This is a genomic window from Dactylosporangium sp. NPDC050588, assembly GCF_040654975.1.
GTDB classification, from domain to species: Bacteria; Actinomycetota; Actinomycetes; order Mycobacteriales; family Micromonosporaceae; genus Dactylosporangium; species Dactylosporangium maewongense.
Genome location: NZ_JBFAJA010000041.1, coordinates 1 through 56919, shown reverse-complemented (window position 1 = coordinate 56919; position 56919 = coordinate 1). Strand labels below are relative to the sequence as shown.

52 protein-coding genes and 1 pseudogene (1 of these 53 only partly in view) are annotated in these 56919 nt (G+C 73.1%); 31 read left to right on the top strand and 22 right to left on the bottom strand.

What is annotated here, in order from left to right:
• The 11 genes and pseudogenes from egtC to AB0I21_RS27645 all read right to left on the bottom strand — a co-directional run.
• On the bottom strand, positions 1-334 hold the start of the coding sequence (gene egtC / locus AB0I21_RS27695; RefSeq protein WP_360565438.1) for an ergothioneine biosynthesis protein EgtC. 407 nt of this gene lie to the left of the window's left edge; the window shows 334 of its 741 coding nt (coding positions 1-334); its start codon is at positions 332-334; its stop codon lies off the left edge, out of view.
• Positions 334-1629 (bottom strand): ergothioneine biosynthesis protein EgtB, encoded by a 1296-nt coding sequence (gene egtB, locus AB0I21_RS27690; protein WP_360565436.1) that lies wholly within the window; start codon positions 1627-1629, stop codon positions 334-336. Before egtB ends, egtC begins: the two co-directional genes overlap by 1 nt.
• Positions 1630-1716: 87 nt before the next feature.
• Positions 1717-2919 (bottom strand): ergothioneine biosynthesis glutamate--cysteine ligase EgtA, encoded by a 1203-nt coding sequence (gene egtA, locus AB0I21_RS27685; RefSeq protein WP_360565434.1) that lies wholly within the window; start codon positions 2917-2919, stop codon positions 1717-1719.
• 149 nt (positions 2920-3068) lie between these two features.
• Positions 3069-3752, bottom strand: coding sequence for a TetR family transcriptional regulator (locus AB0I21_RS27680; protein WP_360565432.1), 684 nt, complete (start codon positions 3750-3752; stop codon positions 3069-3071).
• Complete coding sequence (locus AB0I21_RS27675; protein WP_344504682.1) at positions 3730-4119, bottom strand: DUF393 domain-containing protein; 390 nt, start codon at positions 4117-4119, stop codon at positions 3730-3732. The genes AB0I21_RS27680 and AB0I21_RS27675 overlap by 23 nt, the downstream gene beginning before the upstream one ends.
• Positions 4116-4670, bottom strand: a complete 555-nt coding sequence (locus AB0I21_RS27670) for a hypothetical protein (protein ID WP_360565430.1) — start codon at positions 4668-4670, stop codon at positions 4116-4118. The genes AB0I21_RS27675 and AB0I21_RS27670 overlap by 4 nt, the downstream gene beginning before the upstream one ends.
• A gap of 151 nt (positions 4671-4821) precedes the next feature.
• Positions 4822-5430 carry a hypothetical protein gene (locus AB0I21_RS27665; protein ID WP_360565428.1) on the bottom strand — a complete coding sequence of 203 codons (609 nt, stop codon included), beginning with the start codon at positions 5428-5430 and terminating at the stop codon, positions 4822-4824.
• Positions 5431-5503: 73 nt separating this feature from the next.
• Positions 5504-5947, bottom strand: a pseudogene (locus AB0I21_RS27660) (sigma-70 family RNA polymerase sigma factor); the annotation flags it as partial.
• Positions 5948-5988: 41 nt separating this feature from the next.
• On the bottom strand, positions 5989-6426 hold the full coding sequence (locus tag AB0I21_RS27655) for a DUF3307 domain-containing protein (protein WP_360565426.1): 438 nt from the start codon (positions 6424-6426) through the stop codon (positions 5989-5991).
• Between the two features lie 497 nt (positions 6427-6923).
• Positions 6924-8360 (bottom strand): NADP-dependent phosphogluconate dehydrogenase, encoded by a 1437-nt coding sequence (gene gndA, locus AB0I21_RS27650; RefSeq protein ID WP_360565424.1) that lies wholly within the window; start codon positions 8358-8360, stop codon positions 6924-6926.
• A 177-nt stretch (positions 8361-8537) separates the two neighbouring features.
• Positions 8538-8963 (bottom strand): hypothetical protein, encoded by a 426-nt coding sequence (locus tag AB0I21_RS27645; RefSeq protein WP_360565422.1) that lies wholly within the window; start codon positions 8961-8963, stop codon positions 8538-8540.
• A 73-nt stretch (positions 8964-9036) separates the two neighbouring features.
• Here AB0I21_RS27645 and AB0I21_RS27640 point away from each other — a divergent pair, with 73 nt between their 5' ends.
• The 4 genes from AB0I21_RS27640 to AB0I21_RS27625 all read left to right on the top strand — a co-directional run bounded on the left by AB0I21_RS27640 (position 9037) and on the right by AB0I21_RS27625 (position 15217).
• Positions 9037-10005 carry a sulfotransferase gene (locus AB0I21_RS27640; RefSeq protein ID WP_360565420.1) on the top strand — a complete coding sequence of 323 codons (969 nt, stop codon included), beginning with the start codon at positions 9037-9039 and terminating at the stop codon, positions 10003-10005.
• Positions 10006-10036: 31 nt separating this feature from the next.
• Positions 10037-11143 carry an LCP family protein gene (locus AB0I21_RS27635; protein ID WP_360565418.1) on the top strand — a complete coding sequence of 369 codons (1107 nt, stop codon included), beginning with the start codon at positions 10037-10039 and terminating at the stop codon, positions 11141-11143.
• A gap of 98 nt (positions 11144-11241) precedes the next feature.
• Positions 11242-12558, top strand: a complete 1317-nt coding sequence (locus AB0I21_RS27630; protein WP_360565417.1) for a pectate lyase — start codon at positions 11242-11244, stop codon at positions 12556-12558.
• A 247-nt stretch (positions 12559-12805) separates the two neighbouring features.
• Positions 12806-15217, top strand: a complete 2412-nt coding sequence (locus AB0I21_RS27625; RefSeq protein WP_360565415.1) for a glycoside hydrolase family 3 N-terminal domain-containing protein — start codon at positions 12806-12808, stop codon at positions 15215-15217.
• Positions 15218-15516: 299 nt separating this feature from the next.
• Here AB0I21_RS27625 and AB0I21_RS27620 read toward each other — a convergent pair whose 3' ends face one another.
• Positions 15517-16299 carry a TIGR02569 family protein gene (locus AB0I21_RS27620; protein WP_360565413.1) on the bottom strand — a complete coding sequence of 261 codons (783 nt, stop codon included), beginning with the start codon at positions 16297-16299 and terminating at the stop codon, positions 15517-15519.
• Between the two features lie 168 nt (positions 16300-16467).
• Between AB0I21_RS27620 and AB0I21_RS27615 the strand changes: the two genes are divergently transcribed.
• Complete coding sequence (locus tag AB0I21_RS27615) at positions 16468-16704, top strand: hypothetical protein (RefSeq protein ID WP_360565411.1); 237 nt, start codon at positions 16468-16470, stop codon at positions 16702-16704.
• Between the two features lie 6 nt (positions 16705-16710).
• Here the strand turns inward: AB0I21_RS27615 and AB0I21_RS27610 are convergent, their stop codons facing one another.
• Both AB0I21_RS27610 and AB0I21_RS27605 read right to left on the bottom strand, forming a co-directional pair.
• On the bottom strand, positions 16711-17958 hold the full coding sequence (locus AB0I21_RS27610) for a PQQ-binding-like beta-propeller repeat protein (protein ID WP_360565410.1): 1248 nt from the start codon (positions 17956-17958) through the stop codon (positions 16711-16713).
• A gap of 10 nt (positions 17959-17968) precedes the next feature.
• Entirely contained in the window at positions 17969-19273 is a 1305-nt protein-coding gene (locus tag AB0I21_RS27605; RefSeq protein WP_360565409.1) for an MFS transporter, read from the bottom strand.
• A 62-nt stretch (positions 19274-19335) separates the two neighbouring features.
• On the opposite strand from AB0I21_RS27605, the gene AB0I21_RS27600 reads away from it, so the two are divergent.
• The 7 genes from AB0I21_RS27600 (at position 19336) to AB0I21_RS27570 (ending at position 26559) form a co-directional block, all read left to right on the top strand.
• Positions 19336-19716 carry a MerR family transcriptional regulator gene (locus AB0I21_RS27600; protein WP_360565407.1) on the top strand — a complete coding sequence of 127 codons (381 nt, stop codon included), beginning with the start codon at positions 19336-19338 and terminating at the stop codon, positions 19714-19716.
• Between the two features lie 31 nt (positions 19717-19747).
• Complete coding sequence (locus AB0I21_RS27595) at positions 19748-20248, top strand: SigE family RNA polymerase sigma factor (RefSeq protein WP_360565405.1); 501 nt, start codon at positions 19748-19750, stop codon at positions 20246-20248.
• Positions 20245-21078: a hypothetical protein gene (locus AB0I21_RS27590; protein ID WP_360565403.1), complete on the top strand. Its 834-nt coding sequence runs from the start codon at positions 20245-20247 to the stop codon at positions 21076-21078. The genes AB0I21_RS27595 and AB0I21_RS27590 overlap by 4 nt, the downstream gene beginning before the upstream one ends.
• Positions 21075-21635: a GNAT family N-acetyltransferase gene (locus tag AB0I21_RS27585; protein WP_360565401.1), complete on the top strand. Its 561-nt coding sequence runs from the start codon at positions 21075-21077 to the stop codon at positions 21633-21635. The genes AB0I21_RS27590 and AB0I21_RS27585 overlap by 4 nt, the downstream gene beginning before the upstream one ends.
• A 327-nt stretch (positions 21636-21962) precedes the next feature.
• Positions 21963-24035, top strand: a complete 2073-nt coding sequence (locus AB0I21_RS27580; protein WP_360565399.1) for a discoidin domain-containing protein — start codon at positions 21963-21965, stop codon at positions 24033-24035.
• 85 nt (positions 24036-24120) lie between these two features.
• On the top strand, positions 24121-25422 hold the full coding sequence (locus AB0I21_RS27575) for a DUF1996 domain-containing protein (RefSeq protein WP_360565397.1): 1302 nt from the start codon (positions 24121-24123) through the stop codon (positions 25420-25422).
• Between the two features lie 96 nt (positions 25423-25518).
• The gene (locus tag AB0I21_RS27570; RefSeq protein WP_344504705.1) at positions 25519-26559 is read left to right on the top strand and encodes a LacI family DNA-binding transcriptional regulator; all 1041 of its coding nucleotides are present in this window, start codon (positions 25519-25521) and stop codon (positions 26557-26559) included.
• Positions 26560-26572: 13 nt separating this feature from the next.
• On the opposite strand, the gene AB0I21_RS27565 is transcribed toward AB0I21_RS27570, so the two are convergent.
• Positions 26573-27958 (bottom strand): PLP-dependent aminotransferase family protein, encoded by a 1386-nt coding sequence (locus AB0I21_RS27565; protein ID WP_360565395.1) that lies wholly within the window; start codon positions 27956-27958, stop codon positions 26573-26575.
• Between the two features lie 46 nt (positions 27959-28004).
• On the opposite strand from AB0I21_RS27565, the gene AB0I21_RS27560 reads away from it, so the two are divergent.
• Positions 28005-29300, top strand: coding sequence for an FAD-binding oxidoreductase (locus AB0I21_RS27560; RefSeq protein ID WP_360565394.1), 1296 nt, complete (start codon positions 28005-28007; stop codon positions 29298-29300).
• 8 nt (positions 29301-29308) lie between these two features.
• Entirely contained in the window at positions 29309-31588 is a 2280-nt protein-coding gene (locus AB0I21_RS27555) for a HEAT repeat domain-containing protein (RefSeq protein ID WP_360565392.1), read from the top strand.
• 115 nt (positions 31589-31703) lie between these two features.
• Here AB0I21_RS27555 and AB0I21_RS27550 read toward each other — a convergent pair whose 3' ends face one another.
• Positions 31704-32192 carry a GNAT family N-acetyltransferase gene (locus AB0I21_RS27550; protein WP_360565390.1) on the bottom strand — a complete coding sequence of 163 codons (489 nt, stop codon included), beginning with the start codon at positions 32190-32192 and terminating at the stop codon, positions 31704-31706.
• A gap of 222 nt (positions 32193-32414) precedes the next feature.
• Between AB0I21_RS27550 and AB0I21_RS27545 the strand changes: the two genes are divergently transcribed.
• From AB0I21_RS27545 to AB0I21_RS27500, 10 genes are all read left to right on the top strand, one after another.
• Positions 32415-33782: a TrpB-like pyridoxal phosphate-dependent enzyme gene (locus AB0I21_RS27545; protein ID WP_360565388.1), complete on the top strand. Its 1368-nt coding sequence runs from the start codon at positions 32415-32417 to the stop codon at positions 33780-33782.
• Positions 33779-34759 (top strand): DMT family transporter, encoded by a 981-nt coding sequence (locus tag AB0I21_RS27540; protein WP_360565386.1) that lies wholly within the window; start codon positions 33779-33781, stop codon positions 34757-34759. Before AB0I21_RS27545 ends, AB0I21_RS27540 begins: the two co-directional genes overlap by 4 nt.
• Positions 34756-36198 (top strand): AMP-binding protein, encoded by a 1443-nt coding sequence (locus tag AB0I21_RS27535; RefSeq protein ID WP_360565384.1) that lies wholly within the window; start codon positions 34756-34758, stop codon positions 36196-36198. The genes AB0I21_RS27540 and AB0I21_RS27535 overlap by 4 nt, the downstream gene beginning before the upstream one ends.
• Positions 36195-36476 carry a hypothetical protein gene (locus tag AB0I21_RS27530; RefSeq protein ID WP_360565382.1) on the top strand — a complete coding sequence of 94 codons (282 nt, stop codon included), beginning with the start codon at positions 36195-36197 and terminating at the stop codon, positions 36474-36476. The genes AB0I21_RS27535 and AB0I21_RS27530 overlap by 4 nt, the downstream gene beginning before the upstream one ends.
• A gap of 4 nt (positions 36477-36480) precedes the next feature.
• Complete coding sequence (locus tag AB0I21_RS27525) at positions 36481-36855, top strand: ectoine synthase (protein WP_344504715.1); 375 nt, start codon at positions 36481-36483, stop codon at positions 36853-36855.
• A gap of 1 nt (position 36856) precedes the next feature.
• On the top strand, positions 36857-38014 hold the full coding sequence (locus tag AB0I21_RS27520) for an acyl-CoA dehydrogenase family protein (RefSeq protein ID WP_360565380.1): 1158 nt from the start codon (positions 36857-36859) through the stop codon (positions 38012-38014).
• A complete protein-coding gene (locus AB0I21_RS27515; RefSeq protein WP_360565378.1) occupies positions 38011-38682 on the top strand; it encodes a transglutaminase family protein in 672 nt (223 codons plus the stop codon). Before AB0I21_RS27520 ends, AB0I21_RS27515 begins: the two co-directional genes overlap by 4 nt.
• A gap of 98 nt (positions 38683-38780) precedes the next feature.
• A complete protein-coding gene (locus AB0I21_RS27510; protein WP_360565376.1) occupies positions 38781-39785 on the top strand; it encodes an ATP-binding cassette domain-containing protein in 1005 nt (334 codons plus the stop codon).
• Positions 39782-40567: an ABC-2 family transporter protein gene (locus AB0I21_RS27505; RefSeq protein ID WP_360565374.1), complete on the top strand. Its 786-nt coding sequence runs from the start codon at positions 39782-39784 to the stop codon at positions 40565-40567. Before AB0I21_RS27510 ends, AB0I21_RS27505 begins: the two co-directional genes overlap by 4 nt.
• Before the next feature lies 1 nt (position 40568).
• Positions 40569-41354, top strand: a complete 786-nt coding sequence (locus tag AB0I21_RS27500) for an ABC-2 family transporter protein (RefSeq protein WP_360565373.1) — start codon at positions 40569-40571, stop codon at positions 41352-41354.
• Here AB0I21_RS27500 and AB0I21_RS27495 read toward each other — a convergent pair.
• Positions 41333-42013 carry an NUDIX domain-containing protein gene (locus AB0I21_RS27495; protein WP_360565371.1) on the bottom strand — a complete coding sequence of 227 codons (681 nt, stop codon included), beginning with the start codon at positions 42011-42013 and terminating at the stop codon, positions 41333-41335. The genes AB0I21_RS27500 and AB0I21_RS27495 overlap by 22 nt on opposite strands.
• A 79-nt stretch (positions 42014-42092) precedes the next feature.
• Here AB0I21_RS27495 and AB0I21_RS27490 point away from each other — a divergent pair, with 79 nt between their 5' ends.
• The 3 genes from AB0I21_RS27490 to AB0I21_RS27480 all read left to right on the top strand — a co-directional run bounded on the left by AB0I21_RS27490 (position 42093) and on the right by AB0I21_RS27480 (position 45352).
• On the top strand, positions 42093-43208 hold the full coding sequence (locus AB0I21_RS27490; RefSeq protein ID WP_360565369.1) for an SPFH domain-containing protein: 1116 nt from the start codon (positions 42093-42095) through the stop codon (positions 43206-43208).
• 168 nt (positions 43209-43376) lie between these two features.
• Positions 43377-44267, top strand: a complete 891-nt coding sequence (locus AB0I21_RS27485; protein ID WP_360565367.1) for a hypothetical protein — start codon at positions 43377-43379, stop codon at positions 44265-44267.
• Between the two features lie 26 nt (positions 44268-44293).
• Positions 44294-45352, top strand: a complete 1059-nt coding sequence (locus AB0I21_RS27480) for a hypothetical protein (protein ID WP_360565366.1) — start codon at positions 44294-44296, stop codon at positions 45350-45352.
• 107 nt (positions 45353-45459) lie between these two features.
• Here AB0I21_RS27480 and AB0I21_RS27475 read toward each other — a convergent pair whose 3' ends face one another.
• From AB0I21_RS27475 to AB0I21_RS27460, 4 genes are all read right to left on the bottom strand, one after another.
• The gene (locus AB0I21_RS27475) at positions 45460-46086 is read right to left on the bottom strand and encodes an FMN reductase (RefSeq protein ID WP_344504725.1); all 627 of its coding nucleotides are present in this window, start codon (positions 46084-46086) and stop codon (positions 45460-45462) included.
• Entirely contained in the window at positions 46083-47171 is a 1089-nt protein-coding gene (locus AB0I21_RS27470; protein ID WP_360565365.1) for an LLM class flavin-dependent oxidoreductase, read from the bottom strand. Before AB0I21_RS27470 ends, AB0I21_RS27475 begins: the two co-directional genes overlap by 4 nt.
• Positions 47172-47301: 130 nt before the next feature.
• Positions 47302-47808, bottom strand: a complete 507-nt coding sequence (locus tag AB0I21_RS27465) for a shikimate kinase (protein ID WP_360565364.1) — start codon at positions 47806-47808, stop codon at positions 47302-47304.
• Between the two features lie 34 nt (positions 47809-47842).
• Positions 47843-48211, bottom strand: a complete 369-nt coding sequence (locus AB0I21_RS27460; RefSeq protein ID WP_360565362.1) for an Mth938-like domain-containing protein — start codon at positions 48209-48211, stop codon at positions 47843-47845.
• A gap of 125 nt (positions 48212-48336) precedes the next feature.
• On the opposite strand from AB0I21_RS27460, the gene AB0I21_RS27455 reads away from it, so the two are divergent.
• From AB0I21_RS27455 to AB0I21_RS27445, 3 genes are all read left to right on the top strand, one after another.
• Positions 48337-52059: a BTAD domain-containing putative transcriptional regulator gene (locus AB0I21_RS27455; RefSeq protein ID WP_360565360.1), complete on the top strand. Its 3723-nt coding sequence runs from the start codon at positions 48337-48339 to the stop codon at positions 52057-52059.
• A gap of 58 nt (positions 52060-52117) precedes the next feature.
• Entirely contained in the window at positions 52118-53464 is a 1347-nt protein-coding gene (locus AB0I21_RS27450) for an FAD-binding oxidoreductase (protein WP_360565358.1), read from the top strand.
• A gap of 97 nt (positions 53465-53561) precedes the next feature.
• Complete coding sequence (locus AB0I21_RS27445; RefSeq protein ID WP_360565490.1) at positions 53562-54458, top strand: acyl-CoA desaturase; 897 nt, start codon at positions 53562-53564, stop codon at positions 54456-54458.
• 92 nt (positions 54459-54550) lie between these two features.
• On the opposite strand, the gene AB0I21_RS27440 is transcribed toward AB0I21_RS27445, so the two are convergent.
• Complete coding sequence (locus tag AB0I21_RS27440) at positions 54551-55009, bottom strand: hypothetical protein (protein WP_360565357.1); 459 nt, start codon at positions 55007-55009, stop codon at positions 54551-54553.
• 298 nt (positions 55010-55307) lie between these two features.
• On the opposite strand from AB0I21_RS27440, the gene zwf reads away from it, so the two are divergent.
• Positions 55308-56828: a glucose-6-phosphate dehydrogenase gene (gene zwf, locus AB0I21_RS27435; protein WP_344504737.1), complete on the top strand. Its 1521-nt coding sequence runs from the start codon at positions 55308-55310 to the stop codon at positions 56826-56828.
• Positions 56829-56919 lie beyond the last annotated feature (91 nt).

Below are 56919 nucleotides of genomic sequence, written 5' to 3'. Positions count from 1 at the left end.
TGTGGCTGAACAGCCAGGACCCGGAGGTGAACGGCGCGGCCGCGGACTCGGTGACGGGCATGCCGACCGTGGCGGAGCGCACCGCGGCCAGCACCGCGCCCGACGAGGTCGCCGAGGCCAGCGCGGGCAGCGACGGGTCGGTCCACAGTGGACGGGCCGACCGGTACACCACGGGACCGGGGAACCAGCCCAGCCCGAAGCCGTCGGCGTTGATGGTGCCGCCGCCCCGCATGTCGCGCGGCGCCCACGACTGGTGCGACAGGCCGTGCGGCGCGTCGAAGAGCAGGCGCGACAGCGGGATCGGCGGACCCAGGTACGCCAGGTGACGGCACACTAGGCGGGCCCCGAGGAGGAGGCCGTGCGGAAGCCGCTGAAGATCTGGCGGCGGATCGGGTGGTCCCAGTTGCGGAACGTGCCCCGGCACGCCGCCCGGTCGGTGCCGAACGACCCGCCGCGCAGCATCTTGTAGTCGCCGCCGAAGAACACCTCGGAGTACTCGCGGTACGGGAAGGCGCTGAACCCCGGATAGGGCAGGAAGTCGCTGTCGACCCACTCCCACACGTCGCCGATGAGCTGGTGGACGCCGAGCGGCGACGCACCGTCCGGGTAGGCGCCGACGGGTGCCGGCCGCAGGTGCCGCTGCCCCAGGTTGGCGTGGCGCGGCGTCGGGTCGTCGTCGCCCCAGGGGAACCGCCGGGACCGGCCCGTCGCGGGGTCGAACCTGGCCGCCTTCTCCCACTCGGCCTCGGTCGGCAGCCGCCGGCCGGCCCAGGCGGCGTACGCCGCGGCCTCGTGGAAGCAGACGTGCACCACCGGCGCGTCCGGCACGATCGGAGCCGTGCGGCCGAAGGTGGTGGCGTGCCAGTCGCCGCCGTCCCGCGTCCAGTGCAGCGGCGCTTCCAGCCCGGCCGAGACACGGTGCTCCCAGCCGGCGGCGGACCAGAAGCGCGGCCGATCGTAGCCGCCGGCGTCGATGAACGCCGCGTACTGCGCGTTCGTGACGGGGGCGGCGTCGATCCAGAAGGCGGGCACGTCGACGCGGTGCGCGGGGCGTTCGTTGTCCAGGGCCCACGGCTCGGTCGACGTGCCCATGTCGAACGGTCCGGCCGGCACGTGCACCTCCCCGCCCACGGCGACGACCGCGGACGGTGGCGGGTCTGCCGCCAGTACCGGCGAACCCGCCCGCAACTGGTGGGTGGCGAGCATCGTCTCGTCGTGCTGCTGCTCGTGCTGCACGATCATCCCGAACGCGAACCCGTCCCGCAGCAGCGGCCGCGCCGGGTCGGAGGGCAGGCGGTCGACGACGTCGAGCACCTTGTCGCGGACGGTCGAGACGTACGCGCGGGCCTCCGCCGGGCCGAGCAGCGGCAGCTGCGGACGGTCCCGCCGGGCGTGCTTGAACGCGTCGTAGAGGTGGTCGATGTCCTGCCGGACGGGTTCGCGGCCGCCGACGTCACGGACGAGCCACAGCTCCTCCTGGTTGCCGATGTGCGCCAGGTCCCACACCAGCGGCGACATCAGCGGCGAGTGCTGCCGGACGAGGTCGGCGTCGTCGACGGCGTCGGTGAGGATCTCGGACCGCCGGCGGGTGCGTTCCAGCTCGGCGGCCACGCGCTCTCGCAGACTCATGCCGTCACCTCCGCGGCGCTCAGGCGAGCCGCGCTCCAGCGAGCCGCGCTCCAGCGAGCCGCGCCCCGGCGCCGGCCGGACCAGACGCTACGCTTCGAACCGTTCATGGCGGGTGCTCCCTTCGATGACGTCCAGCAGCAGGTCGTCGGGCAGGTCGAGCCGTGACAGGGCCAGGTCGCGGACCGCGGTCGCGGCCCGGGCCAGGGCCGGGTCGGCCATGCCGAGGCGGGCGGCCAGGGCCCACTCGCCGGCGACGGGCGCGCACAGCTCACGCACCCGGTCGACGGTCGGCTCGTCGGCGAGCAGCGCGGTGAGGATCGCGGCCGGCGCGAACCAGTCGGGGCCCCGCAGCGTGTCGAGGTAGCGCACCTCGAGGTAGCCGCGCGGGCGCACCGGCGGGAACAGCGTGCTCAGGTGGTAGTCGAGGTCCGCCCAGGTCGGCGGCGGGCCGAGCGCCCCGCCGATCCAGTCCGCGAACGTGACCCCCGCGGGCGCGGTCCACGGCCCTTCGGTGCGCCGGACGCAGAGCAGCTGCGCGTCCAGCGCGTAGCGGGCCCAGTCCAGCGCACCGTCGTCGCCGGCGGGGACCGGACGGGTCCTGGACGGGTCGATCGCCAGCCACGTGCGCATCCGCGCCGACGCCCAGCCGGTGTCGTGCCCGGCGTGGCGCCGCGAGTTGGCGAACAGGGCGATGAGCGGCGGCCCGAGGTCGTGCACCGCGGCCCAGCGTGACGGCGGGCCCGCGTCGAGGCAGACCTGCAGGCCGGCGGTGCTGCACATCATGGTGCGCCCGGCGTCGTTGCGGCGCGCGAACGCCGACGCCATCGCGTCGTACCGGGGAGTGGAGAGCATCCGCCGCGGCCGGCGGTGCGGGTCGATGCCGGTGCCGCCGAGCTCCAGCCCGGCGCGGGCGAGTCGCCCGGTGAGCTCCGCGAGATCGGCGCTGACGGCCTCGTGGAGCTCCGTCAGAGAGCGTTGCGGGACGGTGGAGAGCTCCACCTGGCCACCCGGCTCGAGGGTGACGGCCGACCCGTGCCGCAGCGGCAGGTGTGCCGTGCCGGCGTTCAGGGCGGGTGGTGCGTGGTCGCCGAGCGCCTGACACATTCGATCGGGATCGACGTATGTCGTCGGGTCAGCGCTGGCATGGACGGTGTACTCGAGCTCGACGCCGACCGTCTCCGGTGGTCCCGTCTTGAAGCAGATCGATGCAATGTAGCCCTCGGCCTGCTCAATGGCGCAGATCACCGCATCGGAGTCGGCGGCCGTGCGGTCGATACGCAAGGTCGCCATGCGAGCCGACGCTACCCGAGGATCCGGCCGTCGGCGAACGTTCACGTTGAACAAGTGGTTACCGATCCGTTACGTACACGCGTTCGAACTGGGCGAACACCTGCTGGTCGTGAACCGTAGATGTACCCGCCCGAGTGAGCGCCGACACCTCAGCGCAGCAACCGGTACAGGCTGAGGATCTCCCGCGTGACGGGCTTGAACATCCGGAAGCGGGACATCGCGACCAGCCGGTCGATCAGCGGCGCGGACCGCTCGACCAGCAGCCGGGTCTTCTCCTGCCCGGGGGAGGTGTCGTGCACCCAGTACAGCGTGACACCCATCTGCGCGAGCCACAGCAGCTCCGGCAGCTCGGCCCGCAGCTCGGGGTCGATCTTCGTGGTGGCGCCGTCCACGACGGACCGGAACATCCGCACCGACCGCTCCCGCGCCGGCGCGGACTCGGCGCTGAACGGGCTCAGCGGCGAGCCGGGCTCGGCGGCCGTCTTGAAGAACGTGCCGGCGAAGCCGTGATAGGGCGCCATCGTCTCCACGCCGGCGAGCATCGCGGCGCGCAGCCGGTCGACGAACGTCCCCGGCGCGGCCAGGAGCTGCTCGCACGCCTCGGCGTGGGCGTCCTGGACCGTGGTGTAGAACGCCTGGACCAGGTGATCCTTGGACGGGAAGTAGTAGTACGCGTTGCCGACCGAGACGCCGGCGGCCGTCGCGATCGCGCGCATCGTGGTCTTGTCGTAGCCCTGCTCGCCGAAGAGCCGGACGGCGGTGTCCACGATCAGCCGCCGGGTCTGTTCGCCTTTCGCGGTCGGCTCGGTGTCAGACGTCGCAGGTTCCACCACAGTCCGCACCATATCCTTGTGGCGTTGTTCCCCGGCGTACGGCGGCCGCCGCGGCCACCATCCGCCGCGCCGTCGGGCGGAGATCCGGCCGGGCGAGGCGCGCCGCCAGCCCCCGATAGCCTTCCAGCGCCCACAGGCAGATGATCCATGCCGCGTCGCCGGTGTAGATACCGCCGTCGTCGGCGACCACCGTGATGTCGGCCAGGGTCTCTGCCGGATCGAGCGCCGGATACCGGCGGCGCGCCTCATCCGAACCCGCCGGAACGAACTCCAGCGGCACCAGTTGCGCCCGCGACGCGAGCCACGCCCGTGCCGTCCGGCACAGTCCGCAACCCGCGTCGTAGAGCACGGTGAGCTTCGTGATCATTGCGGTGGCAGCGGCTCGTCGGGCTGGGTCTCCGGCCGCGGCGCCTGCTGCGGTACCGGCGGCGAGGTGGGCTTCGGGTAGCCGTGCGGGGCGGCCGGGCGCGGCGACATCCCGTACGGCGGCAGCGGCGGATACGGAGCGGGCATCATCCTGGTCGGCGGGACGGGCGGCGGCAGCTGGTCCAGCATCCGCCGCCGGCGGAACCGGCTCAGCACGAACAGGTTGAAGAAGTGCAGCCCGCCGAGCACGAGCAGCACCAGGCCTAGCTTCCACGCCAGGGCCTCCATCGCCGAGCTGCCGTCCGGCAGCCGCTGCCCGATCTTCAGCGCCACCGCCACGTAGCCGAGGTTGAGCAGGTAGAAGCCGACCACCAGCAGGTGGTTGACCGACTTGGCGAGCCGCTCGTCCGTGAGCGCGTCGTCGAGGAACACCTGGCCGTTCTTGAGCAGCGTCCGCGCCACCCAGACGGTGAGGACGATGCTCACCGCCAGATAGATGAGGTACGTGCCGAGCTTGAGGTCCATGACCGGCCCCTTCTTGAACGTGTTCAACTACGCTCACGGTAGACCCGTTCTTGAACGCGTTCAATTGTGCGCCCAGTCTCATCGTGCTCACGTGTACGTGAGCACGATGAGACAGGACAGGCTCACGTGTACGTGAGCCCGATGAGACAGGACAGGCTCACGTGCGCGTGCGCCCGGTTCACGTGTACGTGACCCATGTGCCACCGACCGTGCCCACCGTCGTCACCTTGCCGTCGTCGCCGCCCACGACCACCGACCCGTCGCCGAGCACCTGCAGCGTCGGCGTGTTGATCGTGCTCAGCGGTATGGAGATCCACTCCTCGGTGCCGTCCGCGCCCCGCAGCCGCAGCCCGTCGAGGCCGTCCCGACCGTCCTGACGGGACAGCCACAGCAGGCGCCCGCCGCCGAGCACGGCCACCTCGCGGGCGTCCGCCGGCAGCGACGGCTGGTCGACCGTCCGGCCGTTGACCAGCCGGGCGACGATGCCGGTCCGGTCGCCGGCGTACCAGAGCTCGCGCCGGTCCGGCGACAGCAGCAGGCGGATCGTCTCCCGCACCTCCCGCACGTCCGTCCAGGTGGTGCCGTCGGCGGAGCGCACCAGCAGGGACGGGGCGGCCGTCAGGTGCCGCTGCATCACGACCCACAGGCCGCCGTCGGCGGTGCGCACACTCGTGACCGGGATCCAGCCGGCCCGGGCCGGCACCGCGCCGACGTCCTCGGCGCCGCCCCGCAGCAGCCGGCCGGTGCAGCTGTCGGTCAGCGGCTGCGGGCAGGTCGTGGTCAGCACGTCCGGCGACCGCGTCCACGGGGCGTCGTCCCGCGGCTGCTCGACCCAGGTGCTCGGCGGCCAGCGCCGACCGGCCGCGGCTCAGCCACGACCGCACGGTGCCCTCGGCGACGCCCTCCTGCTCGGCGATCTCCGCCGTCGTCAGCTGGGCCAGGTGCCGCAGGACCAGGGCCCGGCGCTGCGCCGCGGGCAGCTTCGCCAGGCTCTCCACCAGGACGACCCGGTCCGGCGACGGGCCCTGCACCGGGTCGGGGACGCGCTGGCGTTGCAGGAAGCGCACCGCGTGCTGCAACCTCCGGAGCCGGCTCGTCGCCAGGTTCCACGCGACGTGCCGCACCCACGCGGCCGGGTCGGCGTAACCGGACACCGCCGGCCAGCGCTCCAGGGCGCGGCAGAACGCCTCCTGGGTCAGGTCCTGCGCCTCCGCATGGTCGCCCAGGTACGCGTAGAGCTGCACCGCGATCCCGGCGAACCGGGCCCGGTACAGCTCCGCGAAATCTTCCGGTGGGCGTGGCATGCCGGTATCACGCCTGAACCAACCGATCTGTTGCACCCGATCTACAGGCCCGCGACGAGCAGCGCTGAGATCAGCAGCGAGACCTGGTGCAGGGCCTGGTCGGCGACGTACATGCCGCAGACCGGGCTGGTCGTGTCGGCGAACCGCGGCGAGCCCGTCGCCCGCAGCACCGCCCGCACCGGCCAGCGCCGGTCGAGCAGGCCGTGGGTCAGGGCGGAGAACACCACCCCGGCGCCGACCCCGGCCGGTGACAGCGGCAGGCGCAGCGCCGCGCAGGTCAGCAGCAGCGCCGCGGTGATCGTCACGTGGTACGTCAGCAGATGCCCGGCGAGGGCCCGCCAGCCGGCGGCGCCGCGGGTCGCCTTGTGCGCCGCCTGCCGGTCGGTCTGCGCCACGTGATCACCGAGCGAGTGCCCGACGAGCAGGACCACGAGCGTCACCACGAAAACAACGGACCGGCTCAGCGTCTCATAGGACATGATGGAGGGGCTCCTCACGGGGAGCAGCGGGACGGTTCGGTCTTGGAGGATGGGGCCGTCCCGCCGCATCGACATTGATGGAGCCGCCATCATCCGCCCGCTCCGCACCCGACTTCTACGTCGAACGTTGCAGAACACATGTGTCGTGAGTCGCGTGATCCACTCCCACCCACAGGTTCCCCGCCGGGCATGAGCGGTGGCATGGTGGACCCGCGGCCCCGGGGCGTCAGTCCCGCTCCTCCTGCGTCACGCCGCGCCAGACGCCTGTCCGCGGATCGTCGACGAGTGCCGGCCGGTGCAGCTTCCCCTGGACCCACCGCCCCAGCCACACATGCCGGGCCGACGCGAGCGCTGCGTTGCCCGACCGGGCGTCGGCCGCCGCTGACGGCGGATGAGCCTGACGCCGACGTCCCGGGCCGCCGGTGCCGCGGTGAAACGGCGGACCGCCACGCCGGTGGAGCAGGGTGGCGTGGCGGTCCGGGAAGGGCGGGTCAGGGTCAGGCGGTGTGTTCCTTCTTGTCGCCGGCCCACTGGGTGTGGAAGGTGCCGTCGCGGTCGGTGCGGCGGTAGGTGTGGGCGCCGAAGTTGTCGCGGAGGCCCTGGATCAGGGCGGCGGGCAGGCGCTCGGCGCGCAGGCCGTCGAAGTAGGCCAGCGAGGACGAGAACGCGGGGGTGGGGATGCCGGCCTGGGCGGCGGCGACCACGACGCGGCGCCAGGAGGGGACGCCGGAGTTCACGGCCTCGGCGAAGTACGGGGCGACCATGAGGCTCTTCAGCGACGGGTTCTCGTCGTAGGCCTCGCGGATGCGGTTGAGGAACCGGGCGCGGATGATGCAGCCGCCGCGCCAGATGGTGGAGACGGCGCCGCGGTCGATGTCCCAGCCGAACTCGGCGGAGCCGGCCTCGATGTGGTCGAAGCCCTGCGCGTACGCGACGATCTTCGAGGCGTAGAGGGCCAGGCGCACGTCCTCGATGAACTGGTCCCGGTCCTCCACCTGGAGCCCGCCCGAGGTCGACGGGAACGCCGCACGGGCCGCGGCGCGCTGGTCGGCGTGGCCGGACAGGGAGCGGGCGAAGGTGGCCTCGGCGATGCCGGTGATCGGCACGCCCAGATCGAGGGCGCTCTGCACGGTCCAGCGGCCGGTGCCCTTCTGCTCGGCCTGGTCCAGGACGATGTCCACGAAGGCCTGGCCGGTCTCGGCGTCGACGTGGCCGAGAACGTCCGCGGTGATCTCGATGAGGAAGGACTCGAGGTCGCCGGTGTTCCAGGTGCGGAAGATGTCGGCGATCTCGGCCGGGGTGGCGCCGATGCCGGCGCGGAGCAGGTCGTAGGCCTCCGCGATGAGCTGCATGTCGGCGTACTCGATGCCGTTGTGGACCATCTTCACGAAGTGGCCGGCACCGTCGGGGCCGACGTGCACGCAGCACGGGGTGCCGTCGACGACCGCGGCGATCTTCTCGAACATGGGGCCGAGGGTCTGGTACGACTCGGGCGAGCCGCCGGGCATGATCGAGGGGCCGAGCAGCGCGCCCTCCTCGCCGCCGGAGACGCCGGTACCGACGAAATGCAGACCGGCGGAGCGCAGCGCCTGCTCGCGGCGGCGGGTGTCGGCGAAGTGGGCGTTGCCCGCGTCGACGATCATGTCGCCGGGCTCCAGGAGCGGGATCAGCTCGTCGATGACGGCGTCGGTGGGGCCGCCGGCCTTCACCATGATGATGACGGCCCGCGGGCGCGCGAGGGACGCGACGAAGTCGGCCATCGACTCGCTCGGCACGAACGTGCCCTCGTGCCCGAACTCGTCCACGAGGCGGCGGGTCCGCTCGTAGGAGCGGTTGTGCACGGCGACGGCGTAACCGTTGCGGGCCAGGTTGCGGGCCAGGTTACGTCCCATCACCGCGAGACCGGTAACGCCGATCTGAGCAAGGTCGGACATCGGAACCTCTCCAGTCAAAGACGATCTCGCCCCGACCGGCGATCACTACCCCGGGATCTCGGTTCGAAGCGCGCGTCGGACCAGGCTACCCGCCTACTGTGGCGCCTCATCACGGCACGGGCGGTGCGTTCCAGGATCCAGGAGAGCCGCTGCCGGGGTGATGAGGGGAGGACCGCCTCACCCGTGCTGCTCCAGGAACGCCGACAGGCGTTCGGTGAGTGCCGGCAGCGCCCCGACCTCGGTGGGTTCGGCGGCGGTGTCGCCGAGGCGCCGCATGCTCTCGGTGAGCATCGGGGCGAGCTCGTCGCGCAGCGCGCGCATGTCGTCGTCCGGCGGCGGCAGGTGGGTGAGCTTGTCGATCCGCGTGGCGGTACGCCTGGTGCCGCCGTCGAGCAGGACGGTCACGTAGAGCGTCGTCACCCGGCCCTCCCGCAGCGCGGTGCCCGCGGCATACGCGGACTCGAGGGCGTCGTGCGCCGACCGGGCGGCCTCGACCGCCGTCGCGCGGAACTCGTGCCGGCCCGGCGGCTGGGTCGAGGCGAACGTGCCCCAGCCGAGGACCAGGGTCAGGACCACGGCGACGATGACCAACCCGCGTCGCATCACGCCGTGGTACCCCTGATCCAAGGCGGGTCAAACGCCCCGGCAAAACGGTCCAACCAGGTCGTAACCCGCGATGCCGGCGCAACGTTGGACGAAGGTGCACACCGACGAGCCGCCGACCACCCGCGTGCTGTACCTCGCCGGGTGGGGCCGCAGCGGCAGCACCCTCGCGGAGGGAATGCTGGACCAGGTGCCCGGCCTCGTCGGCGTCGGTGAGATCAAGTTCCTCTGGGAGCGCGGCCTGCTGCAGAACCGGCGGTGCAGCTGCGGCACGCCGCTGCGCTCGTGCGAGTTCTGGGTGGAGGTCCTGCACGAGGCGTTCGGCCGCATCCCGGACGGCGACGAGCTGCGCGAGCTCGACGAGGCGTCCCGCCGCTTCCGGACCCGGCACCTGCCGGGGCTGGTGCTGCGCCCGACCCGGCCGCCCGGCGCGGACGAGCTGCGCTGGTACTACCAGGCCCTCGCCGACCTGTACCGGGCAGTGGCGAAGGTCAGCGGCGCCGACGTCGTCGTCGACTCCTCGAAGTTCCCGTCCTACCTGACGGCGCTGCTGCAGGCGCCCGGCCTGGACGTGCGGGTGGCCCACATCGTCCGCGACCCGCGGGCCGTCGCGTACTCGTGGCAGCGGCACAAGAAGGACCCGGACGCGCCGAACGGCGAGCTGATGCCCCGCATGCACCCGGCGTCCACGGCGCTGTACTGGTCGGCGTGGAACCTCGCGACGGAGCGGATCACCCGCCGGGCGGGCCTGCCGTACCTGCGGTTCCGGTACGAGGACCTGGTCGCCGCGCCGGACGCGACGCTGCGGGCCGTCACCCGGCTCAGCGGCGTCCCCGCCGCGGCGGTGCCGGTCGGCGACCGCGGCGAGGTGTTCGTGCGCCCCACCCACCAGGTCTCCGGCAACCCCGTCCGGTTCCGCTCCGGGGCGGTCCACCTGCGGCTCGACGACGAGTGGACGAGGGGGATGGCGCCGCGGCACCGCCGGTTGACCGGGGCCTTCACCGTGCCGTTGCGGCGCCGGTACGGGTACCGCGACTCCTAACATCCGCGCCCTGCCCGCCGATGCTTCCAGTGTGTGGCGCGGGATGATCGTCACCGCCGTCACGCTGGTCTCGCTGGTCGGCGGGGGCACCGTGGCGTGGCGGCACTACGAGGGCGCCGTCGACCAGGTGGACCTGCTCGGCGAGGCGGCGCGGGACCGCCCACCCCCTCGGCGGATCACCATCGAGTCGGCGCCCCGGTGGAGTCCGCCGCCGGCATCGGCGCAGCCCGGGCGCAACATCCTGCTCGTCGGGATCGACGCGCGGCCCGGCGAGGACCAGGCCGGCGCCCGCGCCGACTCGATCATCGTGCTGCACGTGTCGGCAGGCGGCGACCGGGCCTGGCTGGTGTCGCTGCCGCGGGACACCCGGGTCGAGATCCCCGGGCACGGCACCGACAAGCTCAACGCCGCGTTCGCGGCCGGATCGCAGGGCGACGGCGGGCGGGCCGGCGGGTTCGCGCTGCTCGCCACGACCGTGCGGCAGCTCACCGGCCTCGCCTTCGACGCCGGCGCGATCATCGACTTCGCCGGGCTGCGCCGGGTCGTGGACGCGGTCGGCGGCGTCGACCTGTGCGTCGACGTGCGGACCGTGTCCGTGCACATCGGATGGGACGCGCAGGGCCGGCAGACCGCGCCGTTCCGCCTGATCCCGCCGACGTTCCGCCCCGAGCGGATCCCCGGGGTCAGGCCGCAGGTGTACGAGGTGGGCTGCCGCCACTTCGCCGGCTGGGAGGCCCTCGACTACGTGCGGCAGCGGGAGCTGCTGCCGGACGGCGACTACGGCCGCCAGCGCCACCAGCAGCAGCTGCTCACCGCGCTCGGGCGCCGGGTCACCTCGGCCGGCGTGCTGGGCAACCCCCTCGCGCTCGACCGGACGCTGACCGCGGTCGGCGAGTCGCTGACCTTCGACGGCAACGGCCGGTCCGTCACCGACTGGATGTTTCAGCTGCGCGGGCTGCGCCCCGACGCGGTGACGATGCTGCGGACCAACGGCGGGCAGTTCAACGCCGCGACCCGCAACGGCACGGCGTTCGAGCAGCTGGACCCCGTGACGCTCGACCTGTTCGCCGCGGCCTGTTCGGACTCCCTGGACGCGTTCGCCCGGAAGCATCCGGACTGGGTCATCCAGCCGTCCTGACTGCAACAATCCTGCAAACGCAGAGCATTGACTCCGCTCTGTACCGGGTGGCACGTTGGCGCTAGGAATGCGCTTTCCTCGCCTCTTTTGGAGTCTGCATGCGCAAGACCACCGTCGTCGTCGCCGCTGTTGCCAGCGCGGCACTGCTCGCGGGCGCGGCCGTCACCGCGTCCGCGGCGGATGGCACGCCCTCCGCCGCACTCGCGTTAGCCCGCCAGGCCCTGCCCGCCGGTGACGGCTGGGCCTCGGACACCACCGGCACCACCGGCGGCTCCGCCGCCGACGCCGACCACGTCTTCACCGTCCGCACCCGCGACGAGCTGGCCGCGGCCGTCGCGGGCGACACCCCGAAGATCGTCTTCGTGTCCGGCGGGATCGACGCCAACGCCGGCCACACGTGCGCCGACTACGCCGACCCGGCGTACAGCCTGGACGCGTTCCTCGCCGCGTACGACCCGGCCGTCTGGGGCCGCGCCACGAAGCCCACCGGCCCGCTCGAGGACGCCCGGGCACGGTCGGCGAAGAACCAGGGGGCCCGGGTCAACATCAAGGTCGGCGGCAACACCACGATCGTCGGCCTCGGCGGCTCGAAGATCACCGGCGCCAACCTGCTCGTCGAGAAGGTCGACAACGTCATCCTGCGCAACCTGCGCCTCGAGGACGCCCACGACTGCTTCCCCTCCTGGGACCCGACCGACGGCGCCCTGGGCAACTGGAACTCCCTCTACGACACGGTGACCGTCACCGGCTCCACCCACGTCTGGGCCGACCACAACAACTTCAGCGACGGCAACAACACCGACGAGACGCAGCCGCTGTACTTCGGCCGCCCGTACCAGGTCCACGACGGCGCCCTCGACGTGATCCGCGCCTCCGACCTCGTCACCATCTCGTGGAACAACTTCTTCGACCACGACAAGACGATGCTCATCGGCTCCTCGAACACCGTCGGCGCCGACGTCGGCAAGCTCCGCGTCACCATCCACCACAACCGCTTCGCCAACGTCGGCCAGCGCGTGCCGCGGGTCCGCTTCGGCCAGGTCGACGTCTACTCCAACTACTTCTACGCCACCGACGAGGACAGCTACAGCTACTCGTGGGGCGTCGGCGTCTACGCCTCGCTCTACGCGGAGAACAACTTCCTGCTCCGCAGCGCCGACATCCCGCTGTCGTCCGTCGTGTACGACTGGCGCGGCACCGCTCCCGGCACCATCACCGAGGTCGGCACCGCCACCCGGATCGGCACGGGCCCTGTCTCGGCCGTCAGCCTCGTCGACGAGTACAACGCCACCCACGACCCCGACCTGACGGCCGGCACCTGGGTGCCGACCCTGCGGGCCGCGGCCCCGGACCCCGCGACGGCGGTCCCGGCCCTGGTGTCCGCGAAGGCGGGCGCGGGCAAGCTCGGCTTCTGACGCTCTGTTGGTTCGACACACCCCGCTTGTTCGACACACCCCGCTTGTTCGACACACCCCGCTTGTTTGACACACCCCACCACCGCACCGGGCCGACGGTTTCCGCCGGCCCGGTGCGGCTTTGTAGCTTTCATTCCTGGCGGTGCGGTGAGCAGGGATTTCGCGCTCCCGTGGGGACGGTGACCGGCGTGCGGGGGCAGGCGCGGCTTAGCGTCGGAGCCCCCTGCCGCCGAGGAGGAACACCCGGATGCGCCGCTCCGCCATCACCTTCGCCGCCACCTGCGCGCTCGTCGCCGCGACGTTGACCGTCGCCCGGCCGGCGCTGGCCGCCGTGCCGTACGAGGACCCGTCGCTGCCGGTCGCCACCCGGGTCGAGGACCTGCTGTCACGCATGACGCTCGACGAGAAGATCGGGCAGATGACCCAGGCCGAGCGCGCGTCGATCACGCCGGCCGAGGTCACCCAGTACAAGATCGGCTCGATCCTCTCCGGCGGCGGCTCGGCGCCCTCGCCGAACACGGCGACCGGCTGGGCCGACATGGTCGACCGGTTCCAGAACGGCGCCCTGGCCACCCCGCTGCGCATCCCGCTGATCTACGGCTCCGACGCGGTGCACGGTCACAACAACCTCGCCGGCGCCACGATCTTCCCGCACAACATCGGCCTCGGCGCGACCCGCGACCCGGCGCTGGTGCAGCAGGTCGGCGCGGCCACCGCCGAGGAGGTGCAGGGCAGCGGCGTCGACTGGACCTTCTCGCCGTGCCTGTGCGTGGCCCGCAACGACCGGTGGGGCCGCACCTACGAGTCGTTCGGGGAGAAACCCGAGCTGCCCGTGCAGATGGCCACGATCATCGACGGCTACCAGGGCAAGGGCGTGCTGGCCACGGCCAAGCACTACGTCGGCGACGGCGGCACGACCGGCGGCGTCGACCAGGGCGACACCCAGCTGTCCGAGGCGGAGCTGCGCGCCGTGCACCTGCCGCCGTTCACCGAGGCCGTGCGGCGCAACGTCGCGTCGGTGATGGTGTCGTACTCCTCCTGGAACGGCCAGAAGCTGCACGGCAACGACTACCTCATCAACTCCGTCCTCAAGGGCGAGCTGGGCTTCAAGGGCTTCGTCGTGTCCGACTGGAACGGCATCGACCAGATCGAGGGCGGCACCGGGTTCACCGCCTCCGAGGTCCGCCGCGCGGTCAACGCCGGCATCGACATGGTCATGGTGCCCACCGAGTGGAAGTCGTTCATCACCACGCTGCGCGCCGAGGTGCAGGCCGGCCGGGTGACGACCGCCCGCATCGACGACGCCAACCGGCGGATCCTGACGAAGAAGTTCGAGTACGGGCTGTTCGAGAAGCCCCTCGCCGACCGCACGTTCACCCCGACCGTCGGCAGCGCCGCCCACCGCGCCGTGGCCCGCCAGGCCGTCCGCGAGTCGCAGGTGCTGCTGAAGAACACCGGCAACGTCCTGCCCCTCGCGAAGAGCGGCGGGCGCTACTTCGTCGCCGGCAAGAGCGCCGACAACATCGGCAACCAGAGCGGCGGCTGGACGATCAGCTGGCAGGGCGCGAGCGGCCAGACCACCACGGGCACCACGATCCTGCAGGGCATCCGCGCCGCCGCGCCCGGCTCGACGGTGCAGTACAACGCGACCGGCGCCGGCATCGACGGCTCCTACACGGCGGCGATCGCGGTCATCGGCGAGACCCCCTACGCGGAGGGCCAGGGCGACCGGCCCGGCTCCCTCGGCCTGGACGCGACCGACCTGCAGACGCTCAACACGCTCAAGGCGTCGGGCGTGCCGGTCGTGGTCGTCCTCGTCTCCGGCCGCCCACTCGACATCGCCGCGCAGCTGCCCGACTGGCGCGCCCTGCTCGCCGCCTGGCTGCCCGGCACCGAGGGCGCCGGCGTCGCCGACGTCCTCTTCGGCGACCACAACCCGAGCGGCAAACTGCCGGTGACCTGGATGCAGACCGCGTCCCAGGAACCCATCAACGACGGCGACGGCAAGACACCGCTGTTCCCGTTCGGGTTCGGCCTGAGCTACACCGGCACCGTCGAGTCACCCGGCCAGCCCGGCACGCCGTCGGTGTCCGCACTCACCTCGACGTCGGCGACGCTGACCTGGACCGCGCCGGCCTCCGGCAGCACCCCGACCGGTTACCGGGTGTACCGCGACAGCACCCTCCTGGCCACGGTCACCGGCCTGTCGTACCAGCTCACCGGCCTCACGCCGGGCACGACGACCCGGTACACGGTCGTCGCCGTCGACGCCGCCGGCCGCACGGGCCCCGCCTCGGCGGCCGCGACGGTCACCACCGCGGGCGGCACCGACCCGACCGCGACCTGCGCGGTCACGTACACGGCGAGCGAGTGGGGCGGTGGCGGCTTCGGCGGCGCGGTGACGATCCGCAACACCGGCAGCACCCCGCTGTCCGCATGGACCCTGGCGTTCACGTTCCCCGGCAACCAGCGCGTCACCCAGGGCTGGTCGGCGACCTGGTCCCAGACCGGCGCCGCCGTCACCGCCCGCAACGAGTCCTGGAACGGCGCCCTCCCCGCCGGCGGCACCGTGTCGATCGGTTTCAACGGCTCGTACACCGGCACGAACCCCCGCCCGACGGCCTTCACCCTGAACGGAGCCACCTGCACCGTCAGCTGAGCACCGCCCGCGCCGCCTGACCAGCCCCTCCCCGGACCGCCACGCCACCCTGCTCCACCGGCGTGGCGGTCCGCCGTTTGCGGTTGTAGTAGGTGCGTGAGGGTGATGGACGAGGCTGGCGAACGCGGCGGTGCAGGACGCGCGTTTGACCCCCGCCGTACCCGGACCGGGGTGAGTCGCTCCGGCGGCACCGAGCGTTCCCACGGCCGACGCAAGTCGTGGACGGAGGACCGGGCGCTCCCGGAACCCCGCATCGAAAGGACCTGGACGCGCCTGCGTAAGCTCTGTTGGTGGATGGGTCATAGACCAATGACTGCAGCCGCGAGCTCGTACCGCCGAGCTTCGTCCTGCAGATCGGCGCTCTCGCCTCCGGACACGACGCGTTCGTTTGTCGTGGCCAGCCGGAACAGCAGGGCCCGCGCTACCGCTGCCGCTGACACGTCCACCGTTTCCCACAGCGACGCTGGTGCGTCGTGCCAGCAGAGTGCGTCAGCCACCACGATGCCTTCGGCGTAAGCGGGTGGCCGCCAGTAGGGCGAGATATCGATGATGGCCGGAGGGAGCCCGGAAGCGAACAGGACGTTCTTCGTCAGGTCCCCGTGCACGAGCTGCGGGCGCCCCAACGGCTCGAGTGCGTCCTGCAGCCGGTGGGCCAGGGCGGCGAACTCCGGCAGGAACCGGACAGCCCGTTCGCCCCAGGCCGCTCTGTCCGCCTGTGCCCACCAGTCCTGTCGCGTATCGAGAAAGACCGGCCGGACGATGTGGGCGACCGCCCGGTGAAACGCTCGGCCGGCGCTGAGGATCTCCTGCCACGTCGACACGGCGCAGTAGTCCGGTTCGGTGCCCTGGACCCGCCGCATGGCAGACCAACCCTGCACGGCCCAGGCACCGTCACGGGTACGGACCGGCGCTGCGAGCCGGAAACCGTCACCTGTCACGTCGGCGAATGCAGCGGCCAGCCATTCATGCAGGGCGCCCCCATCCGGCTTGAGCACCAGATCCTCCGCACTCCACGAGGTGCCTTGCCCACCAGCCAACGGCCGGGCGGGCCCGTCGACACCAAACGCGTGCAGGACAGTCAAGGGAGGGTGATCGGGAGACACTCGGTGCACGGTAGAGGTCGGCCGCCGTCCTATCGACACGATTTACGCGGAGAGCATCCGCTCACGCCGCAGCCAACACGCGATCGTCCTCCCGACGAGCGGTGGCACGCGGAGGACATCGACTTCTCGCCCGCGGACGACGACGAGGTGGACCCGGACGGCTCGTGGCTGCTGGACGTCCTCTTCGACGACATCGCCGAGCAGTACTGCGTGTACGCCGAGGAGGTGCACGAGGTCGTCCTGCCCAGGGCCGCGGTCGGGCACGTCGCCGCGTTCCTGCCGCTGACCGACGCGGTGATCCGGGCGATCAATCCCGCGGCCGTGCCGGGGTTCGTCCGCGCGGAGGCCCGGAAGTACGGGTACCCCCTCGAAGCGGACCGGTAGCCGGCGTCACAGCTGCCAGACCGACACCCGCTCGCGGTGGCAGGCCAGGAGGGTGGCGGTGGCCAGGCACTTCGGCGGGGCCGGCCAGTGCTCGGTGCGGCCCAGGACGGTCACCGCGCCGGTGGTGAGGTCGAGGCGGGCGACCAGCGAGCCGCCGGGGTTGCGGCCGGTCACCAGGGCGGCGTGGCCGGGGAGCGCGGCGACGACGTCCCACGGGCCGAAGCGGCGCACGACCCGGCCGGTGGTGGCGTCCAGCACGACGGCGCCGAGCGCCGGGTCGGCGGTGTCGGGGGTGGGTTCGGTCGCCCACATGAGGCCGTCGCCGAACGGGCCGAGGTCGGTCCAGCCGGTGATGCTCCACCGCGGGTCGCCGGTGTCGGGGTCCACCACCGTGGTCCGTCCGACGGTGCCGGTGCACAGCAGGGTCCCGCACCACCACAGGCCGCCGGCGGCCGCCATGGCGGTGCGCTGCCAGAGGCGGCGGCCGGTCGTCAGGTCGTACACGGCGCTGTCCAGCAGCGTGGTGCGCTCGAAGTGGTAGACGAGCAGCCGGTCGCCGGCGACGTCGAAGCCGTCGACCGCGCCGAGGCCGGGCAGCGCGACCGTGCGCACGACCGCGGCCGAGCCGGCGTCGCGGATGAGCAGCGTGCCGTCGGGGTCGAGGTCGGCGATCTCCCGCCGGCCGCCGGCCGCCGCCAGGACGCGGCGGACCGAGGGCGTGCCGAGCTGCCAGCGGACCTCGCCGGTGCGGACGTCGAGGCCGAGGAGGCGCCCGTCGATCACGTCGTCCGCGCGGGCGAGCAGCAGCCCCGGCGGGCCCTCACCGGACGGCGGCGACGGCACGGACCCGTCGCGCCGCCAGACCTCGGTGCCGGTCGCGGTGTCGATGCCGACGAGGGCGGCCGTGCGGGTCGCCGGCTCCTCGACCGCGAGGACCACGCGGCCGTGCGAGGCGGCCAGCAGCCGCGCGCCGGGCTCGACCGGGACGCTCCAGCGGCGGGTGCCGCCCGGCATCCGGTACGCCGCCACGGCGGTGCGCATCAGCAGGACCAGCGTGTCGCCGTCGGCGCGCATGTCGCCGATCCCGTCGCCCTCCAGCACCACCGACGGGGGCGGCGGCCCCGAAGCGGGGTCGGCCGTCATCGGCCCGCTGCCGGGCAGGAGCAGCACCACGGCGAGCAACCCCGGCAGCCACCAGGGGCGGCGGCGGGCCGGCGCCGCCCGCACCGGGCCGGTGGCATCGAGGTCGATCACCGCATCAGTGTCACTCAGTACGGACCGCGCGGATACCGTGTGGCCAAAAGCCGGGCACGGCGATCAGCGCTCCCGCTGTGGCCGCCCCGGCGGTCAGCAGGAAGGCCCACGCGAACGAGCCGCTGGCGAGGACCGGAGTGAGCAGCGCGATCGTCACCGCGCCGGCCAGGTACTGGGACGTGGTCAGGACGGCACCCGCCGAGGACTGGTGCGCCGCCGGGACGTCGCGGGCGCCGAGGACGAACATCGCGGTGTAGACCATGCCGTGGGCGAAGCCGGTGACCAGCAGGCCCGGCAGGAGGCCGCCGGCGTAGGAGCCGCCGGCGAACGCCGCCAGCCAGGCCAGGCCCGTGGCGGCCAGGGCGAAGCCGGCGGACAGGACGGCGGGGGAGCCGAACCGGCGCACCGCCCGGCCGGTCACGGCGCTGCCCACCGTGACCAGGGCGGCCAGGGGCAGGAACGCCAGGCCGGCGCGGAGCGGGGAATAGCCGCGGGACGTCTGCAGGAGCAGGGTGACGACGTAGAACTCCGCGCCGACGCTGGCCATGTACAGCGCGGTCGCCGCCACGCCCACCCGCAGGCTGCGGATCCGGCGCAGCGCCGGCGGGATGAGCGAGGTGCGGGACGTGCGCTCGTGCAGCGCGAAGCCGGCGCCGAGCAGCACCGCCACCACGGCGGAGAGCAGCAGCGCGGAGCCCGGGAAGGTCAGCGCCAGCACCGCGGCGAGGGCCGCGCCGGTGCCGAGCAGCGCGCCCGGCAGCGGGATCCGGGTGCCGCCGCGCGGGGAGGGGCGCAGCAGCCACGCGAGGCCGCCGAGGGCGCACAGCAGGGTCACCGGGACGTTGACGAAGAAGGTCCAGCGCCAGGACAGGCGGGTGAGGGCGCCGCCCAGCACGACACCCGCGGCGAGACCCGAGGCGCCGACGGCACCCCAGACGGACAGCGCCCGGGCCCGCGCGACGAAGAGGGTGCCGAGCAGACCGAGGACCGCCGGTTGCAGCAGCGCGGCGGCGACCCCCTGGGCGAAGCGGGCGGCCAGCAGGACCTCGCCGTTCCCGGCGAGACCACCGGCGACCGAGGCGGCGCCGAACAGGACCGTCGCCGCGACGAAGAGGCGGCCCGCCCCGACCCGGTCGGCGAGCCGGCCGCCGAAGAGGAGGAAGCCGGCGAACGGCACCGCGTACGCGCTCACCACCCACTGCGCGGCCGTCAGCGACAGGTCCAGATCGGCGGCGATCGCGGGCAGCGCCACGTAGACGATCGAGTAGTCCAGGGCCAGGAGGAACTGCGCGAGGGACAGCAGGAGCAGTGGCATGCCCGCATCGTCGGAGGTTCACACTGATGTGAAGGTCAAGCGGAACGCGAGGGTGAGTGAGCATGCGCATAGGTGAGTTGTCCCGCCGGACGGGTATCCCGGCCCGCCTGCTGCGCTACTACGAGGAGCAGGGCCTGCTGACGCCGGAGCGGAAGGACAACGGGTACCGCGACTACGCCGACCACCTCGTCGACCGGGTGCAGCAGATCCGCGGGCTGCTCGACGCCGGCCTGCCGACCCGGGTCATCCGGGAGGTGCTGCCGTGCACCGACAACCCGTGCACGATCACGGTCTCCGACGCCAGCGACGAGCTGATCGCGCTGCTGACGGCCGAGCGCGACAGGATGGACGCGCGGATCGCGTGCCTGGCGCGCAACCGCGACGCCATCGCCGCGTACCTCAAGAAGGTGGAGGACAACCTTTCGCCGGGACGGCGTCGTTGACCGCGGGGGACCGCCCCGGGGGAGGGAACCGTTGGACGACTTCGAGGCGTACGTGAGTGCGGCCTGGCCGCGGCTGCTGCGCTCGGCCTGGCTGCTGACGCACGACTGGCACCGGGCCGAGGATCTGGTGCAGACCGTCCTGGCCCGGGCGTACGGGCGCTGGCCGCGGATCCGCGACGGCGCGCCGGGCGCGTACCTGCGGGCGATGCTCGCCAGCACGTACCTGAGCTGGTGGCGCCGCAGGTGGCGCGGCGAGCTGCCGACGGAGCGGCTGCCGGAGCCGCCGGCGGGCGGGGGTGGGCTCGAGAGGGTGGAGCTGCGCCACCTGCTCGCCGGTGCCCTCGCCCGCCTGCCGAGGCAGCAGCGGGCCGTGCTGATGCTGCGCTTCCACGGCGACTTCACCGAGACCGACACGGCGCGCGCCCTCGGCCTGAAGCTCGGCACCGTCAAGTCGCACACGGCCCGGGCCCTGGCGGCGCTGCGCAACGATCCGCAACTGCTGGAGCTGCTGAGCGAGGGAGTCCGCCGATGAGCCACGGGCAGGTCACCGACCTCTTCGCACGCGCGGTCGCCGATGTACCGCCGGCGCTGCTGACGGCGCCGCACGCCGAGATCCGCCGCCGGATCCGCCGCCGTCGCTCCATCCGCTCGGGGGCGGTCGTGGCCGCCGCTCTCGCGTTGCTCGCGGGGTTCGCCGCCGCGCCCACGGGCGGGGCACCGGACGCGCCGGCCGCGCCCACGGGCCGGGCGGGGGTGCCGCAGGTCCCGTGGGACGTGGCGCGGATCGACCGTACCGGCACCCGGATCACCGTGTACGCGGCGCCGCTGCCCGGCAAGTGCGTCGAGCGGGACCCGGCGGACGACCGGGTCGAGTGGGCGGACAACCGGATCGCGCTGCACCTGGCCGGCTCGTACACCGGCTGCGGCGACGACAGCCAGCCGGTGTCGCGGACGTTCGAGCTGCCCCAGGCGGTCGGCGGCCGGGGCATCGTGGACGGCCGGGAGCCCCTGGAGCCGCGGGTCCTGGTCCGCGCCGCGGACCTGCCCGATCTGGCGGCCGGCGGCTGGACCGAGCTCCCGGCGGTCCGGCAGCACGGGGTCCTGGCGTGGCGCTTCACCCGGTCCGGCGGACCGGACCTCGCGCTGCGCGCCTACCGCCTGAGCGCGGGCGTCATCCTCTCGGAACCCGACCACACGCTGCGGCTCGGCAGCCGGACGGCGGTCGTCTACGACCGCCCCGGCGACCGGTCGGCGGGCTGGTGGTCCGATGACCACCAGACCTGGTACACCATCACGGTTGCCGATCCGGCGATCGGAAAATCCGGGTTCGACGCGGTGCTGCGTGATATGACCTGGACGTGACCACACCCCTGACCCAGCCCGTCATCGAGGTGGCGACCCCCGCGCATCGGGACGCGGTGGTCGCCACCGTCGTCGCCGCGTTCGCCGCCGACCCCGCGTTCCGCTTCTTCTACCCGGACGACGCCACCTTCGATGGCGACGCGGCGGCGCTCGCCGGCGGGCTCTTCGACGCGCGGGTCGGCCACGGCACCGTCTGGGTCGCCGACGGGGGAGCGGCCGTCGCGATGTGGGACGGGCCGGACGCGCCGCCGTCGGATCACGTGCCGACCGGGCGGTTCGCCGTCTACGAGCACGCCGTCGCCGCCGTGATGCCGAAGGACCGGCGCTGGTACCTCGGGGTCCTCGCCTGCCACCCGGAGCACCGCGGCCGGCGCCTCGCCCGGGCCGCGATGGCACCGGCCCTGCGGCGGGCGGCGGAGGACGGGCTGCCCGCGCTGCTGGAGACCTCCAATCCCGGCAACGTCGAGGTGTACCGCCGGGCCGGCTTCGACGTCGTCGAGCACCTGACCGTCGACGGCCGGCTGCCGGTCTGGATCATGCGCCGCCCGCACGCCTGACCTGGGGAGAGCGCTCCCCGCGTCGCGCATATCAGGGTTCGTCACTACTCCACGCAGCGTCGACGGCCTGTGAGCTGCTGGTAGTCGATGTTTGGAGAGCGCTCTCCCATTCGTGCCGAAGCATTGACACGACTCGACCAAGGGTCCACAGTGACCGGATGAGAGAGCGCTCTCTCATCACCCCGTAACACACTGGTCACCCGAGCGACACGAATGGAGCTCCCTATGCCTTGGTCGGCACCCGCCCCCGGCCATCGACGTCTCTCACGATTTACGACCGGCCGGCGCGCCGCGCGCACCGGTGTCATCGCCACCGCGGTGGCCGCGATGCTGTGCACCTACATCGTGCTGGTCGTGACCCGCGCCGACGCCGCGGAGACCCTGCTGTCGCAGGGCAAGCCCACCACCGCCTCGTCGACGGAGAACGCCGGCTCCCCCGCCTCCAACGCGACTGACGGCAACACCGGCACCCGCTGGTCGAGCGCGTTCAGCGACCCGCAGTGGATCCAGGTCGACCTGGGCTCCACGCAGACCATCACCCGCGTGGCGCTCAACTGGGAAGCCGCCTACGCCACCGCGTACCAGATCCAGACCTCCGCCAACGGCACGACCTGGACGCAGATCTACGCCACCACGACCTCCACGGGCGGCAACCAGAGCCTGACCGTCAACGGCTCCGGCCGCTACGTGCGGGTCAACACCACCGCCCGGGCGACGCAGTACGGCGTGTCGCTGTGGGAGTTCCAGGTGTACGGCGGCAGCACGCCGTCCGGCTGCGGCACCGCCAACGTGGCGCAGGGCAAGACGGCCACCGCCTCCTCGACGGAGAACGCCGGCACGCCCGCCGCGTCCGCGTTCGACGGCAACAACGGCACGCGCTGGTCCAGCGCCGCGTCCGACCCGCAGTGGCTGCAGGTCGACCTCGGCACCACCCAGGCCATCTGCGGCGTGACCCTGAACTGGGAGGCGGCCTACGCGACCGCGTTCCAGATCCAGACGTCCACCAACGGCACCACCTGGACGCAGATCTACGGCACGACCACCTCCACCGGCGGCGTGCAGGAGCTGACCGTGACCGGCTCCGGCCGGTACGTGCGGATCAACGGCACCGCACGGGCCACGCAGTGGGGCTACTCGCTGTGGGAGGTCCAGGTCCGCGTGCAGGGCGCGCCGCCCACCACGAACGACACGCCGAGCAGCAGCCCGAGCCAGACCCCGAGCCAGCCGCCCGGCAACACCGTCCTGCTGTCCTACAAGAAGCCGGCCGTCGCGTCGACCTCGCAGAACGACACCAACTGCAACCCGTGCACGCCGGACAAGGCGTTCGACAACGACCCGGCGAGCCGCTGGGCGACGAGCCCGACGAACGGCTGGGTCGACCCGGGCTGGATCTACGTCGACCTCGGCGCGACCGCGCAGATCAAGCAGGTCGTGCTGCAGTGGGACCCGGCGTACGCCGTGTCGTACCAGATCCAGACCTCCAACGACGCCGCCAACTGGACGCCGATCTACACCACCACGACCGGTAAGGGCTTCAAGGAGACCCTGAACGTCACCGGCACCGGCCGCTACGTGCGCATGTACGGCACGCAGCGCTCCAACGGCTACGGCTACTCGCTGTGGGAGTTCAAGGTGTACGGCACCGGTGGCCAGCCGGTCCAGCCGCCGGCGAACCCCGCCGACCCGATCTTCCCGGCGACGAACCTGGTGTGGTCGGACGAGTTCAACACCGGCACCAACGTCGACACCTCCAAGTGGACGATCGACCCCGGCACCGGCCAGAACGGTGAGATCCAGTACTACACGAACCTGGAGAACACCAGCGTCCAGGGCGGCTCGCTGGTCATCGAGGCCCGCAAGCAGACCCTCGGCGGCCGCGACTACACCTCGGGCCGGATCAACACCAGCAACAAGTTCTCCACCCAGTACGGCCGGGTCGAGGCCCGGATCAAGGTCCCGAAGGGCAACGGCCTCTGGCCCGCGTTCTGGATGATGGGCACCGACTTCCTGACCGGCCGCCCCTGGCCGTACAACGGCGAGATCGACATCATGGAGATCCTCGGCAGGAACACCAACGAGATCTACTCGACGCTGCACGCGCCGGCCTACAACGGCGGTGGCGGCTACGGCCAGAAGATCTCCACGGTCGACCTGTCGCAGGACTACCACGTCTACTCGACCGAGTGGGACAGCAAGCACATGACCTTCCGCGTCGACAACCAGGTCATCCTGGTCGCCGACAAGGACACGGTCGAGACGACCCGCGGCCCGTGGGTGTACGACCACCAGTTCTACCTGATCCTCAACCTCGCGGTCGGCGGTGACTTCCCGGGCCCGATCGACGCCACCACGCCGTTCCCGTCCCGGATGTACGTCGACTACGTGCGGGTCTACAAGTGAGCGGCCAGCGCAGCGGCTCGGGCTGCTCCCCATTGATGCAGGTTGTCGGCTCAGGCCGGCGCCGGAGCGTAGCGGAGGCGATGGCATGAGCGCCCGGGTCCTGGGGAGGGGCCTGACCAGGAAGTTCCTGATCGGGCTGGCGCTCACCGCGCTGGTTGGCACGTACGCTTCGGTCCGTGCGTTCTCCGCGGACGCCGCTGAGATCCCGATCTCCCAAGGGAAGCCGGTCACGGCGTCGTCCGTGGAGAACGGGGGCGCCGCCGCCGCGAACGCGGTGGACGGCAACGGGGGCACCCGGTGGTCGAGCGCGTTCAGCGACCCGCAGTGGCTGCAGGTCGACCTGGGCGCGCCCGCCACGATCACCCGGGTGGTGATCAACTGGGAGGCCGCGTACGCCCGCGACTTCACCATCCAGACGTCGGCCAACGGCACCTCGTGGACGACGATCAACACCACCGTCAACGGCACCGGCGGCGTGCAGACGCTGAACGTGTCCGGCTCCGGCCGGTACGTGAAGCTGAACACGACCCGCCGGGCCACGCAGTACGGCGTGTCGCTGTGGGAGTTCCAGGTGTTCGGGACCGGCGGCAGCACGCCGACGAACAACCCGACCACCATCCCGCCGGGCGCGGTCCGGGTCGCGGAGTTCCTCGCCGACTGCCCGTTCAGCCACCGGCTGCCGGACGACCCGATCGTCTTCCCCGGCCTGCCCGGCGCGTCGCACATGCACAGCTTCTTCGGCAGCACCGTCACCAACGGCAACTCGACGGTCAACGACCTCGCCAACGGCCCGAGCAACTGCAACCCGGCCGTCGACAAGTCCTCGTACTGGGTGCCCACCCTGTACCAGGACGGGGTCGCGAAGGAGCCGGTGATCACCACCTTCTACTACCTCGGTGAAGGCGTCAGCGACGCCGTGCGGGAGCAGACCCAGCCGCTGCCCTTCGGGCTGCGGATCGTCGCCGGCAACGCGAAGGCGACGGCACCCGACGCGACCACCATCTCCCGCTGGTCCTGCCTGCACCACAACGAGTCCGGCGCGGGGAAGGACTTCATCAACTGCCCGGCCGACTCGATGCTGGAGTCGTACCTCGACTTCCCGCAGTGCTGGAACGGCCGCGACCTCGACTCCGCCGACCACAAGAGCCACATGGCCTACCCCGTCAACGGCGCCTGCCCGTCCACCCACCCGGTGCCGGTGCCCAAGCTGCGGCAGGTCCTGCGGTACCCGGTGAACGGTGACCCGTCGAGGATCCGGCTCAGCTCGGGTGCCGGGTTCACGATGCACGGCGACTTCTTCAACGCCTGGCCGCAGGCCGAGATGGAGCGCCGGGTCGCGTACTGCATCCGCCTGAAAGTCAAGTGCGGCGCCAACGGCACCGCGTAAGTTTCTCGATCTGGCCGTGGATGGACGAGACGCAAGCGCCGTCCATCCACGGCTCCCTTTTCTCACCGCGCGGGGGCACGATCTACCGTGAGAACCATGACGGGCAGCGACACGCGACCACCGACGCTGGAACAGGTCGCCAACTATGCCGGGGTCTCCCGCGCCACGGTCTCCCGTGTGATCAACGGGGTGCAGACCGTCGACCCTGAGCTGCGGCGCACCGTCGAGCGGGCGATCGCGGCGACGGGCTACGTGCCCAACCTCGCCGCCCGCTCGCTCGTCACCCGCCGCACCGACTCGATCGCGCTCGTGGTGTCGGAGCCGGAGAACCGCGGCTACGAGACGCCGTTCCTCACCCGTACCTTCACCGACCCCTACCTGGGCCGGGTCACCGCGGGGGCGCAGGAGGTGCTCCGCCCGCTCGGCATCCACCTGGTCATCTTCCTGGCCGACCCGCCCGCCCGCGAGCACGTCATGCGGTATCTGCGGCAGGGCCACGTCGACGGCGCCCTGCTCATCTCCAGCCACGTCGACGACCCGCTCCCGAGCCAGCTCGTCGACCTCGGCGTGCCCTGCGTCCTGTCGTGCCGCCCCGGCCGGCCCGTCCACACCAGCTTCGTCGACGTCGATCAGCGCGCCGGCGTCCGGCTCGCCGTGGACCGCCTGGCCGCCCTGGGCCGCCGCTGCATCGCGACCATCACCGGCCCCCTCGACATGCCCGCCGCCCAGGACCGCCTCGCCGGCTTCCACGCCGCCGTCGCCGCCCACGGCCAGGCCGACGCCCCCCACGTGGAGGGCGACTTCACCCGCGGCGGCGGCGAGCGCGCCGCCCGCGCGCTGCTGGCCTCCCACCCCGACGTCGACGGCATCTTCGTCGCCAACGACCTGATGGCCGACGGTGCGCTCCGCGTCATCCAGGAGTCCGGCCGCACCGTCCCGGACGACGTCGCGGTCATCGGCTTCGACGACAGCACCGCCGCCCTCGAGTGCCACCCCCAGCTGAGCACCGTCCGCCAGCCCGTCGAGGAGATGGCCGGCGAGATGGCCCAGCTCCTGCTCACCCGGATCCGCGAACCCGGCCGCTCGCCGCGCTCGGTCATCTTCAACCCGGAGCTGATCCTGCGCGCCTCCGCCTGACCCGCGCGGGCCGTCAGGTCAGGTCGGACAGGGCGGCGGCGAGGATGGTGACGCCCTCCTCGATGGCGGGTTCGGAGAGGTGGCCGTAGCCGAACAGCAGGCCCGGCGGGCCGGGAGCCAGGCGGAAGCGGCCGACGCCGTACACGGTGAGCCCTCTCGCCAGCGCGGCGGCCTCCACCGCTTCCTCCGGCAGGCCGGGCGGCAGCCACGCGACGAGGTGCTGGCCGGCCGCGATCCCGACGGGGCGGAGCCGGGGCAGGTGCCTGGCGAGGGCGGCCAGCAGGGCGTCGCGGCGGCGCCGGTACAGGGGGCGCATCCGCCGCAGGTGCCGGTCGAACTCGCCGCCGGCGAGGAAGTCCGCGAAGGTCAGCTGGTCGATCGCCGGGGAGCCGCGGTCGGCGAGCACCTTCGCCTCGACGACCGGGGCGACGAGGTGCGTCGGCAGGACCATCCAGCCGAGCCGCAGGCCGGGCGCGAGGGTCTTGCTGGCGGAGCCGACGTACGCGACGCGGTCCGGGGCGAGGCCCTGCATGGCACCGACGGCTGCCCGGTCGTAGCGGTACTCGGCGTCGTAGTCGTCCTCGATGACCAGCGCGCCGGTGGCGGCCCACCGGATGACGGCGGCGCGGGCGGCGGCGGGCAGGACGCCGCCGGTCGGCCACTGGTGCGACGGGGTCAGCACGAGCGCATCGGCGGCCACGTCCGCGAGGGCCGTGACGTCGACGCCGTCGGGGCCGACGGGGACGCCGGTCACGGTCATGCCGGACGCCAGCGCCAGGACACGGGCGTCGTCGTCGGAGGACGGGTCCTCGACGGCGAGGCGGGTGGCGCCGGCCGCGCGGAGCACCTGGATCAGCAGGTTCGCCGCCTGGGCGTAGCCGCCGCAGATGACGATCGTCTCGGGGCGGGCGTCGGTGCCACGGACCCGGTTGAGGTAGTCGGCGAGGGCGGCCCGCAGCTCGGGGGTGCCCTGGCCGCTGGTGTAGCCGAGCCGGTCGGTGGGCGCGGTCGTCAGCACCCGGCGGACGGAGCGCAGCCACGCGGCGCGGGGGAAGCGCGACACGTCGGTGCGCCCGTAGCCGAAGCTGATCCGGGCCGGTGGCTCGGCCTGGCGCGGCGGCGCGGCCGCGGGAGCCGGTCCGGTGGCGATCGTGGTGTACCCGCCGGACCGGCTGGTCAGGTAGCCCTCGGCGGTCAGCTGCTCGTACGCCGTGACGACGACCCCGCGGGAGACGCCGAGCGACGCGGCGAGGGCCCGGCTGGACGGCAGCGCGCTGCCCACGGTGAGCCGGCCGCCGCGGATGCCCGTCCTGATCGCCGTCTCCAGCTGGCGGTGCAGCGGCCCGCCGGCCGGGTCCAGCGCGACGAGCAGCTCCGGATTGGTCCTCTCACGTGCCACAAGAACGGACCTTACCGCGGGGTCCAATCGGCGGGAAGCTCGACGCATGACGACAGGGACAGCAGAGGTGCTCCGGCCCGGCGACCGCGGTTACGACGACGCCCGGCAGGTGTGGAACGCGATGTTCGACCGCCGGCCCGCGATGATCGTGCGGTGCCGGACGGTCCAGGACGTGGCCGGCGCGGTCCGGGTCGCCCGCGAGCGGGACCTGGAGATCTCGGTGCGGTGCGGCGGGCACAGCGCGGCCGGGTTCGGGGTCACCGACGGCGGCATGATGATCGACCTGACGCCGATGGGGCGGGCGAGCGTCGACCCGGCCCGGCGCCGCGCGTACGTGCAGGGCGGCGCGCTGCTGGGCGCCCTCGACGACGCGGCGCAGCGCTACGGCCTGGCCACCACGGCGGGCAACGTGTCACACACCGGCGTCGGCGGCCTCACGCTCGGCGGCGGCATGGGCTGGCTCGCCCGGCAGCACGGGCTCGCCTGCGACAACGTCGTCTCCTACGAACTCGTCACGGCGGACGGATCCGTCGAGCGGGTCACCGACGGGGAGCTGTTCTGGGGGCTGAAGGGCGGCGGCGGCAACTTCGGGATCGTCACCGGGTTCGAGTTCGCGCTGCACGACACGGGCACCGAGGCGCTCGTCGTGGAGGCGACGTTCACCGGCGCCGCCCGGCACGCGGCGATGCGCCGGTGGCGTGACGAGCACCTCACCGCGCCGCGGCAGGCGACGTTCACCGCGTGGAGCGCCCCCGGCACCCTGACCCTCGGCTATGTCTGGACCGGGCCCGGCGTCGGTTACCAGCCGTTGTTCACCGAGGGCGGGACCGTTTCGCGGCGGCCCATGTCGTACCTGCAACTGCAGCGCCGCGAGGACAGCTCGGGCCGGCACGCGCTGCGCCGGTACGGGCGCTCGCACTACCTCAAGTCGATGCCCGACGCGGCGGTCGACGCCTTCATCGCCGCCGGCGAGCACTGCGGCGCGGGCCTGCAGGGGTACGGCGGTGCCATCGCCGACGTCGCCGAGGACGCCACCGCGTTCGGCCACCGCGACACCATGTTCGAGTTCGGCGCCGGCTCCTCGTGGACCGACCCCGCTCAGGACGGCGCCCGCCGGGCCGCCGCACGGGCCGCGGCGGGGCTGCTCGAGCCCTTCGCCGGCGGCGTCTACGTCAACTCGCTGGGGGACGAGGGCGCGGCGGGGGTGCGCCGGGCGTACCCGCCGGCGAAGCTGGCCCGGCTGACCGCGCTCAAGGACCGCTACGACCCGGACAACGTCTTCCACCTGAACCAGAACATCCCGCCGTCCGCCGCCCGTTTTTGTCGTACTCCGCCGGCATGATGACGGGCATGAGACCCGACGTGCGGGAAGCGATGACCGCGCTGCTCGCCCTGCCCTTCCCGACTCCTGACGACGTCGACTGGGCTGCGTTCGAGCACTTCTACGGCAGGGCCGATGACGTGCCGGCGCTGCTGCGGGGCCTGCTGGACCCCGATCCGGAGACGACTGAGCGCAGCCTCGCCACGCTGGGAAACAGGGTGTGCCATCAGGGTGGCAGCAGCGCGCCGGCGGCGCTGGCGGTGCCGTTCCTGATCCGTGCGGCGGCCGGTCCGGGCGTCCACGGCCGGGAGGGTCTGCTGCTGCTGGCGGCTCAGGCCGTCCGCTCCGACCGCTCGCGGCAGGCGCTGCGCTCCGACCTGCTCCGGGTCGCCGACGACGGCGACAGCTTCGGCGGCCCGTCACCCGAGGCGGCCCGCGCCGCCGTGCTCGCCGGTGTGCCTTCGCTGCTGCCGTTGCTCGGCGACGCCGCTCCCGGCAACCGGTCGGCGGCGGCGTATGCGCTGGCCACGGTGCCACCGGCCGGCTCGCCCGAGGCGGCGGCGGCACTGCGCGGGCGGCTGGCGGTGGAGGCCGACCCGGCGGTGCGGATCAGCCTGGTGCTGGCCGTCGCGCAGCTGGCTCTCGACCACGGCGACGCTGCGGAGGTCGTCGCCTGGGCCGGGGATCTGTGCGGCGGCGAGGTCCATCCGCTCGACGTGCGGTTCGCCGCCGTGCTCGCCTGGCTGTGCGCGACCCCGGCGGCGCCGCCGGAGCCGCTGCTGCGGCTGCTGCTGGCCGGCGCCGAGGAGGCGGAGTCCTGGATGCGGCGGGTGCCGTGGATGAGCCAGCAGCTGGACCATGGCATGGGCACGTGGCTCGTGGCGTTGCTCGGTGACACGCACGAGTTCCCGCTGCGGCCGGATCCGGTGGGCCGGCCGGCGGCGGAGGGGCGCGAGGTGGCCGGCCGGTTCACGGCGGCGCTGATGACGCACGACGATCCGGCGGTCGTGGTGTCGGCGTGCGAGGCGGCGGCACGGCAGGTCAGGATGTGGCGGGACGGGACGGGCGCGATGCTCGAGCTGCTCGCGGAGTGCCTTCACCACCCGAGCCGCACGGTGCGGTCGGCGGTCGGCTCGCGCCTCGCGCGGTGCGGCGCCGTCCCGGACCGGGTCGCCGACCGGGTCGCGGCCGTGCTCGACCACGACGACGACCCGGAGCTGCGGGGATGGGCCGCGCTCACCCTCGCCCACCGCGGCGACGCCCGCGCGGTCGCGCCGCTGATCGACCTGCTGACCGCCGGCACCTGCGCGCTGCCGGAAGGGTGGATCTGGATGGACCGCACGCCACAGCGGCTGCTGGACCTGCTGCGCCCGCACGCGGCCGCGCTGCTGCCCGCGGTCGTCCACCGGCTCACCGCCGGGGACGTCGATGGCTGGCGGCACGTCCGGCAGGACCTCGTCGCCGGGCTGTCCAGCTGGCGGGAGGAGGCCGCCGGCGCCGCCGAGGCGCTCGCCCGCCTGCTCGGCGACGCGGAGTTCGACCGGACGGCCGGCCATGCGTCCGGGCACAAGGCCGTGGCCACGGCGCTCGGCAGGATCGGGCCGGCCGCCGGTGTCGCGGTGCCCGCGTTGGATCGGCTCGCGGCCGGTGTCGCGGTGCCTGCGTTGGATCGGCTTGCGGCTGGCGTCGCGCCGGCTGCGTTGGATCGGCTTGGCGCTGGCGTTGCGGTGCCTGCGTTGGATCGGTTCGCCGACGGCGTGGCGCCGGACTCCCTCGGCGCCCTGCTCTGGGCGCGGTGGCGGATCACCGGGGAGGAGACCACCGCGACGGCGGCGGCCCTCGCCCGGCTCGCCGCCGTCCCACTGGCTGACGTGACGGCGCTGTCGCTGCTCGCGGACATGGGTCCCGCCGCCGCGGGGCACGAGGCGGTGATCCGCGGCAGACTCACCGACTCCTTCGAGTGGGCCCGGGCCGAGGCCGCGAACGCTCTCTGGCGGTGCACCGCGGACGCGTCCAGCGCGCTGCCGGTCCTGACCGGGCTTGTCGACGGGGTTCCGTGGGCGCCGCTGTTCGGAGCCGGCCACGGGACGGTCGTCGGGTGTCTGGCCGACATCGGGCCGGCGGCGGCGCCGGTGGTCCCGGCAATGGTCGCGTTCCTTGACCGGGACCGCAGGCCGGGCACCAACGGGCCGCGGCACGACCCGGTCAGCTGGGACCAGCATGCGGTCGCCACCGTCAGGTCCGCCGTCCACCGGATCCGTGGCGGGCCGGCGCCGCGCGAGGTTCTCACGGCTGCTGGCGGCGGTTGACCCGTCCGTGGCGGGCCGGTGCCGCGTGAGGTGCTCATGGCTGCTGGCGGCGGTTGACCTGTTCGGGGCGTGGACGGCCTCGGTTCCTTGACGGAGGTCTGCGTTCGAGGCGGGGTCAGGCCTGCCTGGCGAGGTCGGCGAGCGGTGCGCCGGTGAGCCGGTAGATGGCGATGTCCTCGCCGAGCACGGAGGGGATCTCGGCGCCGATCGAGCGGTAGTAGGCGTCGACCGGGTCGTTGGTGGGCCGGCCCCACCACTGCATGTGGCGGTAGCCGCGCTCGGCGCAGACCGCGGCCAGCGTGCTCAGCAGGGCGGTGTCGACGCCGGTGCCGACGGCGTCCTCGCGGATGTAGATGTCGTCGACGTGGATCGCGGTGCCGCGCCAGGTGCTGTAGACCAGCGCCCACAGGGTGTACCCGACGACGTCGCCGGTCTTGTCGTCGATCGCGAGGTGGGCCCAGGCGACGGGTGCGGGGCCGAACAGGGCGCGGCCGAGCTCGGCCTCGTCGGTGCTGATCTGGTCGGTCGCCTCCTCGCTGGCGGCCATGTCCAGCACCAGCGAGTGGAGCAGGCCGAGGTCGTCGGCGGTGACTTCACGAATCATGGCGGTCGTCCCTGCGCTCGGCCGCCCCGCGACGGGTCCGTCGCGGGGGTTCGGAGCGTTCACGATGCCACGCGCGCGGCCGGGGAATTGCCAGTACTGGGGCTTCCCCTAGCATCCGCCGCAACTCCTACCACCGTGGGGGGTTCGGTACTGACCATGAGGCATTCGCGGCGACCCCGAGGCATGGCCACCGCACCCCCGTAGCCCAGAGAGGCGGCCTCCATGGAGGCGGTACGTTTCGATCTCAGCCCCTCGGAGATTCCCGAGACCTGGTACAACATGGCCGCCGACCTGGACTACGTGGCGCCGGCGCTGAGCCCGGCGACGGGCGAGCCGGTGACGCGTGACGACATGCTGCGGACGATGCCGGAGGCGCTGGTCGACCAGGAGCTCAGCCGGGAGCCGGAGTTCGAGATCCCGGGTGAGGTGCGGCAGTTCTACGCGCAGTGGCGGCCCACGCCGCTGATCCGGGCCCGCAACCTGGAGAAGGCGCTGGACACTCCGGCGCGGATCTACTTCAAGTACGAGGGAGTGGGCCCGACCGGCAGTTTCAAGCCGAACTCGGCGATCCCGCAGGCGTACTACAACAAGCGGGCCGGCAAGTCGGGTCTGATCGCCGAGACCGGGGCCGGGCAGTGGGGCAGCGCGATCTCGTTCGCGGCGTCGCTGTTCGGCATGGCGGCCAAGGTCTTCATGGTGCGGGTGAGCTTCCAGCAGAAGCCGCACCACCGCTCGCTGATGCAGATGTTCGGGGCGAGCTGCACGCCGAGCCCGAGCACCGAGACCGAGGCCGGGCGCGCGGTGCTCGACGAGAACCCCGACTTCCCGGGCAGCCTGAGCGTCGCGAAGTCGGAGGCGTTGCAGGTCGCGTTCGCCGACCCGCGGTGGGGCTACACGCGCGGCAGCGCGCTGAACCACGTGTGCGCGCATCAGACGGTCATCGGCCAGGAAGCCATCGTGCAGATGGAACGGGCCGGCGACTACCCGGACATCGTGGTGGCGTGCGCGGGCGGCGGCAGCAACCTCGCCGGCCTGGCGTTCCCGTTTCTGCGCGCGCGGCTGCACGGCGGGCCGGACGTGCGGCTGATCGCGGCGGAGCCGGCGGCGTGCCCGTCGCTGACGCAGGGCCGGATCGCCTACGACTACTCCGACACCGCCGGGCTCACCTCGCTGACCCGCACGCACACGCTGGGTCACAGGTTCGTGCCGCCGCCCGTGCACGCGGGTGGCCTGCGGGCGCACAACATCGCGCCGCTGGTCAGCCGGGTGGTGGAGGAGGGCCTGATGGAGGCGGTCGCGTTGCGCCAGCGGGACTGCTTCGAGGCGGGGGTGCTGTTCACCAGGACCGAGGGCATCGTGCCGGCCCCCGAGTCGACGCACGCGATCCGCGCCGCGGTCGACGAGGCGCTGCGCGCCCGCGAGGAGGGCGTGACCAGGACGATCCTGTTCGGGCTCTCCGGGCACGGCAACTTCGACCTCAGCGCGTACGAACGGTACCTCGGCGGCACGCTCGCCGACGACAGCATCGACCCGCAGGCCCTGGAGATCGGGCGCGACAGCATCCCGGTGCTGGCCGGAGCGTCGTCGTGAAGGGGCTCAGCGCACTGCAGTTCCTCCTCCTCGGCGTCATCTGGGGCTCCAGCTACCCGCTGATCAAGCTGGCCGGTGAGGAGCTGAGCCCGGGCCAGCAGGTGCTGGGCCGCCTGGTCCTCGGATCGGCGGTCCTGGTGCTCATCGCCGCGGTGACCCGGTCCCGGCTGCCACGGTTCGGGTTCGTGTGGGTGCACATCACCGTGACCACCGTGCTCGGCATGGTCGCCCCGTTCCTGCTGCTGGCCTGGGGCGAGCAGCGCACCAGCGCCTCGATGGCCGGCGTGCTCACCGCGGCCACCCCGCTGCTGACCCTCGCACTGGCCACCGTGCAGCTGCGCAGCGAGCGGGCGACGGTGCGGCGCACGGCCGGGGTGGTCCTCGGGTTCGCCGGGATCGTGCTGGTGATGGCGCCGTGGTCCGAGCTGGGCGGCACGATCGGCGGCCAGCTGGCCTGCCTGGCCGTCGCCGGGATCTACGCCGCGCACGCCGTGTTCGTCCGCAAGTTCCTGTCCGACCGGGGCATCCCGCCGATCTCCTCGGCGACGGCCCAGACCCTCGTCGCGACGGTGCTGCTCGCCGTGCTGCAGCCGTTCCTCGGCTGGCACACCCCGTCGTCGGTCGGCTGGCACGTGGTGCTGAGCATCGTGTCGCTCGGCGTGTTCGGCACCGGCCTGGCGTACGTCCTCTACAACCGGCTGATCGCCGACATCGGCGCGACCGGCGCCTCCGCGGTGAACTACCTGGTCCCGTTCATCAGCCTGATCCTCAGCGCGGCGTTCCTCGGCGAGGCGATCACCTGGAACGTGCTGGTCGGCGGCGTGGTGATCGTGGCGAGCATCCTGCTCGGCGAGGACCAGCTGCGGCCCGGCGCCTGGCGGACCCCGTCCGGCGACGCGGAGTCACCGGACGAGAAGGAGCCGGGCGAGAAGGAGCCAGTCGCCCAGACCGCACCTGCCGGCCGGGAGGTCTCATGACCGGGCGTGCGCCGGCCGACGCCGTGTACGCCGCGGCCCGGCTCGCTCCGGAGCGCACCGCCGTGTCGTACCGTGGCGGCGGGACCACGTTCGCCGAGCTCGTAGCCGCGAGTGAGGCCGCCGTGGTGGCGCTGGACAAGCTGGACCTGCCGGCGGGGCAGCCGATCGCGGTCCACGCGGCGAAGTCGCCGCAGACCATCGCCCTCATCCTGGCCTGCTTCGCCGCCGAACGGCCGGTGCTGCTGCTCTCCGTCGACCTCGGCGCGCAGGTGGCCGGCAGCCTGGTCCAGCGGGCCGGGTGCGCGGGCGTCGCCGAAGCGACCGGCGACGGCGCCTTCGACTGGTCCCCGGCGCAGGTCCCGGCCGATGCGCCGGCCCTGCCGCCGGACACATGCCTGATGCTGACCACGTCCGGCTCGACCGGCGTACCGAAGATCGTGCCGCTACCCACGGCGGCCGTGGCCCGCTTCACCGGCTGGGCCGCCGGCACGTTCGAGCTGGGCGCCGGCACCCGGGTGCTCAGCTACGCACCGCTGAACTTCGACCTGAGCCTGCTCGACGTGTGGGCCACCCTCGGGCACGGCGGCACCGTCGTGCTCGTCGACCCCGACCGGGCGGCCAACCCCACCTACCTGCTGGATCTCGTCACCGCCACCCGGCCGCACGTGGTGCAGGCGGTGCCGATGTTCTACCGGCTGCTCGTGTCCGCAGCGGGCGGCGGGGGAGCGGTGCCGGACGTGCGGCACGTCGTGCTGACCGGCGACCACACGCCGCCCGCGCTGCGCGCCGCCCTGCCGGACCTGTTTCCCGCGGCGGTCCTGCACAACGTGTACGGCTGCACCGAGACCAACGACAGCTTCATCCACACGTTCGGCGCGGACGAGGCCCGGGACGGTGCGCCGCTGCCGCTCGGGGCGCCGCTCCCCGGCGTGCACGCGCACCTGGCCGGTGACGACGGGGAACCCTTCGACGGGCCCGGCACCGGCGAGCTGGTGGTGTCGACGCCGTTCCAGGCCGTCGGGTACCTGGCCGGCGACCGTTTCCCGGTCCGGGACGGCCACGCCTGGTACCGGACCGGCGACCTGGTCACCCGCGACGACCGCGGCCGGCTCGTGCTGGTCGGGCGCACCGACTTCCAGGTCAAGGTCCGCGGCGTGCGGATCAGCCTGGAGGAGGTCGAGCAGGTCCTGCTCGCCCACCCCGACATCGCCGAGGCGGCCGTGGTCGCGCTGCCCGACGCCGCGGCCGGGGCCAGGATCACCGCCGTCGTGCGCCCCCGCTCCTCCGGGCTGACCGGCCTGCAGGTGCGCACCTGGTGCGCGCAACGCCTCGCCCGCGCCGCCATCCCCGCGGTCTTCGACCTGCGCAGCGTCGCGCTGCCGGTCGGCGTCACCGGCAAGGTCGACCGCGCCCGCCTCAAGAAGGAACTGACCGTATGAGCACCCATCAGCGCGAGATCAGCGAGTACCTCGTCACGCGGTACCTGCCCGGGACCCCGGCCACGGAGCTGCCGGGCGACTACGACCTGCTCGACAACGGAGTCGTCGACAGCCTCAGCCTGCTGGAGCTGGTCGGCTGGGTCAGCGAGCGGTACGCCGTCGCCCTCGACCAGATCGACCTGAACCCGGACGACTTCCGTTCGGTGGCGGCGGTAGACCGCTTCATCGCCCGCAACACCCGGGTCCGCGACGCCGCCTCAGCGGCAGAGAAGGAGTGACTCCATGATCGTCCGGGACCAGAGCCAGGCCAAGACGGTCGACTGGGGCAACGGCCTGAGCCGCCGGTACCTGCTGGAGGCCGACAAGATGGGCTTCACCGTCTGCCACACGACGGTGCGCCCGGGCACCAAGTCGCGGCTGCAGTACCGCCGGCACCTTGAGGCGTGCCTGTGCATCCGCGGCACGGGGCGGGTGGTCACCGCGGACGGCCAGGAGTTCGAGATCACCCCCGGCGTCATCTACGCCCTCGACGCGCACGACGCGCACTTCCTGATCGCCGACCCCGACAGCGAGCTCGAACTGATCAGCGTCTTCAACCCGCCGCTGATCGGCGACGAGGTCCACTCGCTGGACTCCGACGAGTACTCCCAGTACTGAGATGGCCTGGTCCCGGGAGCAGCAGGAGCTGCACGACGCCGTGCTCGCGGTCGCCGCGACGCTGGGCACCGACCACGTCGAACGCGACGCGGCGGGCACCTTCGACACCGAAGGCTGGAAGAAGCTCGCCGAGCTGGGACTGTTCGGGCTGCCGTTCGCCGAGCAGTACGGGGGACTGGCCCAGGACCTGCCGACCACGATGTACGCGCTGGAGGCTCTCGGCACGGCGTGCCGCGACGGGGGCCTGAGCTTCTCGGCGGTGACCCACCTGGTCAGCACCGGGGTGGCCCTGCACCGGTTCGGCTCGGCCGAGCTCAAGCGGCGGTACCTGCCGGACGTCTGCGCCGGCAGCGTCATCGGGGCGCACGCCGTCACCGAGCCGGCGGGCGGCTCGGACATCACCCCGATGCGCACCACGGCGGTGCCCGACGGCGACGGCTTCGTCCTCAACGGCAGCAAGGCGTTCGTCAGCAACGGGCCGATCGCCGACGTCATCCTCGTCTACGCCCGCACCGGCAAGCTCGGCAACCCGGCCGCGATCAGCACGTTCCTGGTGCCGCGCGGCACCCCCGGGCTCAGCGTCGGCCAGCCGGTGGACAAGATGGGGCTGCGCACCTCGCCGCTGGCCGAGCTGTTCCTCGACGACGTCCGGGTGCCCCGCGCGCACCTGGTCGGCTCGCCGGGCGCCGGCCTGCTGATCCTCGACGCGGTGATGCAGTGGGAGATCCTCTGCGGCTTCGTCGTCAACCTCGGCGAGATGCAGCACCGGCTCGACCGCTGCGTGCGGTACGCCCGCACCCGGCGGCAGTTCGGCGGGCACATCGGCCGCTACCAGTCGATCTCGCACCGGATCGTCGACATGGGCACCGACGTGGAGACCGCTCGCATGTGGCTCTACGGGACCGCCCGCAAGCTGGCCGCCGGCGGCAACGTGACCACCGACGTCGCCCGCACCAAGCTGATCGTCAGCGAGAGCAACGTGCGCTCCGCCCTCGCGGCCGTGCAGATCTTCGGCGGCTACGGGTACACGACGGAGTACGGGCTGGAGAAGGAGCTGCGCAACTCGGTGTCCGGCACCATCTACTCCGGCACGTCGGAGATCCAGCGGGAGCGGCTCGCCGCCCTGATGGGCCTGCACCGCCCCTTGGACGTGTCATGACAGCGAACCCGACCGTGCTCACCCAACCGACGTTCTTCCTGGACCACGACCACCCCGCCGTCGCCGCCTTCGCCGGCAAGGCCCTGGCCGGCCTGGACGAGGGCGCCACCGATGTCGACAAGGCGGTCCGGCTTTACTACGCCGTGCGCGACGGCATCCTGTACGACGTCTACCACGCCGACCTGAGCCGCGCCGGCCTGACCGCCAGCGCCGTCATCGGCCGCGGCCGCGGCTTCTGCCTGCACAAGTCCATCGTGTACGCGGCCGTGGTGCGCGCGGCCGGCATCCCCAGCCGCATCACCTACGGCGACGTGCGCAACCACCTCGCCTCGCCGCGGCTGCGCGACCTCGTCGGCGGTGACGTGTTCTTCCACAGCCTGACCACGGTGCACCTGGACGGGCGGTGGGTCAGAGCCACGCCGGTGTTCAACAAGCTGCTGTGCAGGCTCTACGGGATGGCGCCGCTGGAGTTCGACGGCCGCGCCGACAGCCTCTACCACCCGTTCGACGGCGACGGCAACCGGCACATGGAGTTCCTCAGGTTCTACGGCGACTTCGACGACGTGCCGTACGACCTGGTCATCTCGACCATGCGCAGCAAGCACCCCAAGTTCCTGTCGAGCGCGGCCACGACCCCGTCCGGTTCGCTGATCGCCGAGGCGCCGTAGGGGCCACGGCCGGCATCACGGGGAAACAGCGACGGGCGCCACAGTCCACCGGCGGAAACGGGTTAATCCGGATCGCGAAGAAATACTACGCTCCGGCGATGGCACTTGTGGAGGCTCGAGAACTGACCAAGGTCTTCCGCAGGCCGGACAAGGATCCGGGGCTGCGGGGGGCCGTCAAACATCTCTTCGTGCGGCGGTTCGTGGACAAGACCGCCGTCGATCACGTCGACCTGACGATCGAGGCCGGTGAGGCCGTCGCGTACGTGGGGCCGAACGGCGCCGGGAAGTCGACGACCGTGAAGCTGCTCAGCGGGATCCTGATGCCGACCTCCGGTGAGGTCCGCATCGACGGGTTGTCGCCGCAGAAGGACCGGATCGCGATGTCGCACCGGATCGGCGTGCTGTTCGGGCAGCGGACGCAGCTCTGGTGGGACCTGCCGGTGTCGGAGTCCCTGTCGGTGCTGCGCGACGTGTACGGCATCGACCACGGCACGTTCCGCAAGCGCATGGCCAGGTTCGAGGACGTCCTGGAGCTCGGCGAGGTGCTGCCGGTCCTGGGCCGGAAGCTGTCGCTCGGGCAGCGGATGCGGGCCGACCTCGCCGCGGCGCTGCTGCACGACCCGCCGGTCGTGTACCTGGACGAGCCGACGATCGGGCTGGACCTCGCCGTGAAGGACCGGGTCCGGGAGTTCTTCCGGACGGTCCGCGACGAGGGCACCACGGTCATGCTGACCAGCCACGACCTCGGCGACATCGAAGGGTTCTGCCGGCGGCTGGTCATCATCGACGAGGGCAGGATCATCTTCGACGGGGACCTGGAGGCGGTGAAGGACGCGTTCGCCCGCGAGCGGATCCTCAACGTGCAGACGGAGACGGCGGTGCCGCTGGACGACGTCCGCGCCGCGCTGCCGGGCGCGACGATCGAGCCGGGCGAGACGCCGTTGCAGTTCGCGGTGCGGTTCGACCGGTTCGCGATGACCGCGGGACAGGTCGTCACGGCGCTCGCGCCGCTGGCGAACCTCGTCGACTTCGGTGTCGACGAGCCGTCCATCGAGGACGTCATCCGGCGGGTGTACAGCGGGGAGCTGGTGCTCCAGTCATGAGGCCGTACTTGGCACACGCGCGGGCCGCGGCGCTCAGCGCACTGGCGTACCGCGGCAACTTCCTGCTGTCCCTGGGCGGGGTCGCGTTCCAGCTGATCGCGCTGCTGGCGGTGTGGCGGGTCCTGCTCACCGACGGCCGGGTCGGTGGGTTCGACTGGCCGCACATGCGGGCGTACCTGATCGTCGCGTTCGCGTCCGCCACGCTGGTCGGCACGTTCGTGGACTTCCGGATGTCGCACCGGATCCGCTCCGGGCTCGTCGCGCTGGACCTGGTGAAGCCGGTGGACTACCAGCGGGCCCGGTTCGCCGAGACGGCCGGTGGGGTGTGGATCGAGGCCGTCGCCGTCGTCGTCATCGTCGCGATCACCGTCGCGGCCGGTGGGGCACTGGACACGCCGCCCGGGCCGATGCTCGCACTGTTCGCCGCCAGCATGGTCCTGATCGTGCCGTTGAAGTTCGCCGTGTCGTACCTGAGCACCCTAGCCTGCTTCTGGACGGAGAACTTCGTCGGTGTGCTGTGGGCCAGGCAGGCGCTGACCAGCCTGCTGTCCGGCGCGCTGGTGCCGCTCGCGTTCTTCCCGGGCTGGCTCGCGACCGCGGCGCAGTGGTCGCCGTTCGCCGGGCTCACCTCGACCCCGGCGCTGATCTTCATCGGGCAGGCGTCCGGCGGGCACGCGGTGCTGCTCGTCGTGGCGCAGCTCGGCTGGGTCCTCGCCATGTGGTTCGGTGCCCGTGCCCTGTTCCGGCGGGGGCTGCGCCGGCTGACCGTGAACGGGGGCTGACATGCGCACCATCCGGCTCTACGTGCGGCTGCTCGGCGCGCACCTGCGCTCGCTGCTGGAGTACGAGAGCGACTTCTGGATCATGATGGTCGGCACGGTCATCATGCAGGTCGTCAACGTCGTGTTCCTGGCGGCGATCTTCGCGAAGGTGCCGCACATCAACGGCTGGTCGTTCTGGGCGGTCGTGGCGATGTTCGCGATGGTGGCGATCGCCGAGGGCGTCGGCTCGCTGTTCTTCGAGGGCATGTGGAACCTGGCCTGGCAGATCAACCAGGGCGACCTCGACTACATGATGGTCCGCCCGTACCCGATCGTCCTGCAGGTCAGCAGCATGCAGATCGGGGTCAACGGCATGTCCAACATCGTCACCGGCGGGCTGATGCTCGGCTTCTCGGTCGCGAACCTCGGCATCGACTGGTCGGCGGGCAGGGTCGCGGGCGCCGTCGTCGTGCTGCTGTCCGCGATCGTCGTCAAGGTCGCGATCAACCTCGCCACGAACTCGGTCTCGTTCTGGATGCAGAGCCCGAGCCCGCTCTTCGCGTTCGCCGTGCACCAGGCCGGCGACCTGGCCCGCTTCCCGCTGTCCATCTACCCCCTCGCGCTGAAGGCGGCGCTGGGCTTCGCGCTGCCGTTCGCGTTCGTGAGCTTCTTCCCCGTCACGTTCGTGCTCGGCGGCAACTCGGCGTGGGTCGGGCTGCTGACCCCGCTCGTCGCCGCCTACTGCCTGGCGGTGGCGTGGTTCGTGTTCTCGCGCGGCCTGCGCCGCTACGAGAGCGCCGGCAACTGACCCTTCCGCAGCAGCGGAGGGTGGAGCACCGGGGCCGTCCCGCGCGTGAACAGCTGCGCGGGGCGGCCCCGCTCACCGGCCGTGCTGCGACCCGTCGCCGCCACGAACCCCTCGGTCGACGTGACCTTGCGGTGGAAGTTGCGCGGGTCCAGCCTGGTGGCCCACACCGCCTCGTACACCTGCCGCAGCTCGGCGATGGTGAACTCGGGCGGGCAGAAGGCGGCCGCGAGGGGTGTGTACTCGAGCTTGGCCCTGGCCCGCTCGACCCCGTCGGCGAGGATGCGGTCGTGGTCGAAGGCCAGGCCCGGCAGCCCTTCGAGGGGCACCCAGTCCGCGGCGGCGGCGTCGCTGCCGGCTCGCGGCGCCGGCGCGTCGGGCAGCAGCGCCAGGTAGGCGACGGTGACGACCCGCCCGCGCGGGTCCCGGCCGGGCGCGCCGTAGCTGCCGAGCTGCTCGAGGTGCCCGGCACCGCGCAGGCCCGTCTCCTCGACCAGCTCCCGCTCGGCGGCCTCGCCGAGGTCCTCGTCCGGCAGCACGAAGCCGCCGGGCAGCGCGTACCCGCCCTGGAACGGGGGGATCGCCCGGCGGATGAGCAGCACGCTGAGCGCGCCGTCGCGGATCGTCAGCATCACCAGATCGACGGTCACGGCGAACGTCATGTATTAATCACCACATTGACGAGAAAGGGCGACGACGGTTATCGTCAAGACGACGATAACTCATCCTGGGAGTGCCGACATGGCCGACGTGACCACCCGCTTCTTCCTGCGCCACCTGCGTGGCGCGCCGACCTCGTGGGTCCGCCACCACGTCAAGGGCAAGGTGCGGCACGAGGGCATCGGCCAGTCGTTCTACTACCGGCCGCTGACCGCCGTGCTGTCCGAGGTCCCCGTCGACGATCGCGAGCTGCCGCTGCTGTTCCACGCCCGCACCGCCGACTTCGCCGACGTCACGGTGCAGGCGACGGTCACCTACCGGATCAGCGCCCCCGACGTCGCCGCCGCCCGCCTCGACTTCTCCGTCGACCCGCGGTCCGGCGCGTGGCGCGGGCAGCCGCTCGACCAGGTGGCCACGCTGCTGGCCGAGCTCGCCCAGCAGCCCGCCCTGGACCTGCTGGCCCGGCTGCCGCTCACCGACGCCCTGACCGCCGGGATCGCGCCCGTCCGCGAGGCCGTCAGCGCGGCGCTCGGCGGCGACCCGCGCCTCACCGACACCGGCGTCAGCGTCGTCAGCGCCCGCGTCGTCGCGATCCGTCCCGAGCCCGACCTGGAGCGGGCCCTGCAGACGCCGACCCGCGAGGCGGTGCAGCAGGAGGCGGATCGCGCCACGTACGCCCGCCGCGCCCGCGCCGTCGAGCAGGAGCGCGCGATCGCCGAGAACGAGCTGCAGAACAAGATCGAGCTGGCCCGCCGCGAGCAGGCGCTCGTCGAGCAGCACGGCGCCAACGCCCGCCGCAAGGCCGAGGTCGACGCCGCCGCGGCGCTCGTCGCGGCCCAGGCCGTCGCCGAGCGCGAGCAGGTCGCGGCCACCGCGGCGGCCGAGCGCTCGAAGATCACGGCGCTCGCCGACGCCGAGCGTCTGAAGGTCACGGCGGCCGCGGACGCGGACGCCGACCGGGCTCGCACCGAGGCCCGGGCCGAGGGCGTCCGCGCCGTCGGGCTCGCCGAGGCCGAGGCGGAGGCCGCGCGCCTGGCCGCCTACCGGGACCTCGCACCCGGCGTCCTGCAGGCACTGGCGCTGCGCGAGCTCGCCGGCAACCTGCCCGAGATCGGCCAGCTCACCGTCACCCCCGACGTGCTGACCGGCCTCGTCGACCGCCTCGGCGGCGGCCGCTCCCTCGGCGGCCCGGCGTGACCGCCGTGTCGAGCCGGACGGTGATGGCCCGCCGCTGGTCCGCGCAGCACCGGATCCTGCGGCCCCGCCACCGCCGCCTCGTCCGCCGCCGCATCGTCTCATCAGGCACCGACTGAGCTGCGACCGTATTGGAAAGGGGCTCGTCATGAGCGCATGGGCAGGGCCGTCGTGAGCACGCTCGCGCCACGGGTGGTGCTGGTGTCGCGGCGCAGCGAGCTCGACGAGCTGCTCGCCCGGCACGGCACCCGCGCCGCCGCCGCGTACTTCCTGCGGCAGCGGGGCAGGGACCTCGACGAGGTCGCGGCCCGGCACGCGGCGCAGCAGGCGGCGCTCACCGTCGCCGGCGCGGCCGTCCCCGCCGACTGGCGGCGGGGGCACCTCGACCGGGGCGACCTGTCGCGGTTCCTGTTCTCGCCCGAGGACGTCGTCGTCGCCGTCGGGCAGGACGGTCTCGTCGCCAACGTCGCGAAGTACCTCGACGGTCAGCCCGTCATCGGGGTCGACCCGGCGCCGGACAGGAACCCGGGCGTGCTCGTGCGCCACCGGCCGCAGGCACTGAAACAGCTGCTGCGGGACCTGCCCGGCCTGCCGGCGCAGGAGCGCACGATGGTGTCCGCGGCGCTCGACGACGGCCAGGAGCTCCTCGGCCTCAACGAGGTCTACTTCGGGCACGTCACCCACCAGTCGGCGCGCTACACACTGTCCACATCGGACGGAGCGCGGGAGCGGCACTCGTCGTCGGGCGTCGTCGTCGGAACGGGTACCGGCGCCACCGGATGGTGCTCCTCGATCGCCCGGCAGTGGGCGGACGCGCCGGAGAGCCCGGGCCCCGGCGAGGCCGCCCTGACCTGGTTCGTGCGCGAGGCGTGGCCGTCGCCGGCGACCGGTGTCACCTTGACCAGTGGCCGCCTCGACGGTGCCGAGACCCTGGAGCTGGCGAGCGAGGGCGAGGGCCTCGTGGTGTTCGCCGACGGCCTGGAGGCCGACCGCCTGGAGCTGTCGTGGGGGCAGCGGGTCACGATCGGCGTCGCCGCCAGAAAACTGCGTCTCGTCATGTGACCTGTGGTGTGACACCATCTGCGGGCATGATCCGTGAACGGCTCCACGACCACGCGGTCCTGTTGCACCGCCAGGGCAAGGACGACCCGCTGCCCGCAGGCGGCGAGCCGTTCCCAGACGACCAGCGCCCGCGCACCGGCATCGGCCGCGACGCGCGGCGGGTCGGCGCGGACGTCGCCGCGATCCTCGACGCGCACTTCGCCTCGCCGGCCGCGGCTCCCAGGGCGCTCGTCGGGGCGTTCGACAAGGTGTACGTGCCGACCGCCGACAACGAACACGTCGCCGCCGCGGCGCTGCGGGCCGGGCGCAAGCGCGTCCGCCGGACCGGCCGGTGGCTGGTGCGCTTCGGCGTCGACCGGCGCGAGGTGGCCGTCGGCCTGGCGCTGCTCGGCACCGAGGCGACCACCTCGGACAAGGACATCGAGCTGATCCGCACGATCGGGCTGCTGTCCGCGGAGTTCGGCGAGCTCGCCGCCGAGTCGCTGCGCCACCGCGGCCCCGCCGGCATCGAGGCGCTGCTGTGGCTGGCCGCCCGCACCTCGGGCTGGGGCCGGGTCCACGCCGTCGAGGCCCTGTGCACCGTCGCCGTCCTGCCCGAGGTGCGCGACTGGCTGCTGCGGCACGCGTGCGCCGGCGACGACCTCGACGCGGTGACGGCCGGCGCCGTCGCGACCGCCGCGCACCTGCACGCCGCGATCATCGCCGACGAGGTGGACGACGCCCTGCTCGACCACGCCGGCGCGCTGCTACGGGCGATGGCCGACGGGTCCGGTCAGGGCATGACGCTCGCCGACTACCCGCCGGCGCGGTTCGTGCTGGCCGCCTACGCCCGTCACCTCGCGCGGCGCAAGCCCACCTGGGCCCGTTACGCCACCGCCGCCGTCATCGCCGACCGGATCGCCCACCTCGAGCCGGAGGACCTCGGCTGCACGAAGAAGGAGCGCGAGCGGCTCGTCGAGCGGTTCGAGAAGATCCTCCGCCAGCGCCGCTGGCAGGCCACCGTCCCGCGGCGCAAGGCGAAGAAGGCCAAGCCCGCCGCCACCCGGCGCCGGACCGCCCGGCGCCGGGGCAAGGCCAAGGGCTAGCGACCGCGCGACCCCGGCGCTTGCCCGGCCGGGGGCCTCAGTGATCGCGGGCCGTGGCCCGGGCCTTCGTGCGGGGCCGTGGCCCGGGCCTTCGTGCGGGGCCGGGCTCAGCGCCGCAGGTCGTCGGTGACCGCGCGGCCCTGGCCCGACAGCAGCGCGTCGAACGAGGTGGTCAGGGCGAACGGGTCGGCGACCACCGGCGACTCGCGCCGGCCGGCGAGCTCGGCCAGCTCGCGGCCGGCCCGGTCGATGCGCCGGTGCAGCGTCGCGTCGCCGCCGCCGGCCCAGTCCTCGGTCGCGGCGAAGACCGAGGTCGGCGCCACGACCGCGTGCAGGTAGGTGAACATGGGGCGCAGCGCGTGCTCCAGGGCGAGCGAGTGCCGGGCGGTGCCGCCGGTCGCGCCGAGCAGGACCGGCTTGTCGGCGAGCACGTCGTCACCGAGCACGTCGAAGAACGACTTGAACAGGCCGCTGTACGAGGCGTTGAAGATCGGCGACACGGCGATCACGCCGTCGGCGGCCGCGACCGCGTCGAGGACGTCCTTGAGCGCGGGCGCCGGGAAGCCGGTCAGCAGGTGGTCGGTGATCGCGTGCGCGTGGTCGCGCAGCTCCACCACCCGCACGTCGGTGTCCACCCCCAGCTCGCGGACGGTCGCGGCGGCGAGCCGGTCCGCGAGCAGGCGGGTCGACGACGGCTGACTCAGCCCGGCGGAGATCACCACGAGGCGCTTCACGCGTCCACCTTCGCGGTCTGCCGCGCCTTCAGGGACTCGTGGGTCGGGGCGTCCGGCACGTGCGCGGGCCGACCGACCGCGAACTCCTTGCGCAGCACCGGCACGACCTCCTCGCCGAGGATGTCGAGCTGCTCCAGGACGGTCTTCAGCGGCAGGCCCGCGTGGTCCAGGAGGAACAGCTGGCGCTGGTAGTCGCCCACGTACTCGCGGAACGACAGCGTCCGGTCGATGACCTCCTGCGGGCTGCCCACGGTCAGCGGGGTCTGCGCGGTGAAGTCCTCCATCGACGGCCCGTGCCCGTAGACGGGGGCGTTGTCGAAGTACGGCCGGAACTCCCGCTTGGCGTCCTGCGAGTTCTTCCGCATGAACACCTGCCCGCCGAGGCCGACGATGGCCTGGTCGGCCGAGCCGTGCCCGTAGTGCTCGAAGCGCTGCCGGTACAACCCCACCATCCGGGCAGTGTGCTCCTTGGGCCAGAAGATGTGGTTGGCGAAGAAGCCGTCGCCGTAGTACGCGGCCTGCTCGGCGATCTCGGGGCTGCGGATCGACCCGTGCCACACGAAGGGCGGCACGCCGTCGAGCGGGCGCGGGGTCGCCGTGAAGCCCTGCAACGGAGTGCGGAACTTGCCCTCCCAGTCCACCACGTCCTCGCGCCACAGCCGGCGCAGCAGCGCGTAGTTCTCCACCGCGAGGGCGATCCCGTTACGGATGTCCTGCCCGAACCACGGGTACACCGGCCCGGTGTTGCCGCGCCCCATCATGAGGTCCACCCGGCCGTCCGCCAGGTGCTGCAGCATCGCGTAGTCCTCGGCGATCTTGACCGGGTCGTTGGTCGTGATCAGCGTGGTCGCGGTCGACAGCTGCAGCGTCCTGGTCTTCGCCGCGATCCACCCCAGCATCGTGGTCGGCGACGACGGCACGAACGGCGGGTTGTGGTGCTCGCCGAGCGCGAACACGTCCAGCCCGACCTCCTCCGCCTTGAGCGCGATCGTCACCATCGCCTTGACCCGCTCCGCGTCCGTCGGCACCCGGCCGGTCGTCGGGTCCTGGGTGACGTCACCGACGGTGAACACTCCGAACTGCATCTCGCACGCTCCAAGCTCCTGGGTCTGACGCGCAGTAGAACATAGCTGCCGAGTCAAACATTCCGCCGGTGAACTATCGCACGCCTCACCGCCCCGCGATGTAACCGGCGACACCCTGTGCCGGCGGAGCCTAGGCCAGGAGGTGGGCGGTGTCCTGGTGGGCGGTGATGCGGATGAAGACGAGGTCCCTGCGTTCGGCGGCGGCCCGGGTGTAGCGGTCGCGGTAGACGTGGTGGCGGGTCCAGCACCAGCGCAGGAGGGACTTCTGGGGGTCGAGGCGGAAGAGGTTGCCGAGGTGCTCGCGGTTGCCGTTCCACAGCACCTGGCGGGTGACGCCGCGGCGGAGGGTGCGCCACAGGAGCTGGCGCATCACGGTGTGGCGGGGCAGGTCGAACCAGATGACGGTGTCGGCGCGGGCCCAGACGAGGTCGCGGACGGCGCTGTAGTTGCCGTCGATGACCCAGCCGTCGCCGTCGGCGAGCTCGCCGACCTGCTTGCGGAACGCGGTGACGTCGATCGGCTGCCAGCCGGGGAGGTGGTGGATCGCGTCGAGCTCGACGAACGGCACCCCGAGGCGCGTCGCGAGCGCCTTGCCGAGCGTCGACTTGCCCGATCCGGAGTTGCCCACCACCGACACCCGCCGCACCCGCTGCCCCCGATTCGCTCCCGGCTCAACACGTGCTGTGGAACAACCCGCCGACCGCCGCCGACCCCACCAGACTGTTATACACGTCGATGGCTTCCCGGGTCTCCGCCACATGTACCTCGATGCCGCGCGCCTCGAGGGCGTCGACCGTCGCGTCGGGGACGCCGAGCTGCTCGTCCATGCCGAGCGACAGCACGACCACCGTCGCGCCGTGCTCCAGGAGCTCCTCGACGTCGGCGACCTGGACGCCGGGGGAGTGCCGGGTGCCCGTCTCGCCCCAGTCCCAGGCCCGGCCGCCGCCCGGCCAGACCTTGAGGTCCTTCACCACGCCGACCTCCTCCACCTCGATCCTGCCCCAGCTCACATCCACGATCCGCGGCGAACGTGCCTGCATGACGGAAACCTCCCGATCCGGTGCCGCAACGACCAGCCTCGAAAGTACGCCAGACGGCTGAGGATGCGTCCGGGTGCAGCGCGGTACGTTGATCGCTCGGCACGGGTGCGGGCAGGGGAGGGTCGGTGCAGGTCACGCCGCTGTCCGGCAGGCTGTGGGTCAGTGTGCTCGGAGACATGACCGCGACGGTCGACGGGGAGGTCGTGGACCTCGGGGGGCGGCGGCAGCGGGCGGTGCTCGCGGTGCTGGTGGTCAACCGGGGCGACATCGTGCCCACCGACCGGCTCATCGACTGTGTCTGGAGCGGGCAGCCGCCGGCGAACGCGGCCGGGGCGCTGCAGGCGTACGTGTCGCACCTGCGCCGCCGGCTGGAGCCCGGTGCGACGGCCCGGGCGCGCGGGAACGTGATCGTGTCGCGGCCACCCGGCTATGCGCTGACCCTGGACGCCGGGGCGGTCGACGCGTGGCGCTTCGACCGGGGTGTCACCGAGGCGCTCGGCACCGCGGACCCGGCCGCGCAGCGGGACCTGCTCGAGGCGGCGCTGCGGCTGTGGCACGGGCCGGCCTACGCGGAGTACGCGGACGAGACCTGGGCGCAGGCGGAGGCGGCGCGGCTGCGCCAGCTGCGCGAGGTGGCGCGGGAGCAGCTGCTCGCGGCGCGGCTGGCGCTGGGCGACAGCGCGCTGCTGGTGCCCGAGCTGGAGGCGCTCGTCGCGGAGGAGCCGCTGCGGGAGCAGCGCTGGCGGTTGCTGGTCCTCGCGCTGTACCGCGCGCACCGGCAGGGCGACGCGCTCGCCGCGCTCCGCAGGGCCAGGCAGACGCTGTCGGAGCAGCTCGGCGTCGACCCCGGGCCGGCGCTGCGCGCGCTGGAGGCCGAGGTGCTCGCCCAGTCGGAGTCCCTCGACGCCCCGGCCGCACCGACCACGCCGGCAAGCCGGAGCACTCCGGCAGGCCACGGCACGCCGGCAGCACAGAGCCCGCCGGGAGAACGAGGCACGCCGGCAGGGGCGAGTGCCACGAGCGATCCGGTGACAGCAGACCCGGCGGGCGAGGGTGCGCCGGCCACCGGTCCGGCCGGCGTGGCGCCGAAGGTCGACCCGGTGGCGGTACAGACGCGGAAAACGCCGGACGAGCACCTTGTCGACCGGGACGCGGAGGTGGCCGAGCTGCGGATGGCGGCGGCCGACGCTTTCGGTGGGGTGCCGCGGCTGGCGATGATCGAGGGCCCGGCCGGGATCGGCAAGAGCCGGCTGCTCACGGAGGCGCGCAGGATCGCCGACGGGCACGGGGCGCTCACGCTGACGGCGCGCGGCAGCCAGCTGGAGAAGGAGTTCGGCTTCGGCGTCGTGCGGCAGCTGTTCGAGGCGCTGCTCACCGACCCGGCCGAGCGGGAACGGCTCCTGGCGGGCGCCGCCGCGAGCGCGGCGTCCGTCTTCGACCTCGCGGTGGACGGCGAGCGCGGCGACCACACGTTCGCGGCGCTGCACGGGCTCTACTGGCTGACCGCGAACGTCGCCGCGACCAGGCCCGTCACCATCGTCGTCGACGACCTGCAGTGGTGCGACACCGGTTCGCTGCGGTTCCTCGCGTACCTGGTGCGCCGCCTCGACGGGCTGCCCGTGCTGCTCGTCGCGACGTTGCGGACCGGGGAGCAGTACGACGACGAGACGCTGCTCGCCGAGCTGCAGCTGGACCCGGCGGCCGCGCCGGTGCGTCCCGGCCCGCTGAGCGCCGCCGGCGTCGCGGACCTCGTGCGGCAGCGGCTGGGCGACGGCGCCGAGCCGCGGTTCGTCGACGCGTGCCACCGCACCACGTCCGGCAACCCGCTGCTGCTGCGCCAGCTGCTGCGGGCCCTGGAGGCCAACGGCGTGCGGCCCACCGACGCGCACGCCGGCACGGTGACGGCGATCGGCTCGCGGGCCGTGTCCAGCATGGTGCTCATCCGGCTGCGGCGGATGCCGGCGGCGAGCACCGCCGTCGCCCGGGCCATCGCGGTCCTCGGCGACGGGGCGGGCCTGCCCACGATCGCCGCGCTCGCGGGCGTCGACGAGCCCACCGCCGCGGCCGCCGTCGCGGCGCTCGCGCGGGCCGAGGTGGTGCGGCACGAGTACCCGGTCGGGTTCGTGCACCCGCTCGTCCGCGACGCCGTCTACCAGGACCTGCCGCCCGGCGAGCGGCAGCTGCACCACGAGCGGGCCGCCCGCGTGCTCAGCGGGCTGTCCGCGGCGCCGGAGCAGGTCGCCGCGCACCTGCTGCAGATCCCGGAGCGCGCCGACCAGTGGGTCGTCGACGTGCTGCGGGCCGCGGCCGACACGGCGCTGCACCGGGGCGCGCCGGAGGGCGCCGCGACCTACCTGCGGCGGGCCCTGGCCGAGCCGCCCGCGCCGCCGCAGCGCCCGTCGGTGCTGCTCGCCCTCGGGCAGGTGGAGACCCTCAACGACGGTCCGGCGGCGATCGCGCACCTGCGGGCCGCGTACGACGACCCGATCACCGACCCGGTCACGTTCGCCGCGGTGGCACGGATGCTCATCCACACGCTGATCTTCGCCGGGCCCGAGGGGAACGCGCCGGAGTTCGCGCGGCGGGCGTCGGCGCGCCTCGCGGCCGGGTTCGTCGACGAGCGGCAGGGGATGCAGGCCCTGGAACGCATCGCCGCATACATGTACAGCGGTGCCCCGGACTCGTTCCCCGCCGAGGTTCCGGTGATCTCCGGCGACGGGCTCGGGGCGCGGATGCTCGCCGCGTGCCGCGCCTGGGAGCTGATGGCCCGCGGGGTGGACCTGGACGAGGCGGTGCGGCTGGCCCGGTTCGCGCTCGCCGACGGCATCCTCATGCGCGGCGACCCGGGGCTCTTCTGGGTCATCGCGGGTGTCGTGCTGGAAGGCGCCGACCAGGATCCCGGCACCCTCTGGGACGACGCGCTGACGCTCGGGCACACCCGCGGGTCGCTGTTCACCGTGCTCGCCGCGCACCTGTGGCGCGGGTGGCGGGAGTGGCTGCGCGGCGACCTGCCCGAGGCCTGCACCTCGCTGATCGCGGCCAACGAGCAGAGCCTGCGCTGGGGCGGCGCGCCCGCGCTCGGCATCTCCTACGGCGAGGCGTGCCTGGTCCGGGCCCTCGTCGACCGGGGTGAGCTGGCCGAGGCCCGCGCGTTCGTCGACGAGCACCGCGGCCGGCCGCGGGTCGGCGACGGGATCCGGCTGTTCCGGCAGGCCGAGGCGGCCCTGCTGATCGCCGAGGGGGCGTTCGAGCCGGCGCTCGCGCTGCTCGACGTGGGGGCGGCCGGCAACCCGCTGTGGTACGAGGAGGGGTCGCTGCGGGCCACCGCGCTGGCCGCGCTCGGGCGCTCGTCCGAGGCGCTTTCACTGGTGTCGGCGGATCTGGCGGGCATGCGGCGGTGGGGGGCGCCGCAGGGCGTCGGGCGGGCGCTGCGGGCCGTCGGGGCACTGCGGGGCGACCGGGCGGACCTCGTGGCCGCCGTCGAGCTGCTCGCCGGCACGCACGCGCGCCTCGAGCACGCGCGGGCGCTGTTCGCGCTCGGCGAGCTCGACCGCGACCCGGCGACGCTGCGCGCGGCGCTCGGCCTCGCCGAGGAGTGCGGCGCCGCCCCGCTGCGCGCCGTCGTCGCCGCCGCGCTCACCGGCCTCGGCGAGACCGTGCCCGCGGAGCCGTCCGTGACGCTGACCACCGGCGAGCGGCGCATCGCGTCCCTCGCCGTCGGCGGCGCCGACGACCGTGACATCGCGCAGGCGCTGTTCCTGACCCCGCACACCGTCAGCGACACGCTCGCCGCGATCCGCCGCAAGCTGGGCGTCACGACCCTCGCGGAGCTGCGCGCGCACGTCTGACGCAGGTCTCAGGTCTGCCGCAAGTTCGCTCCAAGGCCGCGGCCGCAGGGTGTACGCCATGACCACTGTTGCGAACTCACTGCGCGGCCTGTGCGGCGGCGCGGTGCACCTCCCGGGCGACCCGGGGTACGACACGGCGCGGACCCCGTGGAACGTCACGGTCGACCAGCGGCCCGCCGCCGTCGCGTTCCCGGCCGACGCCGACGAGGTCGCCTCGGTGGTCCGGGCCTCGGCCGCCGCCGGGCTGCGGGTCGCGGTGCAGAGCACCGGCCACAGCGCGGCGGCCCTCGGCCCGCTCGACGACGTGGTCCTGCTGCGCACGTCCGCGATGACGGGCGTCACCATCACCGGCGGCACCGCCCGGGCCGAGGCCGGCGCGCTGTGGATCGACGTGGTCGAGCAGGCCGCGCCGCACGGGCTCGCCGCGCTGCACGGCTCGGCGCCCGACGTGGGTGTCACCGGCTACACCCTCGGCGGCGGCCTCGGCTGGTACGCCCGCGCGCTCGGCCTGCAGTCGAACGCGGTCACCGCCGCCGAGCTGGTCACGGCCGACGGCACCCTGGTGCGGGCCGACGCCACCACCGAGGCGGACCTGTTCTGGGCGCTGCGGGGCGGCGGCGGCAACTTCGGCGCGGTCACCGCCGTCGAGTTCGACCTGTTCCCGGTCCGGACCGCCTACGCGGGGCTGCTCGCCTGGGACTGGCGCGAGGCCGCACGGGTGCTGCCGGTGTGGCTCGACTGGGCCGCCACCGCGCCCGACGAGGCGACGACGGCGCTGCGGCTGCTGCGGGTCCCGCCGATGCCGCAGCTCCCGCCGGCCCTGCGGGGCCGCGAGCTGATCGTGATCGACGGGGCCGTGCTCGGCCCCGCCGGCCCGTCCACGGTCGCCCCGCTGCGGGCGTTGCGGCCGTTCCTGGACACGTTCGACGACGCGCCGGCCGCGTCGCTGATCCGGCTGCACCTGGACCCGGAGGGCCCGACACCGACGGTGTCGAGGTCGGCGCTGCTCGGCGACCTGCCGCCCGCCGCCGCCGACGCGCTGCTGGCGGTCGCCGGCCCGGACTCCGGCACGTCCCTGCCCGTCGCCGCCGAGCTGCGCCACCTCGGCGGCGCGCTGGGGCGGCCGGCCCCGGGCGCCGGCGCGCTGCCGTCGCTGGACGGGTCGTTCGCGCTGTACACGGCCGGGATCGCGGCCACGCCGGCGATCGGCGCGGCGGCCGTGCGGGACGCCGCACGGGTCGTGTCGGCGATGGCGCCGTGGTCGACCGGCGCGCAGCTGCTGAACTTCGTCGAGGGGCCGACCTCGGTCCGATCCGCCTACCCGCCGGCCGTGTGGGACCGCCTGCGGTCGATCAGGGCGGCCGTGGACCCGTCCGGGCTGTTCGTCGCCAACCACGCCATCTGACCGTCGCCGACCGGCATTCTGGCGGTCGTCGATTGGCATCCTTCGCGCGGCGTGCCCGTCACCGTGGCCGCCTAGCGTGGCGGGCGTGGCACTTCCGATGCTGGCCGCAAGGCGCCCGCTGCCCGCGCAGGTGGCGGTGTACGCGTTCGTGACGGTGCCGTTCCTGGCGCTCGTCGCCGCCGTCCCGTTCGCCTGGGGCTGGGGGCTCACCTGGTTCGACGTCGCGCTCGCGGTGACCTTCTACACCGTGACGTGCCTCGGGGCGACGGTCGGGTTCCACCGGTACTTCACCCACGGCGCGTTCAAGGCCCGCCGGTGGCTGCGGATCACCCTCGCCGTCACCGGCAGCATGGCGGTGCAGGGGCCGATCCTGCACTGGGTCGCCGACCACCGCCGGCACCACGCGTTCGCGGACAAGGAAGGCGACCCGCACTCGCCGTGGCTCTTCGGCACCGGCCCGGCGGCGCTCGTGCGCGGCTTCTGGCACGCGCACCTCGGCTGGGTCCTCGACCGCGGCCTCACCAACCAGCAGCGCTTCGCGCCCGACCTGCTCGCCGACCGCGACATCCGGCTCGTGCACCGGCTCTTCGGCCCGCTGACGATCCTCACGCTGATCCTGCCGGCGGTCATCGGCGGCCTGGCCACGTGGACCTGGTGGGGCGCGGCGACCGCGTTCTTCTGGGCCGGCCTGGTGCGCGTCACGGCGCTGCACCATGTCACCTGGTCGGTGAACTCGGTCTGCCACATGATCGGCGAGCGGCCGTTCGCGGCGCGGGACCGGTCGGCGAACTTCTGGCCGCTCGCGATCCTCAGCATGGGCGAGTCGTGGCACAACCTGCACCACGCCGACCCGACCAGCGCGCGGCACGGCGTGCTGCCCGGTCAGATCGACGTGTCGGCGGCGCTGATCCGGCTCTTCGAGCGGGCCGGATGGGCATGGGACGTGCGCTGGCCCTCCGCGGAGCGCCTGGCCCGCCTCGCCGTCGCCAGGTAGCCGCCAGCTTTCTGGTTTACCGGTGGACGTCCTACAGCTGGATGTCCTACAGCTGGACGTCCTACAGTTGGACGTCCTACAGCTGGACGTCTTTACAGGTAGACGTCGACCCTGCCGTTGAACATGCCGTTGGTCTGGGTCGTCAGGCGCTGCGCGGCGTCGTTGGTCCGCTCGAACTGCAGGCGGGCGTCCTCCGCCCGCTGCCGCAGCCGGTCCTCCAGCCGCAGCTGGTCCTGGATCCGCTGCTGGTCCTCGAGCCGGCGGTCGTCCTGCAGCCGCTGCTGCTCGAGCCGGTACTGGTCGTCGCGGGCCTGCTGGAGGTCGTCGGCGCGGCGCTGGTCCTGACGCACCAGATCCTGGCGCACCGCCTGCTGGTCGTCGATCCTGCGCTGGTCCTCCAGGCGCTGGTCCTGCAGCCGCTGCTCCTGCGCCCGGTCCTGGGTCCGCTGGTCGTCCAGGCGCTGTTGGTCGACCAGATCGATCTGGCGGTTCTGTTGCACCTGGGTCGCGGTGAGACCGGTGGTGGTGGCTGCTACCGGTGTGATCGACATCGCGCATCCCCGTCCTGCGACACGATTACTCTCCGAATGCTCTTGACTACCTAAAGGTACCCGCCGGGGCGGCCCGTAACCAGCCGACCGCCTGGGTGGTGCCCAGTGTTGTTCCTGTGTTCGATGAGGGGCTTGTGTCCCGGTGGATGGGACGCCCGGCAGCGATCGAGGGTCATGCAAACGCTTGTAGGACCGTAGGGTGGGATCTGCGAGACGCCGGTCACGTTCTGGAATCGTTGCTGTGCGCGGCGGTTGACTCGTAATGTCACGGCGGCAGTCCGAGGAGAGGCGCGCATCCATGCTGAGCGACAGTGAGCACGTCACCATCCCGCAGGAGTCCGACGACCGGCACGCCCCACCGGCGACCGTCGTCATCTTCGGCGCCTCGGGTGACCTCACCCGGCGCAAGCTGATCCCCGCGATCGAGAGCCTCGCCAGGCACAACCGGCTCACCGAGCAGTTCGCCGTGGTCGGCGTCGCCCGGACGCCGATGGACGACGACCAGTTCATCCACGCCGTCCTCGGCGACCGCGGCCTGTCCGGCATGCCGCAGCTCAACGGCGCCGTGCGGTACATCGCCGGCGGCTACGACGACCCGGAGACCTACAAGCGGCTCGCCACCGTGCTCGACGACCTCGACCGCGACCGGGGCACCGCCGGCAACCGGATCTTCTACCTGTCGACGCCCGCCGAGGCGTTCCCGCTCGTCATCAACGGCCTCGCCGGCGCCGGCCTGCACCGGGCCCGCGAAGGGTCGTTCGCCCGGCTGGTCATCGAGAAGCCGTACGGGCACAACGAGGCCAGCGCGAAGCAGCTCGACACCACGGTGCACGCCGCGTTCGACGAGTCGCAGGTCTTCCGCATCGACCACTACCTGGGCAAGGACACCGTCCAGAACGTGCTCGCGCTGCGCTTCGCCAACGCCATCTTCCAGCCGATCTGGGACCGCACCTGGGTCGACCACGTGCAGATCACCGTCGCGGAGACGCTCGGCGTCGGCACCCGCGGCAGCTTCTACGAGCACGCCGGCGCGATGCGCGACATCGTGCAGAATCACGTGCTGCAGGTCCTCGCGCTCGCGCTGATGGAGCCGCCCGCGTCGTTCAGCGCCGAGGCGGTCCGCAACGAGAAGGTGAAGCTCCTGCAGGCCATCCGCCTGCCCAGCGGGCGGGCCATCGACGACATCGCGGTCCGCGGCCAGTACACGCGCGGCGGCTCCCGCGAGGAGCTCATGGCCGGCTACCGCGAGGAGCCCGGCGTCGACCCGCTGTCACGCACCGAGACCTTCGCCGCGCTGCGCCTCGACGTCGACAACTGGCGCTGGGCCGGCGTGCCGTTCTACGTCCGCACCGGCAAACGCCTGCCGAGCCGGGTCACCGAGGTCGCCCTGCAGTTCCAGCGCCCGCCGCACCTGCCGATCCCCAACCGGCAGCTGACCGAGCTCCAGCCCGACGCCCTCATCCTGCGCATCCAGCCCGACGAGGGCATCGCCCTGCGCTTCGGCGCGAAGGTCCCGGGCCACTCGTTCCGGGTCCGCTCGGCGAGCATGGACTTCTCCTACGACAAGACCTTCCGCGAGGAGTCCCCGGAGGCCTACGAGCGGCTCCTGCTCGACGCCCTCATCGGCGACACGACCCTCTTCATCCGCTCCGACGAGGTCGAACAGTGCTGGCGCATCGTCGACCCGATCCTGGAGCGCTGGGCCGAGGACACCGGCCCGATCCCGACGTACGAGGCCGCCTCCTGGGGCCCCACCGAAGCCAACCGCCTCATCGAACGCAGCGGCCGCGCCTGGCGCAACACTGTTTCCCGCCCGTAGCCTTCGGCTATAGCTCGCCTCCCCACCGCTGCCGCGGCGGGGCCCGCCGGGGGATTCTCACCCCGGACCCCCAATGCTCGCTGCGCTCGCA

Coding starts and splice junctions, on each gene's coding strand:
- egtB (WP_360565436.1), bottom strand. CDS start 1,629: ATGAGTCTGCGAGAGCGCGTGGCCGCCGAGCTGGAACGCACCCGCCGG.
- egtA (WP_360565434.1), bottom strand. CDS start 2,919: ATGGCGACCTTGCGTATCGACCGCACGGCCGCCGACTCCGATGCGGTG.
- AB0I21_RS27675 (WP_344504682.1), bottom strand. CDS start 4,119: ATGATCACGAAGCTCACCGTGCTCTACGACGCGGGTTGCGGACTGTGC.
- AB0I21_RS27655 (WP_360565426.1), bottom strand. CDS start 6,426: ATGTCCTATGAGACGCTGAGCCGGTCCGTTGTTTTCGTGGTGACGCTC.
- gndA (WP_360565424.1), bottom strand. CDS start 8,360: ATGTCCGACCTTGCTCAGATCGGCGTTACCGGTCTCGCGGTGATGGGA.
- AB0I21_RS27645 (WP_360565422.1), bottom strand. CDS start 8,963: ATGCGACGCGGGTTGGTCATCGTCGCCGTGGTCCTGACCCTGGTCCTC.
- AB0I21_RS27640 (WP_360565420.1), top strand. CDS start 9,037: ATGCCGGCGCAACGTTGGACGAAGGTGCACACCGACGAGCCGCCGACC.
- AB0I21_RS27630 (WP_360565417.1), top strand. CDS start 11,242: ATGCGCAAGACCACCGTCGTCGTCGCCGCTGTTGCCAGCGCGGCACTG.
- AB0I21_RS27625 (WP_360565415.1), top strand. CDS start 12,806: ATGCGCCGCTCCGCCATCACCTTCGCCGCCACCTGCGCGCTCGTCGCC.
- AB0I21_RS27605 (WP_360565409.1), bottom strand. CDS start 19,273: ATGCCACTGCTCCTGCTGTCCCTCGCGCAGTTCCTCCTGGCCCTGGAC.
- AB0I21_RS27600 (WP_360565407.1), top strand. CDS start 19,336: ATGCGCATAGGTGAGTTGTCCCGCCGGACGGGTATCCCGGCCCGCCTG.
- AB0I21_RS27590 (WP_360565403.1), top strand. CDS start 20,245: ATGAGCCACGGGCAGGTCACCGACCTCTTCGCACGCGCGGTCGCCGAT.
- AB0I21_RS27580 (WP_360565399.1), top strand. CDS start 21,963: ATGCTGTGCACCTACATCGTGCTGGTCGTGACCCGCGCCGACGCCGCG.
- AB0I21_RS27575 (WP_360565397.1), top strand. CDS start 24,121: ATGAGCGCCCGGGTCCTGGGGAGGGGCCTGACCAGGAAGTTCCTGATC.
- AB0I21_RS27570 (WP_344504705.1), top strand. CDS start 25,519: ATGACGGGCAGCGACACGCGACCACCGACGCTGGAACAGGTCGCCAAC.
- AB0I21_RS27560 (WP_360565394.1), top strand. CDS start 28,005: ATGACGACAGGGACAGCAGAGGTGCTCCGGCCCGGCGACCGCGGTTAC.
- AB0I21_RS27555 (WP_360565392.1), top strand. CDS start 29,309: ATGAGACCCGACGTGCGGGAAGCGATGACCGCGCTGCTCGCCCTGCCC.
- AB0I21_RS27550 (WP_360565390.1), bottom strand. CDS start 32,192: ATGATTCGTGAAGTCACCGCCGACGACCTCGGCCTGCTCCACTCGCTG.
- AB0I21_RS27545 (WP_360565388.1), top strand. CDS start 32,415: ATGGAGGCGGTACGTTTCGATCTCAGCCCCTCGGAGATTCCCGAGACC.
- AB0I21_RS27535 (WP_360565384.1), top strand. CDS start 34,756: ATGACCGGGCGTGCGCCGGCCGACGCCGTGTACGCCGCGGCCCGGCTC.
- AB0I21_RS27530 (WP_360565382.1), top strand. CDS start 36,195: ATGAGCACCCATCAGCGCGAGATCAGCGAGTACCTCGTCACGCGGTAC.
- AB0I21_RS27525 (WP_344504715.1), top strand. CDS start 36,481: ATGATCGTCCGGGACCAGAGCCAGGCCAAGACGGTCGACTGGGGCAAC.
- AB0I21_RS27520 (WP_360565380.1), top strand. CDS start 36,857: ATGGCCTGGTCCCGGGAGCAGCAGGAGCTGCACGACGCCGTGCTCGCG.
- AB0I21_RS27515 (WP_360565378.1), top strand. CDS start 38,011: ATGACAGCGAACCCGACCGTGCTCACCCAACCGACGTTCTTCCTGGAC.
- AB0I21_RS27510 (WP_360565376.1), top strand. CDS start 38,781: ATGGCACTTGTGGAGGCTCGAGAACTGACCAAGGTCTTCCGCAGGCCG.
- AB0I21_RS27505 (WP_360565374.1), top strand. CDS start 39,782: ATGAGGCCGTACTTGGCACACGCGCGGGCCGCGGCGCTCAGCGCACTG.
- AB0I21_RS27500 (WP_360565373.1), top strand. CDS start 40,569: ATGCGCACCATCCGGCTCTACGTGCGGCTGCTCGGCGCGCACCTGCGC.
- AB0I21_RS27495 (WP_360565371.1), bottom strand. CDS start 42,013: ATGACGTTCGCCGTGACCGTCGATCTGGTGATGCTGACGATCCGCGAC.
- AB0I21_RS27490 (WP_360565369.1), top strand. CDS start 42,093: ATGGCCGACGTGACCACCCGCTTCTTCCTGCGCCACCTGCGTGGCGCG.
- AB0I21_RS27480 (WP_360565366.1), top strand. CDS start 44,294: ATGATCCGTGAACGGCTCCACGACCACGCGGTCCTGTTGCACCGCCAG.
- AB0I21_RS27470 (WP_360565365.1), bottom strand. CDS start 47,171: ATGCAGTTCGGAGTGTTCACCGTCGGTGACGTCACCCAGGACCCGACG.
- AB0I21_RS27460 (WP_360565362.1), bottom strand. CDS start 48,211: ATGCAGGCACGTTCGCCGCGGATCGTGGATGTGAGCTGGGGCAGGATC.
- AB0I21_RS27450 (WP_360565358.1), top strand. CDS start 52,118: ATGACCACTGTTGCGAACTCACTGCGCGGCCTGTGCGGCGGCGCGGTG.
- AB0I21_RS27445 (WP_360565490.1), top strand. CDS start 53,562: ATGCTGGCCGCAAGGCGCCCGCTGCCCGCGCAGGTGGCGGTGTACGCG.
- AB0I21_RS27440 (WP_360565357.1), bottom strand. CDS start 55,009: ATGTCGATCACACCGGTAGCAGCCACCACCACCGGTCTCACCGCGACC.
- zwf (WP_344504737.1), top strand. CDS start 55,308: ATGCTGAGCGACAGTGAGCACGTCACCATCCCGCAGGAGTCCGACGAC.